This window comes from Nocardia sp. NPDC004278, from assembly GCF_053602975.1.
This window is the reverse complement of sequence record NZ_JBSGEQ010000049.1, coordinates 1-50,525: the sequence shown is the minus strand read 5'-3', so window position 1 is coordinate 50,525 and position 50,525 is coordinate 1. Positions and strand designations below refer to the sequence as shown.

The 50,525-nt window shown below is 64.5% G+C and carries 56 protein-coding genes; 44 read left to right on the top strand and 12 right to left on the bottom strand.

What is annotated here, in order from left to right; translation table 11 throughout:
• Positions 1-305 precede the first annotated feature (305 nt).
• Positions 306-650, bottom strand: coding sequence for a hypothetical protein (locus ACWEO2_RS40090; RefSeq protein WP_452410152.1), 345 nt, complete (start codon positions 648-650; stop codon positions 306-308).
• 637 nt (positions 651-1,287) lie between these two features.
• Between ACWEO2_RS40090 and ACWEO2_RS40085 the strand changes: the two genes are divergently transcribed.
• Positions 1,288-2,166 (top strand): hypothetical protein, encoded by an 879-nt coding sequence (locus tag ACWEO2_RS40085; protein WP_452410151.1) that lies wholly within the window; start codon positions 1,288-1,290, stop codon positions 2,164-2,166.
• Between the two features lie 19 nt (positions 2,167-2,185).
• On the opposite strand, the gene ACWEO2_RS40080 is transcribed toward ACWEO2_RS40085, so the two are convergent.
• Both ACWEO2_RS40080 and ACWEO2_RS40075 read right to left on the bottom strand, forming a co-directional pair.
• Positions 2,186-3,703 carry a hypothetical protein gene (locus tag ACWEO2_RS40080; protein WP_452410150.1) on the bottom strand — a complete coding sequence of 506 codons (1,518 nt, stop codon included), beginning with the start codon at positions 3,701-3,703 and terminating at the stop codon, positions 2,186-2,188.
• A gap of 1,124 nt (positions 3,704-4,827) precedes the next feature.
• A complete protein-coding gene (locus tag ACWEO2_RS40075) occupies positions 4,828-6,456 on the bottom strand; it encodes a hypothetical protein (RefSeq protein ID WP_452410149.1) in 1,629 nt (542 codons plus the stop codon).
• Between the two features lie 360 nt (positions 6,457-6,816).
• On the opposite strand from ACWEO2_RS40075, the gene ACWEO2_RS40070 reads away from it, so the two are divergent.
• Positions 6,817-8,145, top strand: a complete 1,329-nt coding sequence (locus ACWEO2_RS40070; protein ID WP_452410148.1) for a helix-turn-helix domain-containing protein — start codon at positions 6,817-6,819, stop codon at positions 8,143-8,145.
• Between the two features lie 3 nt (positions 8,146-8,148).
• Here ACWEO2_RS40070 and ACWEO2_RS40065 read toward each other — a convergent pair whose 3' ends face one another.
• On the bottom strand, positions 8,149-9,006 hold the full coding sequence (locus ACWEO2_RS40065; RefSeq protein WP_452410147.1) for a phosphotransferase enzyme family protein: 858 nt from the start codon (positions 9,004-9,006) through the stop codon (positions 8,149-8,151).
• Between the two features lie 475 nt (positions 9,007-9,481).
• Here ACWEO2_RS40065 and ACWEO2_RS40060 point away from each other — a divergent pair, with 475 nt between their 5' ends.
• The 8 genes from ACWEO2_RS40060 (at position 9,482) to ACWEO2_RS40025 (ending at position 15,773) form a co-directional block, all read left to right on the top strand.
• Positions 9,482-10,864: a PIN domain-containing protein gene (locus tag ACWEO2_RS40060; protein WP_452410146.1), complete on the top strand. Its 1,383-nt coding sequence runs from the start codon at positions 9,482-9,484 to the stop codon at positions 10,862-10,864.
• Between the two features lie 1,198 nt (positions 10,865-12,062).
• Complete coding sequence (locus tag ACWEO2_RS40055; RefSeq protein WP_452410145.1) at positions 12,063-12,209, top strand: hypothetical protein; 147 nt, start codon at positions 12,063-12,065, stop codon at positions 12,207-12,209.
• Between the two features lie 209 nt (positions 12,210-12,418).
• Complete coding sequence (locus tag ACWEO2_RS40050) at positions 12,419-13,126, top strand: nucleotide-binding protein (RefSeq protein WP_452410153.1); 708 nt, start codon at positions 12,419-12,421, stop codon at positions 13,124-13,126.
• Positions 13,126-13,989 carry a ParB/RepB/Spo0J family partition protein gene (locus ACWEO2_RS40045; protein WP_452410144.1) on the top strand — a complete coding sequence of 288 codons (864 nt, stop codon included), beginning with the start codon at positions 13,126-13,128 and terminating at the stop codon, positions 13,987-13,989. Before ACWEO2_RS40050 ends, ACWEO2_RS40045 begins: the two co-directional genes overlap by 1 nt.
• 111 nt (positions 13,990-14,100) lie before the next feature.
• Positions 14,101-14,424, top strand: a complete 324-nt coding sequence (locus ACWEO2_RS40040; protein WP_452410143.1) for a hypothetical protein — start codon at positions 14,101-14,103, stop codon at positions 14,422-14,424.
• Positions 14,425-14,441: 17 nt separating this feature from the next.
• Entirely contained in the window at positions 14,442-14,837 is a 396-nt protein-coding gene (locus tag ACWEO2_RS40035; RefSeq protein WP_452410142.1) for a hypothetical protein, read from the top strand.
• 163 nt (positions 14,838-15,000) lie between these two features.
• Complete coding sequence (locus ACWEO2_RS40030) at positions 15,001-15,396, top strand: hypothetical protein (protein ID WP_452410141.1); 396 nt, start codon at positions 15,001-15,003, stop codon at positions 15,394-15,396.
• Complete coding sequence (locus ACWEO2_RS40025; protein WP_452410140.1) at positions 15,396-15,773, top strand: hypothetical protein; 378 nt, start codon at positions 15,396-15,398, stop codon at positions 15,771-15,773. Before ACWEO2_RS40030 ends, ACWEO2_RS40025 begins: the two co-directional genes overlap by 1 nt.
• A 135-nt stretch (positions 15,774-15,908) precedes the next feature.
• On the opposite strand, the gene ACWEO2_RS40020 is transcribed toward ACWEO2_RS40025, so the two are convergent.
• Entirely contained in the window at positions 15,909-16,346 is a 438-nt protein-coding gene (locus ACWEO2_RS40020; RefSeq protein WP_452410139.1) for an NUDIX hydrolase, read from the bottom strand.
• Between the two features lie 109 nt (positions 16,347-16,455).
• Here ACWEO2_RS40020 and ACWEO2_RS40015 point away from each other — a divergent pair, with 109 nt between their 5' ends.
• The 28 genes from ACWEO2_RS40015 to ACWEO2_RS39880 all read left to right on the top strand — a co-directional run bounded on the left by ACWEO2_RS40015 (position 16,456) and on the right by ACWEO2_RS39880 (position 33,948).
• Complete coding sequence (locus ACWEO2_RS40015; RefSeq protein ID WP_452410138.1) at positions 16,456-17,241, top strand: GntR family transcriptional regulator; 786 nt, start codon at positions 16,456-16,458, stop codon at positions 17,239-17,241.
• 424 nt (positions 17,242-17,665) lie between these two features.
• Positions 17,666-18,139, top strand: a complete 474-nt coding sequence (locus ACWEO2_RS40010; RefSeq protein ID WP_452410137.1) for a hypothetical protein — start codon at positions 17,666-17,668, stop codon at positions 18,137-18,139.
• Positions 18,136-19,839: an FtsK/SpoIIIE domain-containing protein gene (locus tag ACWEO2_RS40005; protein WP_452410136.1), complete on the top strand. Its 1,704-nt coding sequence runs from the start codon at positions 18,136-18,138 to the stop codon at positions 19,837-19,839. The genes ACWEO2_RS40010 and ACWEO2_RS40005 overlap by 4 nt, the downstream gene beginning before the upstream one ends.
• Before the next feature lie 74 nt (positions 19,840-19,913).
• A complete protein-coding gene (locus ACWEO2_RS40000) occupies positions 19,914-20,327 on the top strand; it encodes a hypothetical protein (protein ID WP_452410135.1) in 414 nt (137 codons plus the stop codon).
• Positions 20,328-20,332: 5 nt separating this feature from the next.
• Positions 20,333-20,725, top strand: coding sequence for a hypothetical protein (locus ACWEO2_RS39995; protein ID WP_452410134.1), 393 nt, complete (start codon positions 20,333-20,335; stop codon positions 20,723-20,725).
• 67 nt (positions 20,726-20,792) lie between these two features.
• Positions 20,793-21,080, top strand: coding sequence for a hypothetical protein (locus tag ACWEO2_RS39990; protein WP_452410133.1), 288 nt, complete (start codon positions 20,793-20,795; stop codon positions 21,078-21,080).
• The gene (locus ACWEO2_RS39985) at positions 21,077-21,388 is read left to right on the top strand and encodes a hypothetical protein (protein ID WP_452410132.1); all 312 of its coding nucleotides are present in this window, start codon (positions 21,077-21,079) and stop codon (positions 21,386-21,388) included. The genes ACWEO2_RS39990 and ACWEO2_RS39985 overlap by 4 nt, the downstream gene beginning before the upstream one ends.
• Positions 21,388-21,870 (top strand): hypothetical protein, encoded by a 483-nt coding sequence (locus tag ACWEO2_RS39980; protein WP_452410131.1) that lies wholly within the window; start codon positions 21,388-21,390, stop codon positions 21,868-21,870. Before ACWEO2_RS39985 ends, ACWEO2_RS39980 begins: the two co-directional genes overlap by 1 nt.
• A complete protein-coding gene (locus tag ACWEO2_RS39975) occupies positions 21,867-22,100 on the top strand; it encodes a hypothetical protein (protein WP_452410130.1) in 234 nt (77 codons plus the stop codon). The genes ACWEO2_RS39980 and ACWEO2_RS39975 overlap by 4 nt, the downstream gene beginning before the upstream one ends.
• On the top strand, positions 22,097-22,663 hold the full coding sequence (locus tag ACWEO2_RS39970) for a hypothetical protein (protein WP_452410129.1): 567 nt from the start codon (positions 22,097-22,099) through the stop codon (positions 22,661-22,663). Before ACWEO2_RS39975 ends, ACWEO2_RS39970 begins: the two co-directional genes overlap by 4 nt.
• Positions 22,660-23,148: a hypothetical protein gene (locus ACWEO2_RS39965; RefSeq protein WP_452410128.1), complete on the top strand. Its 489-nt coding sequence runs from the start codon at positions 22,660-22,662 to the stop codon at positions 23,146-23,148. The genes ACWEO2_RS39970 and ACWEO2_RS39965 overlap by 4 nt, the downstream gene beginning before the upstream one ends.
• A gap of 49 nt (positions 23,149-23,197) precedes the next feature.
• Positions 23,198-23,419: a hypothetical protein gene (locus ACWEO2_RS39960; RefSeq protein ID WP_452410127.1), complete on the top strand. Its 222-nt coding sequence runs from the start codon at positions 23,198-23,200 to the stop codon at positions 23,417-23,419.
• Complete coding sequence (locus ACWEO2_RS39955) at positions 23,416-23,877, top strand: hypothetical protein (RefSeq protein WP_452410126.1); 462 nt, start codon at positions 23,416-23,418, stop codon at positions 23,875-23,877. Before ACWEO2_RS39960 ends, ACWEO2_RS39955 begins: the two co-directional genes overlap by 4 nt.
• Complete coding sequence (locus ACWEO2_RS39950) at positions 23,870-24,733, top strand: DUF6551 family protein (protein ID WP_452410125.1); 864 nt, start codon at positions 23,870-23,872, stop codon at positions 24,731-24,733. Before ACWEO2_RS39955 ends, ACWEO2_RS39950 begins: the two co-directional genes overlap by 8 nt.
• Positions 24,734-24,762: 29 nt before the next feature.
• Positions 24,763-25,110, top strand: a complete 348-nt coding sequence (locus ACWEO2_RS39945; RefSeq protein ID WP_452410124.1) for a hypothetical protein — start codon at positions 24,763-24,765, stop codon at positions 25,108-25,110.
• Positions 25,111-25,178: 68 nt separating this feature from the next.
• Positions 25,179-25,361 carry a hypothetical protein gene (locus ACWEO2_RS39940; RefSeq protein ID WP_452410123.1) on the top strand — a complete coding sequence of 61 codons (183 nt, stop codon included), beginning with the start codon at positions 25,179-25,181 and terminating at the stop codon, positions 25,359-25,361.
• Positions 25,358-25,684: a hypothetical protein gene (locus ACWEO2_RS39935; RefSeq protein ID WP_452410122.1), complete on the top strand. Its 327-nt coding sequence runs from the start codon at positions 25,358-25,360 to the stop codon at positions 25,682-25,684. Before ACWEO2_RS39940 ends, ACWEO2_RS39935 begins: the two co-directional genes overlap by 4 nt.
• The gene (locus ACWEO2_RS39930) at positions 25,681-25,890 is read left to right on the top strand and encodes a hypothetical protein (protein ID WP_452410121.1); all 210 of its coding nucleotides are present in this window, start codon (positions 25,681-25,683) and stop codon (positions 25,888-25,890) included. Before ACWEO2_RS39935 ends, ACWEO2_RS39930 begins: the two co-directional genes overlap by 4 nt.
• 163 nt (positions 25,891-26,053) lie before the next feature.
• Positions 26,054-26,371: a hypothetical protein gene (locus tag ACWEO2_RS39925; protein ID WP_452410120.1), complete on the top strand. Its 318-nt coding sequence runs from the start codon at positions 26,054-26,056 to the stop codon at positions 26,369-26,371.
• Positions 26,372-26,461: 90 nt separating this feature from the next.
• Positions 26,462-27,475 (top strand): hypothetical protein, encoded by a 1,014-nt coding sequence (locus tag ACWEO2_RS39920; RefSeq protein ID WP_452410119.1) that lies wholly within the window; start codon positions 26,462-26,464, stop codon positions 27,473-27,475.
• Entirely contained in the window at positions 27,475-27,828 is a 354-nt protein-coding gene (locus ACWEO2_RS39915) for a hypothetical protein (RefSeq protein ID WP_452410118.1), read from the top strand. Before ACWEO2_RS39920 ends, ACWEO2_RS39915 begins: the two co-directional genes overlap by 1 nt.
• A gap of 23 nt (positions 27,829-27,851) precedes the next feature.
• The gene (locus ACWEO2_RS39910; protein WP_452410117.1) at positions 27,852-28,595 is read left to right on the top strand and encodes an NUDIX domain-containing protein; all 744 of its coding nucleotides are present in this window, start codon (positions 27,852-27,854) and stop codon (positions 28,593-28,595) included.
• 250 nt (positions 28,596-28,845) lie between these two features.
• A complete protein-coding gene (locus tag ACWEO2_RS39905; RefSeq protein WP_452410116.1) occupies positions 28,846-30,333 on the top strand; it encodes a PIN-like domain-containing protein in 1,488 nt (495 codons plus the stop codon).
• Positions 30,334-30,692: 359 nt separating this feature from the next.
• Positions 30,693-31,040 (top strand): hypothetical protein, encoded by a 348-nt coding sequence (locus ACWEO2_RS39900; RefSeq protein WP_452410115.1) that lies wholly within the window; start codon positions 30,693-30,695, stop codon positions 31,038-31,040.
• Positions 31,041-31,097: 57 nt separating this feature from the next.
• Positions 31,098-31,751, top strand: a complete 654-nt coding sequence (locus ACWEO2_RS39895) for a hypothetical protein (protein ID WP_452410114.1) — start codon at positions 31,098-31,100, stop codon at positions 31,749-31,751.
• Positions 31,744-32,067 carry a hypothetical protein gene (locus ACWEO2_RS39890; RefSeq protein WP_452410113.1) on the top strand — a complete coding sequence of 108 codons (324 nt, stop codon included), beginning with the start codon at positions 31,744-31,746 and terminating at the stop codon, positions 32,065-32,067. The genes ACWEO2_RS39895 and ACWEO2_RS39890 overlap by 8 nt, the downstream gene beginning before the upstream one ends.
• Before the next feature lie 148 nt (positions 32,068-32,215).
• Positions 32,216-32,647, top strand: a complete 432-nt coding sequence (locus ACWEO2_RS39885; protein WP_452410112.1) for a hypothetical protein — start codon at positions 32,216-32,218, stop codon at positions 32,645-32,647.
• Between the two features lie 188 nt (positions 32,648-32,835).
• A complete protein-coding gene (locus ACWEO2_RS39880) occupies positions 32,836-33,948 on the top strand; it encodes a nuclease-related domain-containing protein (RefSeq protein WP_452410111.1) in 1,113 nt (370 codons plus the stop codon).
• Positions 33,949-34,057: 109 nt separating this feature from the next.
• On the opposite strand, the gene ACWEO2_RS39875 is transcribed toward ACWEO2_RS39880, so the two are convergent.
• Complete coding sequence (locus ACWEO2_RS39875) at positions 34,058-34,246, bottom strand: hypothetical protein (RefSeq protein WP_452410110.1); 189 nt, start codon at positions 34,244-34,246, stop codon at positions 34,058-34,060.
• 329 nt (positions 34,247-34,575) lie between these two features.
• Here ACWEO2_RS39875 and ACWEO2_RS39870 point away from each other — a divergent pair, with 329 nt between their 5' ends.
• The 5 genes from ACWEO2_RS39870 (at position 34,576) to ACWEO2_RS39850 (ending at position 41,646) form a co-directional block, all read left to right on the top strand.
• Positions 34,576-35,361 (top strand): hypothetical protein, encoded by a 786-nt coding sequence (locus ACWEO2_RS39870; RefSeq protein WP_452410109.1) that lies wholly within the window; start codon positions 34,576-34,578, stop codon positions 35,359-35,361.
• Between the two features lie 246 nt (positions 35,362-35,607).
• On the top strand, positions 35,608-36,216 hold the full coding sequence (locus ACWEO2_RS39865) for a transcriptional regulator (protein ID WP_452410108.1): 609 nt from the start codon (positions 35,608-35,610) through the stop codon (positions 36,214-36,216).
• 1,257 nt (positions 36,217-37,473) lie between these two features.
• Positions 37,474-39,075 (top strand): lipoyl domain-containing protein, encoded by a 1,602-nt coding sequence (locus ACWEO2_RS39860; protein WP_452410107.1) that lies wholly within the window; start codon positions 37,474-37,476, stop codon positions 39,073-39,075.
• Between the two features lie 1,046 nt (positions 39,076-40,121).
• Entirely contained in the window at positions 40,122-40,619 is a 498-nt protein-coding gene (locus tag ACWEO2_RS39855; RefSeq protein ID WP_452410106.1) for a hypothetical protein, read from the top strand.
• Positions 40,620-40,785: 166 nt separating this feature from the next.
• Entirely contained in the window at positions 40,786-41,646 is an 861-nt protein-coding gene (locus ACWEO2_RS39850; protein WP_452410105.1) for a hypothetical protein, read from the top strand.
• A 364-nt stretch (positions 41,647-42,010) separates the two neighbouring features.
• On the opposite strand, the gene ACWEO2_RS39845 is transcribed toward ACWEO2_RS39850, so the two are convergent.
• The 6 genes from ACWEO2_RS39845 to ACWEO2_RS39820 form a co-directional block, all read right to left on the bottom strand.
• Positions 42,011-42,181, bottom strand: a complete 171-nt coding sequence (locus ACWEO2_RS39845; RefSeq protein WP_452410104.1) for a hypothetical protein — start codon at positions 42,179-42,181, stop codon at positions 42,011-42,013.
• A 107-nt stretch (positions 42,182-42,288) separates the two neighbouring features.
• A complete protein-coding gene (locus tag ACWEO2_RS39840; RefSeq protein WP_452410103.1) occupies positions 42,289-43,734 on the bottom strand; it encodes a hypothetical protein in 1,446 nt (481 codons plus the stop codon).
• Entirely contained in the window at positions 43,640-46,990 is a 3,351-nt protein-coding gene (gene mobF, locus ACWEO2_RS39835) for a MobF family relaxase (RefSeq protein WP_452410102.1), read from the bottom strand. The genes ACWEO2_RS39840 and mobF overlap by 95 nt, the downstream gene beginning before the upstream one ends.
• 271 nt (positions 46,991-47,261) lie before the next feature.
• Complete coding sequence (locus ACWEO2_RS39830; protein WP_452410101.1) at positions 47,262-47,816, bottom strand: hypothetical protein; 555 nt, start codon at positions 47,814-47,816, stop codon at positions 47,262-47,264.
• Positions 47,817-48,270: 454 nt separating this feature from the next.
• Positions 48,271-49,071 carry a hypothetical protein gene (locus ACWEO2_RS39825; protein WP_452410100.1) on the bottom strand — a complete coding sequence of 267 codons (801 nt, stop codon included), beginning with the start codon at positions 49,069-49,071 and terminating at the stop codon, positions 48,271-48,273.
• Between the two features lie 15 nt (positions 49,072-49,086).
• Positions 49,087-50,118 carry a hypothetical protein gene (locus tag ACWEO2_RS39820; RefSeq protein WP_452410099.1) on the bottom strand — a complete coding sequence of 344 codons (1,032 nt, stop codon included), beginning with the start codon at positions 50,116-50,118 and terminating at the stop codon, positions 49,087-49,089.
• Between the two features lie 30 nt (positions 50,119-50,148).
• Here ACWEO2_RS39820 and ACWEO2_RS39815 point away from each other — a divergent pair.
• On the top strand, positions 50,149-50,525 hold a 377-nt coding region (locus ACWEO2_RS39815), incomplete at its 3' end, for a hypothetical protein (RefSeq protein ID WP_452410098.1).

Sequence of the window (50,525 nt, the reverse complement as noted above, 5' to 3'; positions counted from 1 at the left end):
ACCCGCGACCATGCCCCGTCTGCCCCGATCAGCAAGCTCGTAACCGCCTATACACCCACTTCAAGCATTCGGTCACCTATATCCTCAAGGGCTGTTAAAGTAAGTTTCTGAAACTTACTTTAATTCCTTCTTTCCTTCTTTCCATTATTTATTCCCATCATAACTTCCATTCCTTCCTTTTTTCTGATAGGATAGCGGGTCTCACCAGCAGCGTTGTCATCATTTATTCTCGGCATGGTTGCGGAGTGTAACGTAATCGGTCCCAGGTGGCAATCTTCCTTCCGTGCGCACCTAGGACCGGTCGTTTATTCCTCTCCGCTGTCGCCTTTGCGGCGGCCATCCAGCCTTTTCCGCGTCTCGACCACGTCTCGCAGGACCTCGAAGTACTCGTCGAAAAACCACCGGTAGTGTCCGATCAGCTTTTCGACGTCCTGATCAGGCAGGCCCTTCCGTTCGGCATGCTCTCGAATGAGGTTTTCGTCGCCCGCGCGGATGATCAGGAGTGCCGCGGCGTTCAATGCCACGGAGGTGTCGATCTTCCGAGATCCGACTGTCAATTTCCACTGCGCGATGGCCTGATCGAGCAAGACCAGGTCGTATCCGCGCAAGCGAGTCGTCACCGAGTGAATGCGATCCAGCTCGTTGCCCAATTTTCTGCTCCTTCGGTAGTTGCTATCTTCCATCATAATGAAAGATTCCCAAGATTTCTAGATTACTTCCTTCTTTTCTTCTTTGATTATTTCTCAACTTCCCGCGCTTTTGCACGCTCTCCGAACTGCTGCATTCCTGTGCTGCTGGCAGCCTGAACTGGCGTACTCCTGGCCCCCTTCAAGGCGTTTCGTTACACATCCACCACGGTGCCGAGAGGGCGGCATCCGGCCGGTTGGCCAGCAGCCAGCGGGACCCCTGCCCTGCGACAGTCGGAAACACGCCAGGCGCTGACCGATGAGTAGACCGCGCGGCCTACCCGGGTGGTGCCCTGATGTCGATGTTCACGAATTCGGATGTCACAGTCGATTCGGGGTGCCACGATTGAGGTGTCCGCGCTTGAGGCGCGCGCAATGGTTCCGGGCAGGTCGAAGGCCGAGTTGTGCAATCGCCAATCGCTTCGAAAAGACCCATCTCATGACGACGGGAAGCACCCAGAGTTCCCCGTTCCAGCTACCCCCGCCGACAGCCGCATCGGCTGTGGTTGACCGTTGGTGACACCGGAAACATCCCGTTCGATCTTTCAGAGGAGGTATCGAAATGACTTCGAGTGCTCCTACCGCTGGCCTGGCGCCACGCGTGGCTGAGATCAATATCCGTGAAGGCGTCACACCAGATCAGCGTCGAAACGTCGAGCAGTCGGTCGCAACAATGATCGAGCGATCATCCAGGGCCACGACCCGCGCCCGAGCGCGTGAGGCCGAGCGATCCGAACTACTGAAGGCCGTCGACTCGCCACTGGCCAAGCTCGCCGAGCAAGACCCCGACGCCATGAAAGCCATCGACGCCATTCGCACAAACTTCCGGCCGAGCGACGACGAGTCCGGACTTCGATCCAACGGCCGACGACAGCACCTTTCGGGTTCGATGACGCTCGACGTCCGCGAAGGACTCGAGATCCACGGAACCCCATATGACTTCGACTGGAAGTGGGTCGACACCGATGGTGGCAACTTTGTCCCCATGTCAGCGGACCGCGTTGCTGGCACGGCGAGGATCGCTGCCCAAGTCGAGGACGTCCAAGGCACATCGAGCTACGTCAACGCTCATGCAGGCGTTGGCATCATCCTGAGAACGGACCATGAGGTCGCGGCGCTCGGCCGTACTCTGCGAACGACTCACAACCAGTACTCCATTGGAGGCGGACCTTGGGGAGGACATGCCGTCACTGAGGGAGGAACCGAGCTCACAGTCTTGGAAAACGGCAAATTCGTCACCGCTGCCACCGACAAGCATTGGCATAAACGAGTCAGCAATTCAGAGGTGGACTCCTTCGACAACGGCGGTTTCGGGATCGGCGACCCGATCGAAGTCGTGTGGTCGATGCGACCTGGCAATGAGTACACGCTCAACGTTGGAGCTTGGGTCTATGCCGAATACAGCAACGGTCTGCTGGGCGATAGTTGGGCCCGTTCCATCATCGACGCAAAGTTCATCTTCCTGTCCCTCGTTCGCTAGATAGCAGGCAACCGCCAGGTCAGACCGACGATGACAGCATCGCTGTTGGACGACGTGCACGCGCATCGCCAGCCGCCGCGGTCAGCTCGTCGTCCAGGCCGCCGTCGGCAGGCGCGTGGTCCTGGTCCAGCGTGGCCGGATCCACGGTGCTCCAGCAGCTGTCGCACACCGGCGTCGGGATCAGCAGCTGCTCGCGCAGTACACCTGGAGCCTCGCAGCATGCCGTGCACAGCCCGTCCACCGCCTCCCCTGCCACGGCGCCTATCCGGTGGGTCACGACGGCGCGTTCGGTCGCCGTTTCGGGTGCTGGCTGGGCCGTGGAGCGCCGGACGTAGCGGGCAGAGGGCGCGGCTTCCCCGGAACCGGCCAGAGCGCTTTCAGGGGGCAGTTTCGCCGCCATCCGGTCGCCGTAGCAACCCACGCATTCGCCATCGGCGCGGTGGGGGCTGTGCGGGTGCTCCGCGCACCGGACCTCATGCTGGCGAATGCTTCGGTGGCCGGTCTTGGCCAGGAGCCGCTTGGACTTGGTCAGACGCGCCAGCAGTGAACGGAGGAACCCGATCGGGTTGCGAATATGGTTCGGCCAGGTCAGGCCCCGCTCGATGGTGAGCTCGGTCAGGCCGCGGGCGATGGCGCGGCCACCCACTTGCTCGGTGTCGATCCCGGCCTCGGCCAGGGCATCGCACACGGCGCCGATATGCCAGCTGCCGTACAGCCGGACGTATTGCCGTGAGCCCACATGCACCCACTGCCCGCTGTCCATGCCGTGCAGTTCGGCGACCAACTCGGCGGCCGTGAGCTGTCGATGCAACGGATGCGGATCTTCTCGGATCTTCCTGGGTTCTTTCGACGAATTTTCCCGCCCGCGCGCGCCTCGCGCGCGCTTTGGTGAGTTCTTTCCAACAGAAGATTCTTCAAGAACTGAAGTTCTTGAAGATAGGTGCCCGCTGACCGCATCGCCGCTGGTCGAGGGCGACATTGTTTCCGGCTTTATTTCGGCGGCCGCGGTGATGTGCGCGGCGCGGTTCATCCGGCCCAGGCTCGCCGACTTCCGGCGCGGCGTCAGCGGGGTCTGTGTGGCCGCTAACGGGCGCGGGACGGTCAGGTGCCACACGCTGGCCGCGTTGAGCTGGCGGCCGCCGTGATGGGCGTGTGCGGCTGCGATCTCGATCGTGGACAGCCGCCGGCCGGTCTTCATGTCCTTGGCGAGCCCGAGATCGCGCAGCACGTAGAGCACCTTGCGGATGGTCTTGTCCGAGTAGCTGGTTTGCTCGGCCATGGTCGCTTGCGCGGCGGTGATGCCGCGGCCGGTGTGCAGGTTGGCGAATGAGCCCACTACCGGCGCGCACTCCAGTACTGCTGTGACGCTGGTGTAGTGCTTGGCGACTGCTGCGCGGCCGACCTCGCTGTCGAGGGCCAGGGCTACACACGGCAGCCAGTCCCGCACGCTGACCGCCGGTACCAACGCGGAGGCGCCGTCCTCGAGCGGCAGTGACCACGACATGCCGATCTGGTTGCGGTTGAGCTCGGTGATCATCTCGGCGAACGCGTCGTCCGTGTCGGAATCACCACCCTTATACGGCCGATTGACCTGGGGGGACACCGATTTAGATGAAGTTGTGACCAGGTTATCTACCCGGCTAGCACACGGTGTGCAAGAGCGTGCTTTAACATGGGACCGGTTATCCAACGGGTTCCTTTCAGGGACACGACAAAGGCGCCGCTTCTCGGAGCGGTTTCTTTGGAAGGCAGCAGGTGAGCGGATCGTTTGGTCGCGAGGGGCTCAGCCTGCTGATGTGTGGTTGTTCAGTTAGTTAGGTGTTGGGCACCTAGGTGGTCCACCTCCTTCGGGCTTCCGGTTGCGGTTTCGGCGCGCGCCGGAGCCATGCGGCGGTTGCGGGACATCGATCATCACGGATCGACCGTCCCGCACGCCGGAGTCTCGAATCGACAGCGCGAGAACCCATTCTGGGCCTTTTTGGTCTTTGGCGGTCATGCCTTCACACTCTTGCCCAGCCACTCGGCGTGTCGCGAGATAGCAAGGGATAGCAAGGGTTAGCAACCGCGGCGGTGGTGATTGGGCGCGCGTGAATCGCTGCGCTGGCATCGTCGTCGTGTCGAGCACTCTGTCCCTTCCTGGGGAGTCAGAGCCGGGTGCGACACGCGGTCGTATGGCGGGTCCAGTCCACACATGTCGGTGTGGGGCTGTATCGTCATACACGCGAAGTCCCGCATTTGACTGTTCAGTCCTACGCGAGCCGACGCACCCAGCTTGGGTTTCACGCCCGTCCTCTCCCTCGTTTGGCCGCGAAGAGAGGACGGGCAATTTTTTTGTCTTGGGGTGGGGATCGTCCCGAGGGAGTCCTCCCAACCTCCAACCGTTCCACAACGTGGGCCGCTCGAGCCACTGCGACACGCACACATCCGTTGCGGAAGACCAGCAAATTCGTGGCCACCAATCACGCTTTGGCGGGTTTCGAGAGGCATTGCAGCAGAATGTTTTCCGGCCATGGCCACAGCATCGTCTCTCAACCCACGACCATTGAGCGTCATCCACACTGACGGTGTGGAATCGCCTTGACCGTCAGTTCCCATGGCGGACAACTAATCCGATCCCCGATCGGTGCGGATTTCGTCGGCCTTGTCGAGAATCCTTGGTTGTCATCGGTCGGTTCCCTGCTTCCTGAGCGCGACGACGGTGGCGCCCTGGTGGAGCTTGTCAGCGGTCTGGAGGATGCCGAGCACGCTGTCGCGATGGACGTTCACCGCCTTGGCGATCGCGGTGTAGGGGAGCTCAGATTCATGCGCGGCCAAGATCTTGATCACCAGCTCGCGTGGAGTGCGCATCCGTGGGCGGCGCCGCAAGACCTCATCCGCAATTTCGCCTAACCGCGTATGTGCGGGTTCGGTGGGCTGGGACTCAACCCGCATATCGCTGTGCGGTTCGACTGTGTGCTCCAGGTGCGGGTTGCGGTTCGTGTGGGGGAGGGCTGCGGTTACATCGGCCGCGTGTGCGGTTTCGGGGGCGACATGTGCGGGTTCGTCCGCTGAATCCGCACTACCCGCAACCGGAGTGTTTGCACTGGTCAGATCCTGTTCACGGGTTTCTGCGGTGAGGTCTTGGTCCTCAACCCGCGACTCGGAGTGGCGGGCCGCATGTGCGCCGCCATTCACCGCACGTGCGGATTCGGTGTCGATATGCGGGTTGTTGTCGGAGAACCGCATGTGCGCAGTTGCGGTACGAACCCCATCGTTTTCGCTCCGCGCTGGCGCATGTGCGGGTTCGAGTGCGGTTGCGGGTTGCGGGTTGCGGGTCGCGGTTCCAGTCGCGGATGTGCGGGTTGCGGTGTTCCCATGTGCGGTTCCCATGTGCGGTGTTGCGGGTTCGAGCACAGGGATGCCAGCATCGACACGCTCCGACTCGATGCGCGTTGCGGTGGTCGGTACGTCTGTCAGTCGGGCGAGTTCGGCCAGGCGCTCGGTGATGTCGGACTCGGCTTCGGTGATCGAGTTCGTCACGGCCTCGATCGCGCGGCTGTAGCGCTTGGACGCGGCGTCGTGGATGACGAGTGCGAAGCCGATCATCACTGGCGCGATCATGTGCACGGCGACGCCGTAGACGTTGCCGTCGCCGATGTAGGGGTAGGTGTTGAGACCGATCGTCACGAGCAGCAGCGCGACCTCGGCGGTGCGAACTTTCCACTCGTCGCGCTCGTCGGTGAGCCACTCGGCGGTGTCGCTCGCGCTGATCGCGATCGCGATCAGCATGCCGCTTATGAGTCCCTCAAGGCCGTAGGACAGCCACCACATGGGGTTGCCGATGCCGCCGGTGGGGGCGATGTTCTGCTGAACGGTGACCGCGGAAAAAACCATGGCGAACGCCATCAGCATTGTCAGCCCACGCAGCACCTTACTGCGGCGCCTATGCAGCCAGGCCAGGCGCGCGTGTGGGCTGTGCTGTCGACGCTGCTCGACGATGGCCTGGCGGGCGGTCACCAGGTCATCGGCCTCCTGGTCTGCGAGGCGGCCGGCAGTGTTCCGCATCCGCTCGGCGGCCGTGGCCGCCGTCTCGACGCGCGCGAGGTCTTCGCGCCGCTCGTAGTCGCGAATGCGTTCGGCCAGCTCACGATTCGCGGCCAGCTCCCGCTCCGACAACGCGTCCAGCAGTGCTGGATCGTGCTGGAAGGCCAACCGGCCGCGTGCGGTCTGCACGCGTTCGGACAGTTCGCCGGAGATCAGATCCTTATCGGCGATCGGCGGGGACTTGGGCTTGAGGCGGAGGTTCATCATCGGGCTGTCCTCTACAAGCGGCGAGTAGGAATAGACTGGCAGACTGTTGGACTGTTAGCAGTGTGCCATGTTGACAGCTTAACAGTTCGGACGGGCGGCTGACTCGGATCGAGCACTGAGAGTGTGTGCTGAGCGCAAATTTGTAAGCGTGCCCACGCCTCTGGGAAGCGCGCAGCACGCTTAGATGTGGTGCCGATCATGCTTCTCACCATCGCCGTGCGGACCGGCGTGTCGGGAGATAGCACGGGATAGCAACCGCCCGAACGCCATTGGTCACTGCAGGATTGGCCGCAGTTGCAGCGGTTGCGTGGGAAGACGAAATATTGTCGGAATCCAGTGCGCGCACATGCTGGGAGTGACATGCGAGGCGATGACATCCGGGCAGCCCGGAAGGCCCGGGGCTGGTCGATACCGCTACTCGTCGCTGCGTTGCATGAAGCCGCCGAGCGCGTGGGCATCCATCTGATGACCCCGAGAAGCCTTCAGGTCGCGGTTTCGCGGTGGGAGAACAACCACACCAAGCCGGATGAGATGCACTCCCGGCTCCTGGCCAAGGTGCTGCATCTCCCGTACGCCGGTGACCCGCTCAATGAGGGGCGCGAATATCCACGCGAGGCCGTGTCGGCTATCACCCTGCTCGACTCGTTGGCCGGAAGCGACGCCGACAACGATCCAGCCCTAGCCACTGCAGGTTTGATCACTAGCACGGGCGCGTCCAGGGTGGTGACAGGCTACTTGTTCGCGCAGTCTCCCGCGCTGGAGATCGTAGGTGGGGAAGTGCGTGGAGCTGTTGTGGCCGAACGCATCCGCGGCACGGCGGCATCGATGATGTCGATGGACTTCCAGAAAGGCGGAGGGCACGTCCGGCGGCAACTGCTGACGTTCTTCCGCGACCAGGTGGTGCCCCAACTGCACGCCGTGCACCCCGAAGCGGTGCGACGTGAAATCTTTTCCGCCGCCGCCGAAGTCGCTCAGCTGCTGGGCTGGAGCGCGTACGACGCGGGCCGTCACCCGGCCGCTGTCCGCTACTTCGTGCAGGGCCTGAAACTGGCCGAAGAAGCCGGTGACCACCTCATGGGCGCCCGGCTCCTGGCGAACCTGTCCCACCAGGCGAATTTCGTGGGCCAGTACGACGAAGCCGTGATGTACGCCCGGGCCGCGCAATCGGCCCTACGTGGCCGCGGCACACCATCGGTCGAAACCATGTGCGTGATGATGGAAGCCCGAGGCTTGTCCAGTCTCACCGACCAGAAAGGGGCGGCCGCGGCGATACATCGAGCTGATCAGCTCTTCGAGCGCCGCGGTGACGACGAACCGACCTGGATCAGCTACTACGACCCCGCCGAGCTCGCGGGAGACACCGCGCACTGCTTCCGCGACCTGCAGCTTGCGCCGCAAACCATGATGTTCATCGGCGAGGCCCTCACCGACGCCACACCGCCCCGGACCCGAGCATTCATCCAAGCCGTTGCGGGGGACGCAGCGCTGATCGCCGGCGACCTGGAGGAAGCGGGCGCACTTGCCGCGGCCGCCGTCATCAACGGCGACGGGCTGCGTTCAGCGCGCTACTTGGGTTATTTGAGCAACTTCTACAAGCGGCTTCCGCCAGGCGGCGCGCGTCATCCTGCGCTGTCGGAGTTCGTCGACCTCATGCACGTGCACTACCCGGCGATCGTGGCTGCTCGGTGACGTTCAGAACCCTTGCCACGGCTCGGTCAAAACACCCGTGCGGATGGTGCGGATCCGCTTCGCGTATTCCGCGCTGATGCTGGGGGAGTGGTCGACATTCTGTGCCAGCCAGGTGATCATCTTCAGCTGCATCACCGCCTGGAGCACGGGGAAGCCGCTCCAGGCGGCGATGTCGTAGCCATAAGCGTCGGCGAAGGCCGCGTAGTCACGCTCGGCGAGCATGCCCATACTCGTCTCGGCCGCCGTCTTGGCGAGATCCCACTCGGCGAACCCGTACGCGAACGCCTCCAGATCGATCAACACCGCCCGGTCCGGCTCGATCATGACGTTCTTCACGTGCGCGTCACCATGGATCGCCACCGCCGGCAACCGGAACTCCAGCCGCCCCAAATCCTGCTCGAGTTCGCGCACCCGATGCCGTAGGAAGTCCTTGTCCGAGTCAGGAATTGGGGCGGCATCCAACCGCGCCGGAACATGCCCGAACCCCTGCACCGCGGGCAGAGCAAGGTTTGTTGGCTGCTCGAGCTCGTGCAACTGCCGCAGCAAAGAACCCAGGACGCCGGCCTCGTCGATGTTGGCGGCTCGCCCAGAAATGAATCGCCAGAACGTGACCGGGTGTCCGTCCACCTGAATGGGCTGACGGTCACGAACGCCGTATATCTGGGCGGCTGGAAAACCCTGTGCCGCCAGCCAACCAGACACAGCGACCTCTTTCACGGCGTCATCCCAATGCCGCAAATCCCTGCCGATGCGCACCACCACCGGCGCCGACGACAGCCGGAACAGCATGTTCTCGCCGAGGCGTAGCAGCTCGGCGCCAGCGGGATCCAGGCCGACAGCGCGGCACGCCCGATCCAGCACAGCGTCGACCGTGTCAGGCAGGAAAACAGATGCCGATGAGCGAGCCACGTCGTCCAGGCTAGGGGGAAACCTGCCCGGTCGGTGCCTTAAGGCATTACCTGGTGGATCTTTACCGCGGTAAAGACGAGCCGGATCCAGGAGCACCAGGGGAGGGCTACACCAGCGGGGGAAGGCGCGGCCGCGGTTGTACTTCTGCTCGAATTCGGCGCATCCGACACCTGTCGGTGGACTCGAACCCCGAACCCGCTGATTAAGAGTCAGCTGCCCGCCGCTGGCATCCTGACTGCTGTTCGGAGCCTGTAGCCCTGGCCTGAATACGAGGTCGCCGTAGTGTCAGCCTCTGGCGCGCAACGGGATTGACCACAGCTCACGGCTGCCGTCGTCGGCTCGCGGCGAGACTTCTCCTCCCAAATTCGGCGGTTACTACCGGGACCCCCCTACCGAACTATGAACGGGCGCGACCGAGAATGGCATCGTGCCGATCATCATCGTCATCGATGCCAACATCCTGGTGTCCTCACCGCGTCTCCGGACCAGAGCTTGGCGCAACCTCATCGAACAGCGCTCGAACTGGGGCATCCGGTTCATCGTTCCCGAGGTAGCACTGATGGAAGCTGTCAAAAACGTCCGTGAGCTTTGGGAAGAAGAACTGCGGAAGGTGAAGAGGTTGAAGGTGGCCGAGTTCGGCCTGGACGTCGACAAACAGGCATGGATCGACACGATTCAAGCGAAAGTCGAGGACTACGAACAGGATCTCCGCGCCCTCCTCAACGAGATCGGCGCCGAGATCGTCGCGCCGCCCGCGGTCGATCACATGGACCTCGCCCGCAGGTCGGCCGCGGGTCGGGCGCCGTTCTCTGCCAAGGACAAGGACTGCTACCGCGACGCATTGATCTGGCACTCGGTACTGGAAACGGCACGACACAATCTGGACGACCAAGTCTGGTTCGTCAGCGACAACACCGACGACTTCGGTCCGGCCTCCAAGGACTGGAACGGCGAGGGGACCGGCGACAGAAAGGGCGGCCCGATCCTGTTCCACGACGACCTCACCGCAGACCTCATCAGCGCCAGCCTGCACGACCGGGTCCGCTACATCACGAACGTGCATAGCCTGGACCAGTTCCTCGCAGGCGAGTTCGCGCCCGTCAGCTCGGACGAGTTCCAGAACCTCATGGACGCTGCAACCCTCACCGCACGGTTCCAAGCTTCCGTAGTCGGCCAGCTGTTGCGACCACGCGATGCGGCGCTCAACCCAGACGCCGTTACCGCCATAGTCACCTTGGCCGACCCCGACAACGGTTTCTGGGAGTTCTTTAGCGCTGCCCAGCGGGGAAGCGATGGCTGGAGCGCCCGCTACACCGTCACAGCCATCGCCACCTACACCAGTAGCGACGATCTGGGGAAGCTGTCCATCGGGCACAAGAAGCTCATCTTCAGCGGCGACATCGCTGTCGCACCTGACAAATCCATAGCGGACTTTGTGATCGAGTCGGTGAACGCACTGCCAGACGATCCCAACCGTGCCCTGTGGCCCGACCCTGTCAGCGTGCGACAGATGACGCAGGAAGCCCTCGACTCCGCCGGAGGTGAAGAGTCGGTGCGGCAGGCCGCATCCGAGGTACTGCATGCGTCGGGCGCGTTCCGAGAGATCCAGAAGACCGCGACCGAAACGTTCCGTACGTCGGATGCAATGCGAGAGATCCAGAAAACTGCGGCCGAAACCTTCCGTACATCGGGTGCGTTCCAAGAAATCCAGAAAATCGCGAACGAAAGGCTACGAGCTACAGGAGGTGCGGAGAGCATCCGCGATATGGCCGATGAGGTTTGGCGACGGCAGCGCGATCTCGGTCTCTGAGCGCGCTGGACCGGCAGCGGTCTGTCTTCCAGTTCTCCCCGAGCGCGAGAAGTAGCATCTAACAACGGATTACATCAATCCGTTGATTTCCGCGCGGTTTCCGGGACCCCTGTCGCTGGAGCGAGAGTCATGAGACCACACGGTTCGCGGACCGTCGCCGGTACGCGCGTTGGCGGCAAGCGTTACTGCAGTAGCTCCGGGGCCGCCCGAGGTCTTCGAGTTCCGGGTTCGTCGGCGGCGGCAGCTCGCATGGGCATTCCGGGCAATTAGGCAGCCCGAGCGGTTCAGTCCATCCATGGTGATCACACCATGTGAGAGGTTCCTGCTCGGACTCGGCGGATGCCTGCAGGATTTGGACGAACTTCTTGAAGTCGTCGTCATCGTAGTCACCCCGGAAGGCGTAGCGGGATGGGTGGCGCAGTTTCGAAATGGTCTTCCCGAATCGGTTCCGGAGAGAATAGAGCGAGATCCCGTCCGTTATCGCTATGTAGCGCAACGATGTTCCGGAATAGACCCGCTTCAGCAGTGCAGAGTCGTCCGGGTTGAGGGATTCGATGGCCTCGGCGTACCGCTCGTAGTATCTCTGGGCTGCTACTCCGGCCAGAACATTGCGTTCTACCGGTGCCCGGTGGGCATAGTGTCGGCGGCTCATGCGGCTTCCTCACCGTGACTATCAGGTCCCTGCGCTGGCGGGGTGGTGTCTCCGTCGGCGGCGCCATCGTCTGGTTCGTTTCCGGACTTCGTGGGCCTGTGGAATCCGAAGGCGGCGGCGAATGCTTCGAAGATCCTAGGGATATCGTCGCGGTCGGCGCGGCACAGGGCAACGCCCGTCACGGCAGAGATCATGACGAGAAACATGAGGATCGGCCATATACCTGCGGCCGCGAACTCACGAATGACGGACAAGGGTGCCTCCAGGCATAAAAAAAGCCCTCGGCGGTCGCCGAGGGCTTGGGGGGGTCGGTAGGTGCTGGAAACGAAAAAACCCCAGCCGATGAATGGCTGAGGTTCCGAGGACGCAGCTGTCCCCTTCACCACTACGGTATCACGTCGATTCAACGGCGGTATGCCCCTGGGGGTCACCTTCTCCTGGCCTCGTAATGCCTGATCAGAGGATAATCCTTTGGGGCACACTTGAACTGCAGACTTTCGTAACGCTCACCGGTCAGCGGCAGTTCGTCGCACTTGCATCAGCCTCATGTGGGCCGGATCAGCGGCCCTCCTTGTCCAGAAGGATCCACGCGTTCGGCGTAATGAGTTGCGTGATGCCGCAAGCAAGCTCGGCACCGCCGCTGATATCAAACTGCACTACAAGGCACAGCTCCGTCAGCCGCGCCGACGCTGAACGACGACCTGAGCCGTCAACCACAAAGAAATCCAGTGTGGCTACGTCCGCTCATCTTTACCGCGGTAAAGATGAGCCGAATCCAGTGTCACAAGCCACCGTTCGGCGTGTCGTCCCTGCTTCTCCGTGCGCGTCGACGCTCGGACCCCGTATGCTGCGGCCAGTTCCGAAGTAGCCCGCGAGGGCGAAGCACACGGGAGATTTTTGAAATGGCATACGTGTATGTGCTGCTCAATCAGAAGGGCGGCGTCGGAAAGTCCACCCTCACAGTGAATCTGGCGGCGGTAACCGCGGATGTGATCAGCGACGCCAAGGACCCCGAGGCATCCTCAACCGTCGCGGCGGTGTCGATCGACAAGCAAGGTTCGGCGGTGTGGTGGGCCTCGCGGCTCGACAATCTGCCATTCCACATGGTCCAAGCCCACGACGACATCGAGGGCTTGCGCAAGCTGCGTGAACTCCCTGGCATCGATCACGTATTCGTCGACACGCCAGGCTGGCTGGATACCACCGACGACGACAGCAGCGGCGACCCGCTCGGCGAAGGCCCAGCTGCGGACGCCCTGCGGGCTGTGCTGGACGCCGCCGACCATGTGATCGTGCCGATCGAGCCGGAGCCGTTGTCGTTCGATCCCACCGCCCGCACCATTCAACGGATCGTCCAACCCCGCGGCCTGCGATACACGGTCGTACTCAACAACTGGGACCCGCGCGACGGCGAGGCCGACCGCGATCAGACCATCGAATTCATCCGCCGCAACGGCTGGAACCGAGCCAAAACCGTAGTCCGCCACTACAAACTGCACACCCGCGCATCCGCTGACGGTCGGCTCGTCACCGAGTATCCGCCCAACGGAACAGCTTTGAGGGCGCGTGAAGACTTTTTCAAGCTCGCTCTCGAATTGCGGGTGGCGTGATGGCACGCGGCACAACCCGAAACAGCCTCGCCGATCTGACCAACTCCATCGGCGAAAACTCACCCGTCGACGGCAAGGCAGTCGCCCCACGGTCCGCCGGATCGCCGACCACGGCGCCGCTGACCCAGCTGGTGGCCAACCCTCGCAATCCACGCCGCGATGTCGGCGACCTGTCCGACCTGGCGTCAATCAAAGACCGTCAACTCCAGTCAGCGCTCGTCGTTTCCCGTGCCGCGTACCTGAAGTTGTGGCCGGAGGACGAGGCCACGATCGATGATGCGCTGTGGGTGGTCATCAACGGATGCCGGCGCCTGGCGGCCGCACGCAAATACGGCCGAGACAAGCTCGACATCGTCGTCAAGAACGAAATCGCCAACGACCGGATCTCGCTTCTCACCGCCGCTATCGACGAGAACATCGGCCGCCGCGACTTCGACGTCATCGAGGAGGCCGAAGCCGTCGAGCGGCTCGTCGCCGAGTGCGGCCACGCCGGAGAGGCAGCCAAGCGACTCAACCGCACCGAAGGATGGGTGTCACAACGACGTGCACTGCTGAAACTCGCCCCTGAACTCCAAGAAGCGCTGCGCGGTGGTGAGCTCGCGGTCCGAGTCGCCCGCAGCCTTGCCCAAGTCCCTCGCGAGGAACAGGTCACTCGATGGCGTGCCGAACAAGAACGCGCCGAGAACAAAGAAGAGGCCGACCAGCCGAAGCCGACACCAAAGCTCCGGTCCGCCAGCGCACCACACATCACCAAGGCCCTTCGCCGGTTCGAGCCAGAACCGACAATCCTGGCCGAAGCACTACGCGACTACCTCGACCAAGGACAGCTCGCCCAACTCGTCGACGCGCTCCGCACCAGCTGAGTCAAACACCGTTGGTATTTGCTCAGGCAGGCGACAGGAGAAGTTCACGCCGTGCACCCTGATCGAGCTGATCAGGATTACTCGGCACGCCATACCCGATACAATTTCGGTATGGCGAAGAAGACGCGGAAAGTCACAGTCACCATCCCTGAGGACGTGGCCTCTACGTTGGAGCAGTGGCGCGAGGACGGGCGCATCAAGTCCGTCAGCGAGTACGTCACCGACCAACTGCAGGCCGGAATGGACCGCGCCGCCTCACTGCGCGCCGTCGAGACCGTCCACGGCGGCGCCAGCGGCCCGAAACGGCCCCCGCTGGAGTTCATCAACCGCGGCCGCGCGCTGCAAGGACTACCGCCGTTGACTGAAGACCAGGCCGACGCGATCAGCACCCAGGCCTGGGCTACCGCGCCCGAATCGCGGTCGGGCGCTGCGTGAACCGACCCGTTCCAGCGGTGTCCGGAATCGTGTTCGACACCGCCGCCGTACTCGGCTGGATCCACAACCACCCATACCCGCAAGGCATCTACTGGTCATTCGTCGAGCACGGCGGGACCGTCCTGGTGCCGGCCGCGGTGCTTGCCGCAGCCGAATCCACCGACCGCGACCGCGATGCCCTCGCCGTGCTGCTCGATGCCCCGCACACCATGATCTCGGTCTTAGACCGCGCCACGGCCGCCGACCTCGGCGCGCTGCTACGCCGCCGCGGCCACCAAGACAACGCGGACACCCTGATCAGCGCTGCCCACGCCGTCGCCGAGGCCACCACACGAGGCTGGTACATACTCACCGATCGCGCCGAACTGATGACCAGTCTGGACCCAGAGGTGCTGTTCGACAGCCTGCCGTGATCGATCCGGATGACGGCCGTTAGGGACCAAAGTCTCAGATCCATTGCAGTGGCAATGATTTCGCGCGCAAGCTGTCGGTAGTGTCGGGCAAGATCCCAGAATGGGATGGGGCTCAGGAATTCGTGGCTCGTCAGCGCCGAGAGGTGAAGCTGGGCAACGCCGATTGACGGCCATCCGCTACGGCCCAGCCGCCGCAGTGGTCATCGCCTGCGGTGTAGAAGCCGCCCTCGCCATCGGGCCGGCGGGCACCGCGCTGATGCATCTGCCCGCATTCATGGCGTGGTTGACCTGGTTTATCCCGCCGATGGTGTATCTCGCCGGGATAGCCCTCGTGTGGGAACGCCGGGCGCAACCACGGCTGTATCGCGCTGCCCGCCAAGGGCTTTTCGGCATGGGCGCTTGCATGGCCGTTGTGGCGTTCTGCACGTCGATCGAACGGTTTCCCAGCCTCTACCCGGCGGCGTTCGCGCGTGGCCTGGCAGCTGGCGCCGGCTTGGTCGTCCTCGCTGTGGTCTTCATACCTGGATCCCGTCGCGAGCACGCTTCTACTGTGGGCTGATGGCAACCGCAATCATCGAGATGGACGACGTTCTGTTCGCGCGGATACAGCAGGCAGCTGGGGAGAACTTCTCGGAATGGGTCTCCAAGGCGTGCCGGTCTCGGCTGCTGACCGACGCGGCCCGGGACGCGGCTGTCTGGGAGCGCGCACATCCCGCCGAGGCGGCCCGGGAGCGAGCCGAAGAAGCAGCCCGATCCCTGGAAACCGAAGCCGAACACGAGATCCAGTACCAGGCCGAGGAAGCGGCCCGCCGCGGCGGCGGCGACCAGGCCGAGCCGACCGCCGAGGAAATTGCCGAGGCCGAGCGGCGAGTACGCGTGCTCTTCGAGCGCGCCGACCGCCGACTTCGCGAGCAGGGAGGAGAAGGCGATCAATGAATTGGATCGTCCGAGTTACGGCCGTGGGCAAACCATCGCCGGGTACAACACGGGCTGAGCCCACACCAGACTCATCGGGAAACGTCCTGTCCGGGGCGACCGAGCCACCACTCACATCAGGAACTCCGGAAGCGCTCAGGTAGTAGACGAAAGGACGAGATTCACGCCATCGTGCGCGCGCAGTTGCACTGCCGGTTCGAAGGCATCGAGGACACGGATGGCGAACGCGGGGTCCATGACAGCGCGGGCCTCCTCCGCGGTCATCCAGCGAAGTTCGGCAGCTTCAGCGGTTGGGTGGGCTTGTCCGCGTAAAGCGGTGCAGCGGAAGACAAGAGCAACGATTCCGCGAGTGATGTTCTTGTAGACGCCGGTGAGTCGGTCGACCTGCACGGTCACGCCGGTCTCTTCGAAGACCTCGCGGCGAACGCCTTCCTCGAAGGACTCATCGAGTTCGAGGACCCCGCCGGGTGGCTCCCAATGACCGTTGTCCCGGCGCTGTATCACCAGGATCCGGTCGTGGTTGTCGATGACTATGCCGGCGACACTCACAGAGTGTTTCGGCGTGGCGGTCACTCGTTCTGCTCCCATCCGGCTTGCTGCGTCACGCTGAAGACGCAGGCTATTTCTAGCCTAGACTAGGTGGCCTAGACGTGTTGAGCAGCGGAAACCGGAAGGCAGTGCGATGTTGACCTTGAAAACGGTGGATCGATCGGATGATCGGCCACCGTTTCGTCAGATCGCGTCGATACTGCGGGATGCGATCCGATCGGGCGGAATAAACCCAGGGGACAGGCTGCCATCCGAAGCCGAACTGATGACGCACTTCGGTGTTGCTCGTATGACAGTCCGCCAGGCGGTGCAAGAGCTGCGGTCCGAGGGGCTTGTTCAGTCTGAGCATGGCCGTGGTGTGTTCGTGCGGCCACAAGCGCCCATTCGACGACTGGCGTCGGATCGATTCGCCCGGAAACATCGAGCTGGATCCGAGGGCAAGGCGGCGTTCACGGTCGAGGCGGAAAAGTCGGGGTTCGCCCCAGGTGTCGATCGGATTGTCGTTCGTCGTGAACAGGCGAATGATGTTGTGGCCGAACGGCTCCGACTGGGGCCGAAGCACGAGGTCGTGGTGCGCGAGAGGCGATATCTGGCGAACGGTCGACCGGTTGAGTTAGCGACCTCGTACATCCCGGCTGCGTTCGCCAGTGGGACCATGATCGAACAGGTCGATACCGGGCCCGGTGGAATCTATGCCCGGCTGGAGGAGGGCGGGCACGTCCTCTCACGGTTCATCGAAGAGGTGGGCGCCCGAATGCCGACTCCAGACGAACGGCGCGAGCTTGAGATCGGGACCAACGTTCCGGTAATTACGGTGGTTCGCACCGCATACGACGTGAACGATGTCGCCGTTGAAGTGTGCGACACGGTGAAAGTCTCCAGCGCCTACCTGCTGGAATACGAGTTCCCTGCCCGATAAGTGAGCCGCGTCGGTGGCCATCTGAACTAAGTCTAGGCCGATACTTACCTAGACGACTAGGTAAGTATCGGCCTAGACTGGCACTTGTCTAGAGGAGTTGGGCGCATTGCCCGCGCTCAAGTCGAACGTGAGTTTCGGCGGAAGGAAGACGCGATGGTCATCGCGATGAGCTGCTGCCAGAAGAACAAGCAGCACCGCAACTCTGCGTGGGGGCGGTCGAGTTTGCCAATGCCGAGCAACGGTTCGGTTGCCAACAGGGCGTTTGTGCTTGCTATGTCTTGCTATCTCCCGACACGCCGCGCGGCGGGACGACGGTGAAGCCATGACCGAAAGACGTTCTCCTGCATCGTCACAATCGCCGCACATCCGTAAGCCGACCCCGTTTGTCAACGCGTTCATGCTGATTGGCGTGCCAGGTGGGCTGGTGTTTCTGACCCACCCGTTGTGGCCGGCGGATCTGGCGTCCCGTGTCGGGGCTGTGGTGGTTCCGGTGCTGGTCGGGATGGCGTTCGTCGCGGCCGCGCTGCTGCTGGTTGCGGGGGCCATCGCCTTCGCTGTGGGGCGTGGAGCGCGGTGGCTGCGGTATCGGCTTCGGTGGGCCCGCGCGCTCGACGATGCCGGGCTGACCGTGGAGAAGAACCACCAGCTGCTGGTGCCGAAGCTGGCCTCGGTGACCTTGCGTCGCGCCGCCGATGTGGTGCGAGTCCGGATGCTGCCCGGCCAGGCCCCCACCGACTTCGCTGGACAGCTGCGTGGTTTGGCAGTGGCGTTCGGCGCGGCCACATGCAATTTGCGGCTGGTCGATCACCGACCCGCCCTGATCGAACTGGTATTCACCCGCACCGCGGCCGCCGACAACATGGCCACGGTCACGCCACTGTTTGGAGGTGCGGCGTGATCGAGCTCGGATTCGTCGCTTTTGTCTTGATCTTCGCTCTCAGTTTCCTGGTCATCGCCACAGCCGCGTTCGCGTTCGGCCCGGCCGGAGTCTTCGCGGTGATGGCCGCTGTTGGTTCGGTCGTCGTGCTGGTTGCGGCGTCGAAGGTGTCCAAGCGCACCCAGGCCGCGCGGGCCGCGGCCGCCAACCAAGCCGCATGGGACAACTGGCTCGACAGCTTCCCGCATTCGGTGCGGCATGTGGTGCGCAGGCTGACCGATCCGTGGTCGGCGGTCACGTTGTGGTCGGCGATCGGGATGGGTACCGAGCCGAACCCGACGCGTGGAGAGCCCGGATCCTGGCCGGTGCTGGAACCGTCGTATGGGTCCTACCCTCCGGATGAAGGCATCTGGCCGGTACCGGTCGGCGCCCGTGTCCGTTTGCGGATGCTGCCCGGCCACGCCCCCAAGCAGTACGCGGCGAAGCTCGAGGAGCTGACCGTCGCGCTGGATGTGGACGCAGTGCGCGTTGTGGAGCACAAGGGGCAGTTGATCTGCCTGGACGTGCGCACCCGCGACCCCCTCGAGAACGCGATCCCGGTGCCGGTCCCGGTGGAGCCGGTCGACCTGACCAAGCTGAATCCCGGTCTGCGTGATGACGGCGATTTCTGGCTGGTGCCGCTGCTGGAACGCAACTGGCTCGGCGTCGGCGTCCCTGGTGCCGGAAAGTCCGGATTCGTGCACAGCGCGTTGGTCGCGACCGCCCCGGCCGCCCGCGACGGCCTGGTCGTCAACATCATGCTGGACTTCAAGTTCGGCATCGAGGCAGCCAAGGCGAAGGGCTTGCTGCACTACGCCGCGACCAGCGAGAAAGCTGGCGCGAAAGTGCTGCGCTGGCTGCGCTACGAGGTGGTGGAGAAGCGCGGCCGCGACATGGAACGCCGCGGCGTCGACAAGCACACTCCCACCCCGGACGCGCCGATGTATCACCTGATCGTCGACGAGCTGGCCGAGCTGCTCGACAACCCCGAGACCCGCAAAGAGTTCCTGCGGCTGCTGATCTCGATCATGCGGCTCGGCCGCGCGATCGGCGTCTCGGTGTCGGCTTACACCCAGCTCGGCAACAAAGCGATCCTCGGCATGCTGCGGGACTTGTTCCAGATCCGCGTCGGCATGCGCATGGCATCGCCTGAGCAGGTGGTCATGACTTACGGCGACCATCACGCCATCGAGCGCGGCGCGGCGAACACCTCCATCCCTGACCGCGACAGCCAAGGCATGGCCTACGTCGTCGATGAGGGCAGCAGCCAGATCGTGCGGGTCCGCGCCTACTACGTCACCCCCGCGGATCTCGACCGGTTCGCGCGCATGTACCCGCCGTTCGACCACCGGATCGCCGAGCAGGTGGAGAACTACACCGGTGGCGCTGCCGCTGCCGAAGAGGACGGCATCGGCAGTGGCCGCGCGGCCGAGGTGCTGCCGATGACTACCCGCAAGCGCACCTCCCCAGCCCTCCCGGATGGCGATCTTCCCGCCTCGATCCTCGCCTTCCACGGTCCCTCCAACGGCAAGAACGCCGACAACGAGAGCGCTGAGGCGGCCGAGGACGGCATGAGCGAGGACGACGCCATCTCCAAGGCCTTCGCTGAGGCCGATGCGCTGTCCGACGCGATCGGTAACGAGCTCGACGTCGCCACTGCGGATGACGAGGACAGCGCCTAAATAACTTCTAGACTGCAAGACTGCTAACAGTCTAGAATTCTGTTTGTTCCGTTTCATCGAAAGGAATCACCCTGATGACCACCACCCTCAGCCCCGCCGAGATGCCGTTCACCGTGCTGATCGACGAAATCGGGTCCGCGATCGACGCGCTGGAGGCATCCTTGGACGCCTCCCCGAACGCCGACGCAATCGCTGCGCAGCTGCGTGAGGAGTTCGCGATTCTGTTGCCCCGCGGTCGGTGGTGGCGCAAGCTCTCGCTGCGCCTGGCCGAGCCCGAAGGCCGCGGCCCCAGCATCTTCCGTGACCGTCAGAGCGCGGAGAACGAGATGTTCGACGTGACCGCCATGGCCCGCGGTGTGTTCGGGGTCCGCCGCCGCGACTACCGGCTGCGGCTGATGGTGCGCAACGTGCGCATCAGCGACACCGGCACCACCACAAGCCCGTGGCGCCCGGCCAACGTGCTCGCCGACACCACTTCGGCCCGGTGATCACGATGACGCTGCTGCACCCGTTTCGAGGCACCACCGCCGACGACGAGATGGCTGCTCTGCGTACTCAGATCCGCCGCCGCGCCCGCCGCGTGCGCACCCGCCAGGACATGGTCGCCTTGGTCGACGACATGATCGACGCCCTCGGCGCAGTGCTCGTCGCGGACACACCGCCCGATGCCCTGCCCGCCACCGGCCCGATCCAGGGCCCGGAGGAGGTGGACTCGCGCTGGTCCTGCACCGATCCGGGGCCCCTCACCGCAGACGAAGCACGCGAAGTCCTCGACGAGCACTTCGACTGTGTGCCCGATCGGGCGCTCTGCCGCATCAAACACACCGCGCTGGAAGTGCTGACCGCCGCCGACGTCCGCACCCCAGACGGCTGCCGCGTCCCGTGAATGGCGAAGGGACCAGCCCGCTGATACCGGGCTGGTCCCTTCCACCTCAGATTACGGAAGGAATCCGATGCCAAACACCACCACCCGCACCGAAGCCGCGCTCGGCACCGAAATCGCGGCGGTGGCCCGCCGCGCCGCGGACATGCTCACCGGCCTGGAAGACCCCGAGTCGCTCTACCAGCTCGTCATTGACCTGGCCGACCACGCCGACCGCCTCGGGACGGCGCTGCTCGACTCCGGCGAGCACCCGCTCAACGCCGCCGCGCTGGTCGACAGCGTGCGGACCCAGACCCCGGAGAACCTGCACCACCTGCTCGGCGCTCCGATCCACCGGGACTGGGGTGATGACCTGTGAGCACCAAAGACGTCGAGGGCACGGTCTATCTGCTGCATTTCGAGCGCCCGTACCGTCACGCCCGCCACTACACCGGCTGGACCACCGATCTCGACGCCCGTCTCGCCGAGCACCGCGCCGGTCGCGGCGCGCGCCTGCTCGCCGTGATCGGCCAGGCCGGAATCGCCTGGACGCTGGCCCGCACCTGGGACGGGACCCGCCGCCGCGAACGCCAGCTCAAGATCACCGGCGGCGCGGCGCGGCGGTGCCCGCTGTGCGGGATCAGCCCGCGCGCCCGCTCCGCGGCAAAGGCGGGTGGGCAGCAGTGATGACCACCGCCTACACCCGCGCTGACCGCGCCACTCTCTCCGACGCGGCCGCCACCGACCTGGCCGCCTGGGCCAACCACCTCACCGAAGTCCTCGCCCAGGTCGGCAGCACACCGGCCACCGCGAATCTGGTGTGCAGTTCCGACACCGGTGACCGCCTCTACAGCTCGCTGACCGAGCTCGCCGACCTCGGCGGCTCGATCGACCTGGACCGTCTCCACGCCGCGCTGCCGGTCCTGCTGCGACCGCTCCTTGGCGCACCCGACGCCGGATTCCCCCGCCTGACCGACCTGATCGCGGCCGCGCTCGAGCTGATCGCCCGCGCGGAGGCCGCGCACGCCATCACCGTCACCATCACCGGCGCCGATCACGACCCGACCGCGCGCGCCATCGACTCCCACCTGCAGTTCTCGGGCAGCGTGCTGCGTCAAGCCCTCACGATGCTCGATCCGACTACCACCCCGTCCGGAGGTATCCGATGACCACCACCGTCGTTCCCGAGTGGCAGGAACGTCTGCGCGCGGACCTCGCCCGGGTCCAGGCGTTCGCGGCTCAGCTCACCGCGGCCGCCGCCACCGACGACCTGACCATCGAGCAGCTGCACGCCGCACAGGACCGCATGGATGTCATCCGCGCCGAATGGGAACACGCACCCTCGGCGGCGGCGCGGCACATGTGGGCACACCTCGAATCCGGTGGCGGTGCCCGATGAACATCGCCATCTTCGAATCCGACGAACCGGCAGACGCTGACACACGGCTGCAGGACCACATCGAGCCCCACGACGCCGAGCAGACCGCTCGCGAGTTGCCGGATATCGCGGCCGCCGATCTGGGGCAGCTGGGTTCCGCAGTGCTCACCATGCTTGGGCGCATCAGCCACCTCGGCCACGCCCTCGAAGCGGCCGAGCACGCGAAAACCATTCTCCAACAAGTGATTCTGTCGCTGGAAGGCATGGAGGACCAGGAGATCGACGACGACGGCGAAGGCCTGCGCCGGTTCCTGATGCAGGCCCGCGAGCAATTGCCGCCCGGGCTGCGCCCGCACCTGGATGTCGAGGCCGAGGACCTCGAACTCGGACCGCGCTGGCTTGCTGACGCATTCACCTCGGCGGCGGATCTGCTGGGCCTGGCCGAGTCCGTCGCCGGGATCCATTACCGCACCCACCACGACCCGCAGCGCGCCGCGCGAATCAGCGGCGCCCTGGCAGCCGCCCGCGTGGCCGTCACCACCGCGACCGACCTCAACACCGCCCCAACCGAGGAGGAGATGTGAAACGAAAGTTCAAGAGCACCACCGGGATCGACGTCGATGATCCCTGGCTGCTGAGCGCGACGGTGGCGACCCGCACCGGTGTGCTCGGTCGGCTGCGGCCACGCCCACGCACGGTCACCATCGCCGCGAACTGTCCTCGCTGCCTGCCTGTGGGTTCACCCCGAAGCACTCCACGGCTGTGGGGATGGGTCAACCCGTGCGGGCACCGCGACGACCCGGCCGCCGTCCTCATCGAGGCCGACGGACTGGCCCGGGCCCGCGAGATCGCGGCTATCCGGATATCGCTTCCGCCGAAGCCCGCGCTCAGGTCCAGGCCTCCAGCTCCCATCGATCCGCCCGGTTTCTGCTGCGGTGCGCCGATGGCGAAGATCCCCGGCCGCGACGCCGATATCGAGATCGGCATCGAGCACTTGGCCCACTGCCACGAATGCGGCCACTACGAGCCGTGGGAAGCCGACACCGATTCGGAACTCTCCGATGGCTAGCCGCCTGACCGGAACCGTATTCGATCGCCGCGAGAGGGAGGAAAACCCGATGACCAGCAACAACACTCACCCCGCGCACCAGCTGCTCATGGAGCCGGTGCCCGCATCGGCCGGCCGCGAGTTGTGTGTCGGATCGTGCTCATGCCAGCAGATGACCCCGACCCCGCCGTGGGAGGACGACGCCGTCCGCCAAGCCCACCAGCTGCACGTCGAACTGGTGCAGGTCACCGTCGACCAGCTGCACGCTAAGAACGGAGGCCAAGCCCGATGACCTGGCTGCGCAGCTTCCGCAAACGACGCTGGATCCGGCGCGAGGCCGATATCGCGCGCACCGAGCCCGACACCATGGCTCGGCACGCCCAGACCGAAGAGGTCGAGCCCGGATCACTGCAGACGGTAACCCTGCGCGACCGCATCGGCGGCCCATGGTGGGCGCTGGGTCTTTACGGGCCGGTGCTCACCGTCGACATCGGCACACACTGCCCGCGCTGCGGCGAACCCCGCGGACTCCCGCAATGGCGCGGCCGCGTGCAGACCTGGACCAACCCATGTGGGCATCTCGACCGGCCCGCCGCGCTGATCGACGAGGCATCCGAGCTGCTGCTCGGCGCCCGCGTCGACGCCCAGATCCAGCGAATCCACAACCGCAGCAACCTTATTGCCGCCCGATCCGCTGCGCAGACGCGCGCCGCTCGGGCAGCTCGAGCCAAGGGATACACCCATGCCTGACACCACCGCAGTTCTCGACCGCCAAGCCGCCGCTGTCGTCGTCGAGTTGCCTGCCGCCGATCGAGAAGACCGCACTGTCTATATCGCGGCCATCCCGATCACCGAGATGTTCGTCGACCACACCTATCAGCGCGACCTCGACGTGGCCCGAGCCAAACGTATGGCCAAGAGCTGGGATCCGCGTCTGGTCGGCGTCGTCGATGTAGCCGACCGCGGGCCCCACAACCCTGAAGGCCGCTATGCACTGATCAACGGACAGCACCGGTGGGCCGCGGCGGGCCTGCGCGACCCGTACCTGGTGCTGGTCGCCAACGTCCACACCGGTCTCTCGGTCACCCAAGAAGCGATCCTGTTTCACGAAATCGACTCCAAGACCAAGAATCTGAGCACTTGGGATCGGTGGCGCTCCCGCCGCGCTGCCGGGGAGATCGCGGTCCTGGATGTCGAGAGCACCGTCGCCGACGCCGGATTCGTGATCGCCATGGCCCCCAAGGACGGCAACATCCGCTGCGTTCACACCCTCGAGCGGGTGCACCGCCTGGGCGGTGTCCAGCTGCTCGCCGACACCTTGCAGATCATCGTCGACGTGTGGGGGCGGCGCCTGGAGTCCGTGGACGCCCCGATCGTGTTCGGGCTGGCACTGATCCTGCATACCTACGGCGCCAAGGTCGACCACAGCCGCCTCTACGACGTGCTCATCGAGATGGTGCCCCGCCAGGTCAAAGCCCGAGCCCAGGCACTGCGAGAAACCGAAAAGGGCGAGATCGGCACGCTCGCCGCGCGATACATGCTCACCACCTACAACAACTGCTTCAGCCCCAAACTCGACCGTTCCCACCTCGCCCGCAAGTCCTGACGCCCGCACCCGGAGAACGGGAGAACCTCATGTCGAACACCGTGAGCGATCAGGCCGTGAACCTCGAAATCGTGTCCCGCATGCCGTGGCTGCTGGCCGAAGAGGAATCGATCTGGTCCATCACCGGCAGCTACGGCGGTGACAACGGCGCATTCAAGGACTGCTTGGCCATGGTGCTGCCCTTCGGCACCACCGACGGACATCGGCTGTTCGTGCTGATCCACCCCAACCAGCACACCAACCCCACCTTCGCGTTCCGATTCATCACCCCGGACCGGATCTCCCGCGCCCGCCGCCTGGTGCTCGTCGACGCCGACGACCCGAAGACCGCCCACTTCGCCGACGAGCAGGACCTGGTCGACCGCGCCCACATATGACCCCACGGAAGAAAAGGAAGAAAAGGAGAAAAAATGCCGAACACCGAGGACCGAGGAAGGAGATGCTCATGAAGCGCGGAACCGACATCTTGTGCGCGAATCCGAACTGCCTGGCGCCGATGGATGAGGTCGACACCGACGCCGGCCCGCAGATGGTATGCGCCGACTGCGGTCGCCGTGAAAGCGCCGCCGACAGTGCCGTGATCTACCAGCTCGGCGATCTTCGTCGTCTGCGGCGGCGAGCATCATGACCACCGTCCTGGAACCACCCGCGATTGCGTCCGCCGCAACCGCGGAATTCATCGACGCCCTGGTCGCCGAACTCGCCGACCGTACCGCCGATGTCGCCGGTGCCGCACTGACCTTGATAGATATCGCCGAGAGCGGCCACCTGATCAGGTTGATATCCGCGGCCGATGCCTTGCGTTCGGAGTTGGGCATCCTGATCGGCTCACTCGGTCCGGCCGCCCGTGCCGGACTCACCGTCGACCCGGCCGCCGTCGCGCCCGCGCTGCAGGCACGGCTCACCACCACCATCTGGATCGCCGACCTGGATAGGACTCAGCTGCCATGACCAAGACCATCTATCCCACCTTCGAAGGACCGACCGGCGCACAGTACGGCGGACCAGCGCCACAGCCATTGGTCGCCACCGTGCGATTCGAATCCGCACCGTCGCACCGCCAGGGGATCTCCGCCACCACAACGGCGGCCGCTGTCGCTATCGGCATCGCAACCGGATTCGCGGCGGGATTCGTTCTCGGCTGGCAAGCGCTGTGACCAGCAATTTTTGGAATCAACACGTCAACAATCACGAAAGCTAGACTGTTAACAGTCTAGCCTGCTAGGCTGGTGAAATCACCACGAGGACGCAGCGGGAACCGAACATCTGATACATGCCCGGTTCCCGCTCCGACTCTCCAACGACGGAAGGGCACCCCCGATGCAGGACACCACCGCCGACCTCACCCCCGCCATCACCGAACGCGCCAACCAGCTCGTCGACGCCGTGCTCGCCCTGGCCCTCGGCAACACCCCCGGCCCGGCGATGTTCACCGCGATGCGCGACCACGCCGAGGACGCCACCACGGCCGCGCCCGCGCTGCACGAACTGCTCGAGATCCAGACCCAAGGTGGCCGCGGCGCACTCGAGGACGGCTACACCCCCGCCGATCCCGCCGCCGTCGCCCGCGCCCTGCGCACCCACATCCTGACCCGGATCGCCGAGAAGACCGGCCTCGCCCTCACCGCAGCGGCCTGAGGCACAACCTCCACGAACCCCGGTGTCGCCCGGCTGCACAAGTCGGGCGACACCGGACACCACTCGCTGCGCCGGAAAGGGCAAAACACGATGAGCGAGAACATTCCCATGTCGGACAACATCATTGCTGCCACGCTCGACGCGGTCGCTGACCTGGATCCGTGCCTGCTCGCCGACCCGCACACGCGGGTGCTGATCGAGTTGGGCGCACAGTTCATCACCGAGGTGACCGATCGCTACGGATCACCGGCCGCCCCGCGCTGGGCCTCGGGAACCGTCGAGTCCGACGTACTGATGTGCTACCACAACGGCGGCACGGACGGGCACACCAGCGCTGGCCCGCTCGGAGCCGGGGTGCCGCGCGGCGTTCTGCAACTCGCCCAGGCGGTCAACTCTGCGGCCGGACGGGAGGTGATCGGTCCGATGCTGCGTGCGGCCACGTTCACCGCGGCCTGCGCACACGATCACACCCAGCTGTGCGGGCGGTCCCTGCTGCCGGAGGGGCAAGGCCCCGACCGAGGCGACGAGCGGACCTCCGCCGAAACCGCCCGCACCCGCTGCCTGGACGCGGGAGTCCCGACCGATGTAGCGGACCTGGTCCACGCCGCGGTCATGGCGACAGCGTTCAATCCCGAAACCAAGGTCCAGAACGTGGGTTACGACGCGTACCCAGATCGAGTGGTGCTCGCTCAGGAGGTGACCGCCGCCGCCGATTTGCTCAGCCTGGCCAGCCGTCGCGGCCCGCTGTCCTCGCTGGAGATGGTGTGCGAGTCGCTGTGCCTGCATCAGCGTGGCCGCCTGGTCCAGCAGCAGCTGCCCGCCGCCACCACGATCAACAACCCGGCCTGGCTGCTGGACTGCATCGACGTCGACCCCGAGCTGCACGCCGCGTTCACCGACGCGGTGGTCGGACAGGCGAAGTTCTTCGCCGGCCACCGCTACAGCGATCGGGCTATCCGCCAGGCGTGTGGCGCCAGCGTCGACGACCTGTTCGACGGCCGGCAGGCCAACGCCGAGCTGCTGGAGATCTTCGTCGGCCTGCTCCATGACGGACACAGTCCCCGCGAGCTGTGGAACTGCGCTCGAGATATGGCCGGATACTGATGCGCGACAAGGAAGTTCGCCCCAGCGCCTTGCTGGAGGACATGATCCGCGCCCACCAGGAACATCCTCGGCGGGAGATGGTCTACCTGGACCGAGCTCCGGAACCCCCGCAGGTCGAACACATCGTGGATTACTGGGATTCGGTGATCGCGTGCCTGCTGCTGTGGGCGCCGCGACGGTTCCGGCGCGTCCCGCAAGCCCTGTGCGGTGAGCTGATGTGGGCAGATCCGAACTGGCCCGAACTCCCGCCGTACCCGCAAACGCCGTACTGCCCGGCCTGCCTGGAGGTCGACGGCCGCGACTCCGACACCATCGCCGCCACCGTCAAACGCATTCGCGGCTTCCGGATCTGACCGAACCGAAAGGAAAACACCTGATGACGACCGAAAACACCACCCCAGAGCAGGAACTCACGGCGGACAAGGCATTGCGGCAGGCGCTGGAATCGCTCACCACTGCCGCCCGGCTCGCGACCACCAGCAGCGGCGAACGCGCATCACGTGTGATGGGCGAGCAGTTCGACCGCGCATTCATGGCCGTAGAAACGCTGATCGAGTTGCGCGCCGGGGAACGCGCCCGCACCGCCGCTCGATTCGGAACCACCGGGCCGACGATCTCGGCTGTCCGCTTGGCCGCTGACGTGGTGGCGCTGGCTGAACACGACGGCGAATTGCACGTCCTTCTCATCGAGCGTGGGAAGCCGCCCTTCCAGGGGCGGTGGGCAATCCCCGGTGGGCACGTCGACCCCGGCGAAGATTTCGAGGACGCCGCCCGCCGGGAGCTGCGCGAGGAAACCGGTCTTCTCGCTGCTGTGCTCGAACAGGTAGGTGTTTACAGCGCACCCGGCCGCGACCCTCGGGGCCGGTACGTCAGCGCCGCCTATGTCGCCCTGCTCGATCACATGCCCACACCCACGGCTGGTGACGACGCGCGCGCGGCTCGCTGGCTCCCGGTGGCGCATATCCTCGGCCAGCCCGATCAGCTGGCGTTCGATCACGCGCAGATCCTCGCTGACGCCGTGGCACACGTCCGCCGACATGACACTCATACCGTGACCACGGTGGTCGGCGGCCGCGCCCACGTCCAAGAGGTCGTCGGGTTGCGCTTCGATATGGGCTGACTCACACCCGCCGCCCGTCTGGGGGTACTACGGCACAACGCGTCGATCTCCGTCATGACCTTGCGCGCCTGCGCGCAGATAACGGCCCATCTGCTCGAAATCGCAGGTGGGCTGTTGCCGTAAGTAGGGTCTACGCCGATTGTCCGCCGGGCCCGGTACGGAATGCCACGGTGCGGGGGCTGATGGGCCCGCACAGTGACACCCCGGGTTTAGGCAGGCTCGGCGACTCAGGCTCTTTAGGCTTGAGCAGGTGTCCGACACCTCTTCTGGCGCAGCGAAGCCCACGCGTCGACGTACCAAAAGCTCGAGCATGAAGACCATGTTTCCGGGCTACTTCCCTCCGAGCAGTGTTGCCTTGCGCCGATTCGTCGTAGACGGTCTTGTGGTACTCGATACGAACGCTCTATTGGATGTGTACCGATTCACCGACACGACCCGCGCGCAGTATCTGCAAGTACTGGGCCTCCTGGGGAATCGTCTGTGGATACCGCACCAGACAGGTCACGAGTTCTTCGAGCGCCGAACCACTGTCATCCGCCAGCGGCACGACGTCAGAGACAACCTGGAGCGCGACTTTGCCAATGTCCTTGACGTAGCAGTGGCTGCGATCGCCCAATTCGCTAGGCGCCGCGGTCTCGGGGATGAGTCTGTTCAGCCGATCGCCGAGCACCTAGCTGGCGCGTTGATAAAGGTTCTCGCTGAGCTGGACGAAACGGCTGATACCGGTGCCGTGATCGATCCTGACGCTCATCCCGATTCAGATCCGATCCTGCAGGAGGTGCTGCTGCTGCTGGAGGAGAAGATCGGTGATCCGTTCGAGGTGAGCATCTTGGCTGGCCTTCAGAGAATCGGCCAGCAGCGCCTCACTGCGAATATTCCGCCGGGCTACCGCGATTCCAGTAAGGGAGGCGATCGTTCGATCGGCGACTTCCTGGTGTGGGAGCAGACCATGCGTGAAGCAGAGAAGCGCAAGATGCCGGTCCTCATGATCACCAACGAGCAGAAGCCGGACTGGGTGCGCGAGGACGGTGTGCATATCGGCCCGCGGTCAGAACTGGTCAAAGAGATGCGGGATCGGGCGGATCAGGATTTCCACCTCGTCGACGCGCGAACCTTCCTGACCCTCGCGCAAGAGCACCTTGCTGCAGAAGTCAGCGAAGCTTCAGTCGACGAAGCTTCTCGGTTGGGCCGCATCTCCGAGCAGCCTGAACAGGTAAAGGACGCCGTCGTGGCAGCTCCGGCGGCGCGAGCATATGCGCGCGCCTTCTCTCCCGAGGTCACGGGCACGATCGACACTCGTTGGGTCGATGGGCTCTACTCCGATCAGGCCGCTGGAATCATGCAAGCAACCCAACAGATCTATGGGAATGCGCTCAAGGGCTGGAATCCCGCTGCCTCTCTTGACTCCGCGCTCAAGGACTTGAATCCGACCGCGCGCCTGGATGCCGCGCTCAAGGACTTCAATCCAACTGCGCGCCTGGATGCCGCACTCAAGAACTTGAATCCATTTGCTGGCCTTCGGGATTCCACGCTCAAGAACTTGAATCCCACATATCAGGCGGCCCTCGCCGCAGCGAACGCTCAAGATCGCCAAGGTGTGTCGAAGCACACCGCTGAGGAAAGTGACGCAGCCAAGGCGAAGGCTCCGAGTGCCAAGAAGTCCACGCCAGTAAAGAAGTCCACACGCGGCCAAAGCGCCAAGAAGACAGCGTCGGACTCGGATTCTCTTGACGAGTAGCGCCTGGCTGGATTCCGCCAGAGCAAACAGGCGCTCAAGTTCTCGCCCTTCGCTGACGGGCGGCGCGGATTTCTTGTCGGCGAGTAGGGCGTACGCCTGCCTTGTCTCAGTGCAGACGTGCCCAAGCGATCTGCGCACCATCTCGATCGACTGAGAGCAGACGATAAGACTCTGCGACGGTACCCGAGTCCCCCGGGCGCCGGAATGACAATTCAATCTCGCACCGGACTTGCGTTGGGCGGCAACGCCGTTCGCTGCCACAGCCGGGTGGACGGCCCGGAATAGGCTCTGACCTGCGGGTGGGTAGTCGACATCGACTCTGAAGCCGTGTCATTATATGCGAACATATGTTCGAATCTATGGAGTCACGAGCGGTCAGCGAGCGACCTGAGGGGTCGCCCGCAGAATCGCTTGCTGCCCTCCCCCGAGCCGCCCAGCTCGATGCCCTGCGTGCCCGGATGGCTGCTATTCCCGGGCATGTGGGTGCCGATACGCGACCACCGCCCGACCATGAGGTCGATCTGCTCGTCGCCGTCCCGGGCGACCTGGGCGAGCTTCTTCCCGGCGGCGGTCTGCCTCGCGGCAGCGTCGTGTCTTACGCCGGCGGTGGAAGCGTGATGCTCGCACTGCTGGCGGCCGCGACCGGTGTCGGCGTCTGGTCCGCGGTGCTCGGCGCGCGCCTCGAAGACCGCGCTGTCCGTTGCTAGACTGATGACAGTTTGACAGTCTATGCTGTCGATATGACTCGGCGACTAGTGGTAGGGATGCTGAAAGGCGGTGCGGCCAAGAGCACCACCGCTTGCCAGTTCGCTATCTGGCTGTCCCTGCTGGGCCTGGGGCCGGTTCTAGTGGCTGAGGCCGACACCGATCTGATGGCGCTGGAGTGGATCAACGCAGTCCGCGAAAAGCTTCTGGCACTTGGCAATGGGGATCGCCGGCACCGGATCGATGTGGTTGATATGACCCATGGGCTGGCCCGTCTGCCGGAGATGGAGCGCAACTATCGGTATTCCGTGGTGGATGTCGAGCCGAAGCGCGAGAAGCTGCTGCGGGAAGCGCTGTGGCGGCCGGAGCGAGGCGACAAGAACAGCAACCGGACGGATCTGATCATCCCGGTCAAGCCGTACCCCGCCGATATCCGCAAGCTGCCACAGACACTCGCCCTAGCCGCAGAGGTCGACAAGCACAACCCGGTGATTCCTCGCGTGCTGCTGGTGCAGGTGCGAGCGAGCGCGGGCCACGCCAAGGAAGTGCCCAAACAGCTCGCAGCGTCGGGCATCCCGACCTTCCGCACCATGATCATGTTGAAGGAGTCCATCGGCTACAGCTTCCGCACCACCTACGTCGATAAGTCGTACTCCGACGTGCTCGGCGAACTAGACATCGTTCCAACAGAAAAGGATTCGACCAATGGCTGAGCCGCGTGAGATCCGTGCAAGTGAAATCCAAGCGTCCGTAGCCTCGGCGTTGGCTGGCGGATCGCAACTCGCCCCTGCCCCCGCGTCTACGGACAAGGAGGAGTTGCTGACCTGGACGCTGAAGATGGACCCGCAGCAGGCGGCCGAGTGGGACAACCTGGTCGCCCGATTGGCGGGCGCCACCGGCAAACGCGTCGGCCGCTCCAAGGTGTCCATCAACCGCCGCCACATGGTGGAAGCCCTCGTCAAACTCGCCGAAGACGACGAAGACGTATGGGACAAACTCGTCGACGCGATCCGCCGAGGGAAGTCCTAACCCCGCACGAACCGAGAGAGGCCCGGAGCACAAGCTCCGGGCTTTTTCGTGCCTCCGATCTTTGCAGCCGCGCCAGATATAGACTGCTGGCAGTCTGCATTGCTAGACTGTCAGCAGTCGAATCGGACGATACTTCGGGAGAGAGATCATGTCCCAGCTCAGCACACTGAATCCGCCGACCCGCATCGCTCGCGCGCTGGCGCACCGAATCGGCAGCGCCGCCGAATTCCTGTTCCGCACACCAACATTGCTGTTCGCCCTCTTCGCCGCCGCGATCGCGCTGCAGGGCGCACTGCTGCTGACCGTCAACCGCGCCCCCGCCGAGACGATGATCCCCATGACCATCACCGCGCCCCGCGCCGACGGATGCGTGATGTTCTGCGTGGAAGCCGATCCCGCGCCCTCCGATCCCGCCGCAGCCGCGGATCCGGCCCGCACCACTGTCTTGACCTCGCACTCGAATTCGATGACGGCCGCGACCACATCGACATCGAGATGCTGGATGTTCTGCTCCGAACCGGCGCCCGCCCCAGCTGAAATCGGCAGCGGCTCCAGCCCCGCCTGGAGGCTGGACCTGTAGCGCATCGCATGCCCCGGGCCACCTATCGGCATCGGCCGAAAACGGCACCAGCCTCGAACGATGGGCCACCATGGATATGGATCCGATGAGAAGTGTTGTCGCGCAACAAGATCGATGCCGAAAGTTTGTCAGAGCCAGGCGCTATCGTGCCGAAACCGCCACATTCAGAACAAACCCGAAGGGGAGGGATGACCATGCTGGTCATCAACGGCGACCGCGAAATGCCGGGAACCGAGAAAAGAGTCGTCGGCTGGCTACAGTCCCACTCGGCCAACCCGGCGATCGCGATATCGGGCTGCTACATCCCCGACCGCCGCGGCCGCCGCAGCGAGGAAGCCGACCTCGTGGTCATCACCCCACAGACCTGCTTCGTCATCGAGGTCAAAGGCATCCTCAAGCGCGCCAGCGGCGTGCTGACCTGCCCAATCAACGCCCGCTGGCACCTCAGCGACGTCGACGGTGACCCGGTCCACGTGCGCGCCGGTGACAACAACCCCATGGACCAGGTGACCGGTCGCATGTACGACCTCAAGGCTCTCGCCGAACAGGCAGGCGGGCACGATCTGTTCGTCGCCGGACTGGTCCTGGTGATCCCGCAATATCGCACCACGGTGACCCTGAACAAGGGCCCGATGCCGGTCGGACGCGATGTCCTGCTGGGTGATCGGCCCAACGAGCTGCTGGCCCAGCTCTACCGCGCCGCCCGCCGAAGCGAAACCCCATGGACCGCGGATCTGGTGCTCAAGCTACTCGCCGCCTTGGACATTCGCGACGACGCAGTCTCCTACACCAAGCTGCTCGGCCTCGGCTTCCCGTCCGAGCACGCCCCGGCGGCGGGCCAGGAGCAAGCACCGGTTGCTGAAACATCATGGGACCCACCGCCACCCACCATCATGTCGCCGCCGGTGACCTACGCCGACGTCGACGCTGGCCGGACGGTCATCGAGAACCGGGACTTGGGACGCACGGACACCTACACCGCCGATGACTTGAACGACGACTACGCAGTGCCGTTCACGGCCTCGAATTCGAGTGGGAGCCGCGGCCGCCGAACGCCGGTGCGATCCGCCGTGTTGGCGGCCACCGTCTTCGCCGCGATCGGCTGCGGACTCTGGTACGTCACGGACAGCAGCAACTCCGATGCCAGCGATAACTCGCCCTCTCCGAGTTCGGTCACTGAGCAATCGCCAGCGCCCGAGCAAGCCCAAGCACCCGAATTGGCGCCGGTCACCGAAGCGGCACCACCTCCGGCCGCGCCGGCACCCGCCCATGGGGGCTTCCCGTTCCAACAGGGCTGCTGAGAAGTACGGCTTCGCTGACAGGCGAGCGTTTTCGCCTGCTGTCGTGAGCGGACCGCGGTAGCGCACAACATGTTCGCGTTGTGCGCCACCGCGCGGCCTGCCTATCTCGCTACCCGAGAAGCCACGGCAAAAGCCGCTGGGCAGCCTTGCTCGCGAGGTCACCGAAAGCGCGCCCGACGAAAGCTCCGGCGGCCGCGGAGAAGAAGGTCTTGACGGGGTTGCCCCGTCCGCCGCGATCCGGCATTGGGGCAACATTCTCGTTGCTCGGATTCGACTGCTGTTCAAAGTGGTTCGTCACGGCGCCGACGGTAAGTGGCTGGTTCTCCACCTCTACCGAGCTGGAATCGTGCGAGCCGACCCAGCCACGTTCCCCGGACTCCGCAGCCCCGAGAGTGGACGCGGAGTGGATAGCACGAACCTGCGCCGGTTCACTTTCAGCCCCCATTCCAGGGTTTTCCCAGATGGGGGGACCCGCTAAGGTCACTACTACCTCCAATAGTTCGTTGCAACCGGACATTGGTGTTCGCCCCCTTCCCGAGGACCAGTCGGGAAGGGGGCACCTTCATTTCGAGGCAAAATCATTCCAGCAGAGCCGACCGACACGGTGGATACACTTAGAATCTCGTTGTGTCGCAAGGGCTGGGTACGGTTCAACGCCGGTTACTGGTGGCGCTCTACTGCGCCGAGAATTTCAATGGTCGCTGGATGGAGATGGCCATACATCCAGATCTCGACACCGGCGACGATCTTGGGTCGTGGTTTGCCATTTCGCAGTTCCATCTGGTCGAAACCGACCATGCGAAGAGATTCGCATACGCGGCGAAGCGGACGACGGTTCCCCGTGACAGGGAGTTCAAACGGAGCCGACGAGTTCCGTACCGGCGAGCTCTGCGAACGCTGGAGCAGCGCGGCCTGGCCGAGGCCAGGCTCATATCCGTGGACTTGAATCTCCTGGGCCAGTGGGCCTATCGCTGGCATGGTCGGCCGCCGGCCACTCGCGAGGTATGGGTTGCCCGACTCACAGAGCAGGGCATGGCCTGGGTACGGAAGAACGCACCCGAGCAGGTGCAACCTCTGGGCGACAGGATGGTTCGCTCGGGCGATCGTTTCGACCCCGAGCATCGGTGGCAGCTCGAAGACTCTCGGCGGCGAGCACGCCGACACAGATCGACGACCATCACGACTTCTGAAAAGCCGACCACTGGTCGCGCGAAAGCCTTGAACAAGAACGAAGTTGTCGACCTCCTCCAACGCGAGGGAACCAGCGCCGAGCGGGTGCGGACAGTTCTCCGAGAGTGGCATCGCGAGGAACAGCGGCAGCACCGCCTCCAGTTCGGAGAACCTGGTCCATCGCTGGATGAGCACATCTTCGGAAGTGCCGAAGTCGACGACCTTCGTAGCCGCCTCAGCTAGCGAACGGGCGGGTGCTTGACACCTCGAACCGATCGTTGGCGCCCACTACTCGCTCGATGTAGCAATGAAATTCGATGTAGTACACCGAATTTGTGCACTATGGGAAGCGGGTGCGAGTACTGTAGCTCCTCGTTGATCGGCCATGTGAGTTCGGTCAGCTCGCCACGCGGAGCGATCTTCCGCTTGACCTGGAAAGGGATCGCGATGCGGCCCAACATCTTTCAAGTCCCCCCGGTCGGTAGCCCCATGGGTCAGTTGTCGCGGCCGAAGGCCGCCGACCTGCTGCAGATGAACCCACGGGGAATCGACTTGCTCCTCGACTCTGGGTATCTGCCCGACCTCGACATCGACCGGATTCTGCGCCTGGCCGCACGGTTCACCCTCGAATCCGATGGCGACCAGCCAGTCCTGCGGCAAGCGCTGATCTCACCCGCACTCGACGGCGATCCAAAAAGGAAGGTTATCGGCGAATCCGCCACGCTCAGCAACGAAGAGGTGGTCGAGTCCGACCGCATGTATTGGCGTTCGAACCCGGAGCTGATCGTCGCCGCGCAGTTCCTGCCGGTGACCCTGGCCGGATTCCCGGTCACGGTGCTAAAGGTTGCCGGCGTCGACGGCGACCCCCTGCGCGTGCCCAAGATCAACAAGTCCGGTGACCCGTACATCGAAATCCGACACGCCTACACCGCGAAGCTGGTCGGCCGGGTGCGTGAGCTCGGCGTGCCCGAGCTGGACTACATCGCGCCGGACCTGACCGTCGATGACCGCGAGGTGGTCAAGACGATCCTCGGCGGCCGGTCGACAGCACGATCCGGTGGCCCGATCGCCTACCTGCCGAAAACCGCTGCCGCATAACACAGCACGGAGGCCCCGACCCGCGAGTGTGTAGGTCGGGGCCGAACAGAGTTCACCGTAAGTCTGCTGAAGCGTTCCGGCACGGGGGATTTCATCGTGCTCGGTGGTGGCGGCGGGGCGTTCGGTGCGCGGTCGGCGTCGAGCGGGGTGGTCGGGTGCCACGCACTGCGTACTTGTAGGTCTGGCTCAGATTTATGTTGGCGCACAACGGGTTTGTGCAGTTTGTGAGGTGCTGGAGTCCAAATGGAGGGTGAGAGGGCCTGGAAACGATTCCAAATCGCTGGTCGGCGCGTTGGCCGTGGTCAGCGCGCCGATGTGCCTGTACGGAATTGCACCGATGTAGTTCTTGAGGCACTTGGGGTGGTGGTGTGCGGGAAAGAGGTGACAGACTGGTAACGGCCCCGGTGCAGCCCGGAGGTTCCACGTGCGGTAGCTGCCAGGTAGCTATATGGGGGTGCGGGAACTTTCAAACGGGTTGCATCGCTGAGGCTTTAGAGCTCAACAGGCGCGCATGCTCGCCCGGCCGGTACCACGCTGGTGGATCCGGACCGAGACCAACGTCGATCCGGATCGGCTGGGTGGGCAAGTGATTCCGCGACTCAAGGGCTCATGCGTGAAGCAGATGCGAAGGAGTTGACGGGTGGCCTGGCTTGTGTCGACTGCACCGAGGAGTGTGCAGCGTTCAGATGTGGAGCGTGGCGCATGGCTAGGTCGAGCGCTGCGCCGGTCTCGGGATGTCGATGACCCCTGCCGACCGCAGTGACCACCGCCGTCAGGGTGACCGAGTATGTCGGCACCGAACTGAATCTGGTTCTCGACCTCGAAAGCTCGTCCTACGAAGAGCTACGCGAGGAATTCCTGGCTATGACCGCCAGGGCGCAGCAGGATTCGGGGCTGACCAAGGCCAACATCGCCCGTCTCGGTGCCGGGGAATTCAGCAAATCGACGGTCTATCACTATGCCGGTGATCCGAAGAAGTACAAGGGCTTCCCCAAACCCAAACTGCTGACCAAATACCTGGAGATCTGCGGGTTCGCCCCGGAGCAGGTGGTGTTCGCGGTAGCCAGGTGCGAGTTGATCAGGATCTTGTATCCCGAAGGGAACAAGACCCCGTCCATGCCGGGCGTCCCCCGCATCGACCCACCGCCCGGGCCGGACACCGCGGCGCCCAGCAGCACCAACTCCCCGACCCCCACTGCACCGGTGCCGGCCGCGCACGGTGGGTGGTCGACGAAGATACAGGGCGCCCTGGCAGGGATGAAATCGCTGCTGAAAGGCGTGACCGCCTACAACCTGCACGGACTGGAAATTACGCCGGTCGCCCCCACATCGGCACCTGCTGTCTATGGGCCGCCCGCGCCCAACCCGCCGTGGCCGGGACGCCCCGCCGGGGTGCGGGTCGAATCGCCAGGGCAGATCGCGGCACGCGTGGTCGGCGAGATGTTCGCGACCAACGCGCACACGCTGGCCCGCTATGCCGGGCTGGATATGGTGCGTGAGGTATACCGGCGGGCGAGTGCGGGCATGTTGGAGTTGCCGGGCACCTATCGCGAGCTGACTCAAGTCACCATGCCAGTCGCATCTGGACTCCTGATGCCCGGGGACATCGTCGTGCTGGTGGGGCTCGCCGATGCTCCGACCCGCACGTTCGGCCTGTACCTCGGAGCTGGCGAGGTCGTATGGGTCGGGACCGGCGCCCAGGTGAATCGCAGGCCGCTGAGATACGAGACGGTATCGGCTGCTCGCAGACTGGTCTGGCCCGCGGAGCCGATCCCCGAGCGGCAGGCCGCGCCGCCTGCGGAGCCGCCGCCAGCGAAGTCGATCGCGGAGATGTACGAGCTCGAGATGCGCGAGCTGACCGAGAAGATCGAGGCCCTCTGCGTGGGTATCGAGCCAGGGCGAGTTGCCTTGGGAAAAATCGAGCTGTCGGGCTTCCCGTTTGAAGGAGGACAGGAGGCCTTCGTTCGTCGGGTATTCGAGATGACCGACTTGCCGCTGCCGGCCGATCTCTGCTTCGGCCTGCCCATGGACATGGTGCAGCTGGCTGACCTGCCGGTGCGCCCCGGCGACATTGTTCTCACCGAACACGGATACCTGGGCATTCTTGCCGAGAACAACCGTCTGATTCATCTGGGCAAGCGCGGCTGGCCGAGAGAGATCGGGCTCAGCGAAAGATTGTTCGTGGCGGCCTGGCGAGCCAGCCCCACGCGGCGAGGCTGGGCACTGGAGTCGGCGGTATTGCCGGTAGAGAAGAGCAGCGCAGGCAGGACCAAGCCGGTGGGCGGACAGCAACTGCGCCCTACCAGTCACCCACCGCTTGCCGCTGTCGTCGCGATGGTGTGCGAAACCGTGGAGGCGGTGGTCCGGCACGGAATGTGGGTGCCAGTAGACGCGCGTGCCTTCTACCAAGCAGCACAGGCCCGCGGTGTCGAGTTCGAGCCCAGGCAAAAAGCCTGGGTTCCGGTTCGTCATCCTGCCCGCGCCGCGCCCGCCGTCCGCGTCGACGAGCCGGCGGACGGGAATCTTCATCCGGCGCCGACCGTCACCAAGCATGTCGTGATGGCGCCGCCAGAGCTCGACGATCTGAATGTCGTGGGCTGTGTTTCGCATTGGTACAAGGCGATCGGCGCGGAGGTGAGCACCGGCGAGCCGTTGGTGCAGATCACCAATCCGCTGGTTGATCTCGAGCTCGAGGTGCGGTCTCCTTCGACCGGCACCTTGACCGAGATCGCCGTGTACTTGGACGACACAGTCGAAGCGGGGCAGCGGTTGGGCGTGGTGACTGAGAGGCCGCCGAGCGCGGCGAGACCGGCACGTCGGCCGACGGGCCCGAGTCTGTTCAGCTACAGGAAATTGTGATTGAAGCGGGTGTAGGAGAACGGATTGACAGATTCGGTGGTGTCCTCCGCAGCGTTCTTCCTGCGATGATTCAGCACTGCTGCTAGTAAGACCGGAGAAACTATTTCTGAAAGAATTCGTACTCTTCCCGGATTTCAATTCTCTGTAGCCATCAGGTTTTATTTGAATCTCTAAATCGGATATTTCTTGGTTTCTGTTGGTCCTTGGATTCGGGTTTCCAACTTTAGGTTTTCCAACTCTGGAAAGTTAACGCTTGGGGGTGGACCCGCCGCTTGCGGACGGGGGTCCACCGGTAAGCCCCGACTTCTCGTCACATTCCCTCTGTGTGAGCCCGGGGGGTGCGACGCCACGTAGTCCACGGCGTTAGCACGCGTGACAGTGAATCACGTCATCGACATCCGAACAACCCCGCCGCGCGTGTCATATCAGGGAAGTCAAGCGGGCCTGCGAACCGGAATTTTTTCCAAAAGCACAGGTAGAAGCCATCTTTGGAGCGTTGCCTGACGTCGTTTGGAAACCCTACTCAAGTTGTCCAGCTAACCGATCACCCCGATTTGGAAGGGTATTTGGAATCCAATTCCGGTGGTGAGCTTGCCTGGGATGTCCCGAGGAGAGCAGTGAACCTGGCCGTCGCGGTGACAGCGTGGGGGATCGACATATGGGTGAGCGATAGGGACTCAATGGGTGTGCGTGGGTGAGCGATAGGGACTCAATGGGTGTGCGTGGGTGAGCAGTAGGGACTCAATGGGGGAGCGTGGGTAGGCATGGGTGTGGTTGGGAAGGCTTGAGTCGAATATTGGGTCCGCCTTAGGCATGGACAATTCGGAGACTGTGTTTATGATCATTTCGTCTCTCCTCAGCCCGGAGGGAGATGGGAGCCCGTCGAGTTCTTGCGGATCGACGGGCTCACCTAAACCGTCGAGTCGAACCAAACACGCTTGACCGCGTGCGTCACATTCCCCCAATTAAATCGTGTGAGTCCGGATCCAGGGTGAGAGGTTCAGCGCGCCCGATTCGGACCTAGCCCTCAAGGACCGGAAAACTCCATGCTGAATCCCCACCTCAATCCTGTCGACCCCGCCGGGCAGCAGCCCCCAATGGTGCGAGTGGTCCAGGACCAGGTGAACATCGCGGTGGCCTCGACCGTGCGGATCTCGCAGAACCCGCCCACGACCACTCCATCCACGGAGTCGCGCTCGCTTGGCCAGAGCATCGGCGTGGCGGCCGAGCCAGGACCGCCGGTGACATCGCCGATTTCGCCTCTAGTGTCCGCGGCGGGACCGGCGCGGGGCGGCATAGATCATGCGGCGGCATGGCTGATGTTCGGGCTGACCGTGGCGTGCTTCGTCTTCCTGGCCTACCTGGTGACCATCGACAAGGCTGATCTGCAGGTCGGTATCCCCGCCACAATGGGGGTCGTCCTAACCCTCAACACGGCCGTGTTCGGCACTCGCACGGTGATGCACAAAACGCGCAAGGCGGCCGCGGTCGCTGGGCACGCCGTCGCCGACATGCTCGATCCGGTGACCGGGAGTGACCAGTGATCGACGCACCCGTTCGCCACAGCCTTGAGATCGTGATCATTCGGCCCGACAAGTGGCAGCGATGAGCGGCCGTAACGGCGGCGGCCGCCGCCAACGTGTCGCCGGCGGCCGTGATAGGCGCGCTGGCACGGTGCGCCCTGCAGGTGGCGGGGTGCGGCGAGGCCGGATGGCGAAGGAGGAATTCACGCAGGTGAGCAACAAGCTGTGCCGAGACGATCGGTTGAGCCATAACGCCAAAGGTGTGTGGATCGCGATCGCATCGAACGCCGACGGCTTCCCAGTCACCCTCGACAAGTTGGTCAAGGAGAGCGCCGATGGGCACCATGCGGTGCGGAGCGGGCTCGCCGAGCTTAGGAAGTACGGGTACGTCATCCGCGGCGAACGCGTGCGCAACGAACTTGGACACCTCGGCCCCTATGAGTACCTGATCACCGACCTACCTGACCCGCCGTTGTCGGTGGTCCCGGACGCCGAAAACGAGCCCGGCGCCCGCGTCGTTGCAAACCTGGGCTCGTCGACCGTCGCGGCGGAGATCCGCCGCCCGGCGACTGACTCCGGCGCGAGCATGGTGGTCGACTTGGTTAAGGCGAAGCCCTCGACAACGAAGGACAGCGACGACAACATCCATGCCGCCGCCCGCGCGGTTCTGGTGCACGCGTCGGTGCCCGACACTGAAGGTGCGCGCCTGCTCGGCAGGCTGCGCCTGCGCGCCCCCATCACATCGCAGGTGATTCGTCAGCACGCCGCAGAGGTCGACGAATTACTTCGCACCTGGCCAGCCGCCGCGCTGGCCAGGCATCTGGAGTACGAATGCGGTGGACCGGAGATCCGGAATCCGATCGGGCGGTTGATCTCCGCGATCAACGACACGCGGCCCCATCCCCTGGCGTCTACGGAAGGTCTGCGACCCGGCGGCTGCGACAAGTGCGATCACGGGATCGTCATCGACACGATCGACGACGGCTGTGGAGGTAAAGATATTGCGCGCCGGTGCCCGGCTTGTCGTCCGTCCCTCTCCACCGCATGATGTGCGCCGTTCCTGCGATCAGCGCTTCGACGGCCACGAGTTCGGTCAATGCCTGCCTGAGTGTGAAAACCGAACCTAGGCGCACTGCTGGTCCGCCCTACATCTGATTTACCTACGTTGGCTCCTGCTACGTCCGTCGACCCTGCATAGGGCAACCCGAGGACTTAGAAGAACAGGACTTAGAACATCAGACAGACAGATCGCGCGGAATCGCGCGATCTGTCTGTTTCACGGGGGCACCACAGGCTGACGTTGGTCCAGGTCGGCGACGAACCCGAGCCCGACCCTCACGAGCACCACCCGAATTTCTCCCTCATTTCTTTCCCGGAATCAGGTCGTTTCTTCCGGATGTGCGCACGGACGGCTATTCCGGATCGACCGCGACGAGCTCGGCGACGCGCACGCTGAACGGGTAGCGACCCGGTGAATCCGATTCGACCGACTCGACGATTGCGTGGTCGGCCTCCACCTCGAGTACCTGGAACACAGACACACCACCAGCTACGAGCAAGACGCGATCACCTACATTCACCACGCTGCGGAGACTATCCCGTGCAACCGACCGGTTTGTGCAGACTGCCCAGCAGAGCACACGATGAGCTATCGATTCTTGGCCTCGGCGGTGTCAACTCACCCGTCCTTCTACAAGCCCAGGTCATCCCCGCCGCCACACTCCGGACCGAGGTCCGGCAGCTGCATCTCCTGGAAGGTGTGCGGAGTCCAGGTCTGGGTTCGGGTCTTGCGGACCTGCGTGCCCGCGGCGGATATGGAGACCGCGGCTTCGTGCTCTGCTTGTTCATCAAGTTCGGTGCGGGCCCGATCCTCGAGGTCCCGCTCCGGATCGGTCAGGTCATCACGGCGCTGCTGTTCAGAGATAGCGGCATCGAGCAGCTCGGCGTTGTCGTCCAGGATCTTCGCCGAGCGGCGTCGGTCTTCGTCGGCCAGGCACTCAGTCTCGCGGTCATTGGCGAACTCGGTGTCGCGGCGTTGCGTGTCTTGAGCCTGAAGCAAAGTCGATGTCCACGCTGCTTTCGGCACGGTGACCGCCCGCTCGGCGTTCTTGAGGTCCCGCTTGGCGCCGACGAGGGCCTTCTCGGCCTCCTTGACATTGGCCTCCTGGGCAGCGATGCGACCGTTGATTTCGCCGCGGACGCGGGTCTGCCACCATTTCGTGGCCGCCAACTCACGCTGCGTCGCGGCCAGCTTGCGCTCCCGCCGGTGCAGATCCTGCTCAGCCTCGTCGACTTCATGCTCCGCACGGTGGACGGAGCTGATCGCGGCGGCCTGGTCATCGAGGTCACGATGGCGAGCTTGGACTTCGCCGACCGGGTCGTGATGCTCGGTGGAGACGGGGAGTTGGTCGGTCCAGATCATGTTGCGCAAGCTGGCGATATCGTCGGCGAGCTGGGCATCCGACATCCGCCGCAGCCCGTCGCGGCGCAGCTCATCCACGACGCGGGCGAACCGCTTGGCATCCTCGCCACGCTGTTCGTCCAGATCACGGGCCATTCGCCACCGCAGCGCGGCCGCCGGTTGCTCAGCTGGCAGCAGCATCGGCTCGACCGCGGCCCGCGCAGCCACCTCCACATCGAGGCCGGTCGCCGACACCCGAGACCACTCCGTCGCGAGTGTCGGCCAGAACGGATCATCGAGGATCCGAGGATCCAATGAGGTCGCCAGCGCAGACCAGCGGCGCACATCGACGGCCTGGTCGCCGAGCACGCGTGCGGCCCTCCGCTCCAGTTTGCGCTGCGTTCGGCGTTCGGCCGCACCGCGAGCATGAGGTCCGGTGCGGCGTCGGTCGATATCGGCGACCCCTTGGGCGGCCCGCCACACCGCGAGATCGCCGAGCAGTTCCGGGTCGGTGCCGATCAGCGGCCGCGCCCACATCGGCGCCGACGCGACCTTCCAGGCCCGTGCGGCCGCAGCGACCTCGGCGGCCAGCCCGCGCACTTGCTGTTCCCGTTCCCGCAGATGCTGCCCGAACTCGGGATCACCCCTCAGCACCGACGGGATGGCGGGCAGCCACGGCAGCGGCCCACGGATACGCGCATGATCGCCAGTCGGGCCGACGCGCCAGTCCAGCACCGCGGCACGGTCCCGGGCACTGTCGAGCTCGCCCCGGTTCACCGCGGCGGTGAGGATCGCGACCGGATCGCCACCCTGCACTGCCCGAAGCGAAAGGCGTTGCCGCAGTGTCGGGTAGGCCGGTTCGTCGGTCAGACCAGGCACCAGGCACCAGGCGCTCGGCGGCGCTGTCGATGTCGTCCAGCAGCTCCCCGGTGCGATATTCCGCGGCCGCGGCGATCGCATCGGCGTAGGCGGTGGCCGAGTGCCATAGTCGGGTGCGTGGATCGGCGGCCACGCGGTCGGCGCTGGTCGCTGAGACCTGCCCACCGTCGCGGCCCAGCACCGCGGTCAGCACATCGAGGTAGGTCGGCGGCATCTGCGCCTCGATCGTGAACGGCGCCGGCTCGGAATCGGCCAGCGCCGTGGCGACGTAGGCGTGGTTGGCGCTGCGCCCGCGAGTCAGCATGACGTACAACTGATTTCGGGTTTCCCGCCCGGTGAGCACACCGTGGCAGGTGTCGACGGTCAAACCCTGGCTGGTGTCGATCGTGGTCGCGTAGCCCAGTGCGGTGTGTTCGGCGACGTAGTCGGAGGGCAGCGTCACCAGTCGCCCGGATCCGTTGTGCGCGACAGTGATCCGCCCGTCCGGATATACCGTGCGGACCCGCCACCAATATCCGTTTCGCACATGATCGGTGTCGGATATCCGCAGCTGATAGTTATTTTTCCGAGTAGCGATCATGTCGCCGACGCTGGCGGCCAGGCCGTCCCCGAGCCGCACTTCCGCGCGGGTGCTTGCCTGCGGATCACCGGCCAGCCGGGCCGCCCGGGCACGGGCATTCAGCTGGGCCACCATCGCACGAGTGGGGGCGAGCAGGATCGAATCCAGGCCCGCGGCAGTGTCGGCCGCCCACCCCGCGAACGCCTGCTCAGCCACCGCGCCGATGGCACCGGTGTGGATACGGTCGTGATCGGCGTAGAACGCCAGCGCGGCCGGATCACCCTGCCGCACCGCCAAAGACGCGGCACGCTCACCAGGATCGGCGAACCGCATCACCTGCGACAACGTCAAGGATCCAGCCTCATAGGCGATATCGCGGACGACCCCACCAGCGGCCACCGCCGCGAGCTGCTGATCGTCGCCGATCAATCGAACACTCGCGCCGCGATCCAGCAGAAACCGCACGGCGGCATCCAGATTCGTCGTCGACGCCTTCGCCGCCTCGTCGATGATGACCAGCGTCCCCGCGTCGATATCACGCATCCACTCCGGAGCATCCGCTGCATCCAAAGTGCCGGCCTCCACGCGCGCCGCGACGTTGACCAGCATGTCGATCGTCCCGGCCCTGACCCCGGCTTCGCCCTCGAGCACCGCCGCCGCGGACGCGGTCGGTGCGAGCCCGATCACCGTGCCGCCCTCAGCGGACCAGGCCCGCACCAGCACCTGCATCGCCGTGGTTTTGCCCGTCCCGGCCGGAGCGATCCCCAGCTGCAACCGCATCCCCGACGTGGCGAACGCTTCTACCAGCGCCTGCTGTTCCGGATTCAGTTGGCGGCCACGGTTGTTGGCGGCGTCTTCGATGATGGCCACATCCACTGCGGCCGCCGATATGGTGCGTCCCCCATGCAGCAGACTCGCATCGATCAGCCGACGCTCGGCTTCGAGGACCTTCGGTGAGGTGAACGCCGCGGATCCGGCCACGACAAACTGACTGGTTCCGTCCCGACGTCTCAACGCGTCCGGCACCACGATGTTGTCGGGCACGCCGCGCGGGATCGATATCGGCGGCGACATCGCAGCCCGCACCACCTCCTTGCTGACCTGCCGCCACTGCTCGCGACCGATCTGGCCGCGGAGCTGGCGTTCAACCTCGATGCGCACATGGTGGATCCGCCAGGTGGCACGTTTCGCGGCCACCTTGTCGACCACCTGGCGCGCGGTCTCGGCGATCCAGGCGTCATCGACAACCTTCTCGCGCACCAGGATCCCGCGCCCCAGCACATCGGCGAGCATGGCTTCGACGGCCTGGTCGCCGCCGAGCAGCTGTACGGCCTCGGCCCACCAGACCTCACGCTGCTCGGCGTGCGAGCGCGGACGGTGCTTGGGTGCGCGGGTTTTGATCGTCGCTGTCTGCGCCAATTCCACCGCTTCGCCGGGCGTCGGTTCACGGCCATGCCATTTCTGGAAATCGTCGGTCAGCTCGGCCAACTTGGATTCGATCATCGCCGAGCGCTTCGACCACATCACATTCACTTCGGTGCGCATCCCGACGATTTCGCGGATGGGCTGCAGATCGGCGCCGCGGCCTGGCCGGGCGGCGAACTCGATGCCGAGCGCTTCGAGGTGATGTTCGAGGCGGGCGTCGTAGATTTCGGAGGCGGCCCCGCGCAGCTGGTGGATCAGCCGCCCATCCAATGCTCGCCACTTCCCATCGAGGGTCCGCACTTTGTTCGAGATGACCAGGTGGATGTGCAGATCAGGATCACCAGCACGGGAGTCGCGGTGCGTATAGGCGGCCGCGATCAGGCCCTCGGTGTCGACCTGGCGCACGCCGTTGGCGCCTAACCGGGTGTAGGTGTTCTCCTCGAGGAAGGCCAGCACATCGGCGACGGCGGCCTCGTTGGCGGCCTCGATCTTCTCAGCGATCTCGCGCGGCGCCAACGCCCACAACGCACTGACCGACTTGCACGGCGAGAACGTCAAGTCGTACGCACTCAACGCCGCTTTCGGCGGCTGCGAGTTCCGCGCCACCCACCACGTCAGCTCCCGATCCGACTTCGGCGGCCGACTGAATTCCTCCTCGAACATCCGCTTCGCCACCTCGGAGCGGATCCGCCGCCGCACCTCCTCCGGCACCGCCGCCCGCGGCCCGAAGCCATGCTCGATGTTCCACTCGGCGTAGGCCTTCGAGCGCTCCTGCATATAACTGCGTTCCGGCAGGCTGTACTGATAGAACGGCCGCCCCAACCGCACCGCGTGCGAAATCGCCTTCGGAGAGGCACCTTCGGCTCGCATGCGCACGGTGATCGACTCGGCGTCGGGATGCATGCCCTGGCCGTACAGCGCCGCCATCTGCGGCTCGAGCACTGGATCGCCTTCGCCGATGTCGGCGAACGCTACGAGCCCTGAACCGAGCCACCGGCCCGGCATTTCACCCTTCGCCAGGTAGTAGTCGTCCAGGCTGGCGCGGCCTCGATCATCGCCGTCGCACACAGCGATGCAGCGAGCGTAGTAGAGGTACCCATCGCCCGCCGACAGCTTGTGCAACGTCATCACAAACCCCACGGTACGCAGCAGGACATCGCTGCAGGCTCCAAGAATGCACAGTGTGTGTGGAATGGATTTGGTTGGTGGCGAATAGTTTTCGTGGGTGGTTACGACGGCGGCTGCTGCTGTCGTATTCGGGGATAGGTGGCAAGGTCAGGGATAGATGGCGAGTTGTGGTGAGAGATCGGGGTTCTGGAGCTCAGCCATGGGACATACCGCTCTGGTCTCGCCGCCCGTTCGGATGGACCCGGGCCAGACTTATGAATCTAAGGCTGACTCAGTGAAGCAGGGGATCCACCTGTACCAGCCGCTGTTCGGTCGGATTCCACCAGAACCGTGGCATCTCTTTAAGGATGGGCGGTAGGTTGCGGCCTGCTGGCTGGCCATGCGAAGTGCCAAATGGGAAGTGCTGACCGCAGTCCCAGTTCAGGTCGGCAACGATCAGGCCGATGAATCCTAGGTCTGTCAAGGAGATAGCGGGCGCCTGGCCGTCAGGCCTGTGCGCCTGAGGCACTCTCCACTCGCGCTCCTCCAGCCAGTCCGATCCTGGGTCAAGCCTTACCACCCATGACCGCAGCTTTGGATCCAGCTGCCTGAGGGCCTCGTACTCCGAAGGACGGGTGTACCACACTGGGCCGCCACCAGCGTCGTACACCTTCTGCCGTTGGAAGAGGAGCGCCCACGGTTCGTAGCCGCGATCGCGGATGAGAAAGTTCAGACCGTCGAGCTTCGTCTCAGTCAGACAGACTGCAGGATCTCCCTGGGAGTAGGTGACGAATGCGGAGATGCTTCCTTGCCACAGAATGGATTCCAAGCGTTGCACCGCGCTCATCGATTTGATGTGTTCCGGGACGGAGATGCCATAGGACGGCCTCGAGAAACAAAGTGCGTCAAGACAGGTGAGAGGTCGGGATGCTCGGGAGGCCGTAGAGCGCCAGTAGAAGCGGGTGTGGGTGAAACCGGTACAGCGGGTTGAGGTTCAGCGGAGGACGACACGGCGGTCACCTGTCAGCTCACGGCTAGGTCGGGAATCGAGAAGCATTTCTCGATCTTGCAGCGCGGCGAGTTGGGACAACAGTCCTTCACCCGATTCGCCCAGCGACGCCGCGACGGCAAAGTGAGCTTGCACCACCGCATCGTTCACCCCGCGATTGGTCACCAGCGATGGAGAAGTTCCAGCGCACGAAACTCAGCGCTCGCCCCAGAACGGACAGCGGCGACGGAAGAAGTGAAAGGTTAGAGCGAGGTTGGGGCTGCGATCCCCTGCAGTGCAAATGGTTCGTATGTCATTTCTTCGCGGCGGCGCGGTGCGCCCGCACCCGGCAGGCACCCGAACACGTCTTGCGCGGACGGCCGGTGCCAGGCTGAGTAATTGGCTTATGGCACACCGTGCACCGGGTGGTGTCACGCAGCACTGACGGCCGCTCCTGAGCGGCGGTTGGGCGGAGCAACGAAACGTTCTTTGCGGGGCTGGGGTGGGTGGCGGGTTGTAACGAAACTCGCTGGGCGCGAGGTGAAGCTGCGGGCACGGCCGCCTTGGCTGGTTTCGAGGCGCTGGAAGGCTCATGCAGCGAACGGTGCGCCGCTGCGCACCCTGACGCCTTGCCCACGCTCTGCGGCGCGGCCATGGGGGCACTAGGACGAATTTCCGGCGCGGCATCGAGGTCTTCCAGCTCGATGGTGATGCGAGGATTGACGCGGTCGATCACGATGCGCTGGCGGGTTTCCAGAACGTGAGCGGCGTCGTCGTCGGGCAGCACGCCCGCCTCGGTCAGGGCATCGAGCGCGGCCTTGAGGAACGGGCCCAGGCTGTCGCTGTCACGGCGGCGCGCATCTGGAGCATGCCAGCACACCGTGACCCGGGTCCGGTTGAGCCGCAAACGTTTCGGGAGCTGGCTGCGGGCTTGCCAGCCGACCATGGAGGCAACCTCAGCCTTGGCCTTGCGAACCGTCGACCAGTGCGCACGGCGCTGGCCGTTGGAGGTCAGCGGTGGGCGGCGCAGCGGTAGCTCGATCGTATAAACAGCAGCCTGACAGCCTGGACTGTCGGACTGCTGTGCTTCTGGATTGTCGAGCGGTCTTCCCATGACGCGGTCTCCCCGCTAGACGTTGCGACGCGCAGGCGATGCGCCTTGGTCGCCGGGGTATGGAGCAGCGTCCTCGACCTGCGGGCGGCCGGTGATGGCGTAGGCCTCCTTCACCAGTTTCTGGTAGTACTCGTGCAGCTGCTTGATCTCGTCGCGGTGCTCGGCCTCACGCTTATCGCGATGCTTGGCATCCGAGCGGCGCTCTTGGCGCTCGGTGTCGAGCTGCCCGGAGAGCTGACCCACCTGCTTGCGCAGCCCCTCGGCCTCCCCCTCGGCACGCACCTGCGCCGCGGTGGCGGCATTGATCTTCGACTCGGCTTGCTTCTTCACTTCGGCGATCCGCTCGTCGGCGGAATCCTGAGTGGCCTTGATCGCGGTGAGGGCATTCTCCTCGGCGGTAAGGGCCAACTGGCGAGCTTCCTCTGCGGCCTGCTGAGCGGCATCACGCTCGGCTTCGGCCGTCTCCACGTCCGCCCGTGCCTGGGCGCGGGCGGCATCACGCTCGGCTTCGGCCGCAGCCACAGCCTTTGCTGCTTCGGCACGGGCGTCGTCGCGCTCCACCGCCATCTTCCGCCGCTCCTCGGCGTGCTTCTTGGCGCGCTCTTCAGCGGCGTTGAGCTTCCCAACGGCATCGGCGATCGCCTCATCGGCGCTGTCTACGGCCTGGATGACTTCGCGCTCGGCTGCTCCGGCTGCTCCGGCTGCTTCGATGACGGCGCGGGCCTCGGGTGCAATGGACTCGACGGCCTGTGTGGCCTGGACGATCTGCTGCGCGGCCTGAGCGAACTGCGCGACCAGCGCCTCGAACCGGCCGACTGCCTCGGTGACTGGGTGATCCGACTCGCCAGGCTCAGACTCCTGAACTTCTGTGCTGCCAGCAGCCTGAGAGGCTGGAATTGTAGCGAAACCCGTCGATCCGGCCGAGGTAGCGGCAGGAGGAGTGGATACCACCGGGGCGGCGGGAACGGAATGTAACGAAACCCCTCCTTGGGAGGAGGAGGAGGAAGAAACGGTATGAATAGCAGGGGAGGCATTGAATCCGTGCACTTCACGGGCCTTTGCGGCATTTTTTCCGTTATGCTCGACAGGGCGGCCATCGACTCCCACAACCACCTCATCGCAGTACTTCGGGAGACGGCCTTGCAGACTCCGAACGTAGACGGGGCGGCCGCACAAATGCCCCTCGTCATCCATCACGAACTCGCAGGTTCCAGCCTGTTCGCCAATCGCAAGGCGCCTCTTCTTGCCATATTTGGTATCCACGTCGACCATCCTCGGTTCGGTCATCCGGCCGCGCCTGCCTTCCTGTTTCGTTTCTCGTCTGGTACCCTCTCATCCTACAGGAAAAATACCCGGCAGGTCAAGAAGAAAGGAAAGAAAATGGGAAAGAAAAGAAAGAAAGTAAGTAAAGAACAAACTGTTTGTTCTTTACTTACTTTCTTTCTTTTCTTTCC

What these genes read in the sequence shown, in the direction of transcription:
- ACWEO2_RS40080 (WP_452410150.1), bottom strand. Translation starts at nt 3,703, where the DNA reads ATGATCACCGAGCTCAACCGCAACCAGATCGGCATGTCGTGGTCACTG.
- ACWEO2_RS40075 (WP_452410149.1), bottom strand. Translation starts at nt 6,456, where the DNA reads ATGATGAACCTCCGCCTCAAGCCCAAGTCCCCGCCGATCGCCGATAAG.
- ACWEO2_RS40070 (WP_452410148.1), top strand. Translation starts at nt 6,817, where the DNA reads ATGCGAGGCGATGACATCCGGGCAGCCCGGAAGGCCCGGGGCTGGTCG.
- ACWEO2_RS40055 (WP_452410145.1), top strand. Translation starts at nt 12,063, where the DNA reads ATGTGGGCCGGATCAGCGGCCCTCCTTGTCCAGAAGGATCCACGCGTT.
- ACWEO2_RS40050 (WP_452410153.1), top strand. Translation starts at nt 12,419, where the DNA reads ATGGCATACGTGTATGTGCTGCTCAATCAGAAGGGCGGCGTCGGAAAG.
- ACWEO2_RS40045 (WP_452410144.1), top strand. Translation starts at nt 13,126, where the DNA reads ATGGCACGCGGCACAACCCGAAACAGCCTCGCCGATCTGACCAACTCC.
- ACWEO2_RS40040 (WP_452410143.1), top strand. Translation starts at nt 14,101, where the DNA reads ATGGCGAAGAAGACGCGGAAAGTCACAGTCACCATCCCTGAGGACGTG.
- ACWEO2_RS40025 (WP_452410140.1), top strand. Translation starts at nt 15,396, where the DNA reads ATGGCAACCGCAATCATCGAGATGGACGACGTTCTGTTCGCGCGGATA.
- ACWEO2_RS40015 (WP_452410138.1), top strand. Translation starts at nt 16,456, where the DNA reads ATGTTGACCTTGAAAACGGTGGATCGATCGGATGATCGGCCACCGTTT.
- ACWEO2_RS40000 (WP_452410135.1), top strand. Translation starts at nt 19,914, where the DNA reads ATGACCACCACCCTCAGCCCCGCCGAGATGCCGTTCACCGTGCTGATC.
- ACWEO2_RS39995 (WP_452410134.1), top strand. Translation starts at nt 20,333, where the DNA reads ATGACGCTGCTGCACCCGTTTCGAGGCACCACCGCCGACGACGAGATG.
- ACWEO2_RS39990 (WP_452410133.1), top strand. Translation starts at nt 20,793, where the DNA reads ATGCCAAACACCACCACCCGCACCGAAGCCGCGCTCGGCACCGAAATC.
- ACWEO2_RS39980 (WP_452410131.1), top strand. Translation starts at nt 21,388, where the DNA reads ATGACCACCGCCTACACCCGCGCTGACCGCGCCACTCTCTCCGACGCG.
- ACWEO2_RS39975 (WP_452410130.1), top strand. Translation starts at nt 21,867, where the DNA reads ATGACCACCACCGTCGTTCCCGAGTGGCAGGAACGTCTGCGCGCGGAC.
- ACWEO2_RS39970 (WP_452410129.1), top strand. Translation starts at nt 22,097, where the DNA reads ATGAACATCGCCATCTTCGAATCCGACGAACCGGCAGACGCTGACACA.
- ACWEO2_RS39960 (WP_452410127.1), top strand. Translation starts at nt 23,198, where the DNA reads ATGACCAGCAACAACACTCACCCCGCGCACCAGCTGCTCATGGAGCCG.
- ACWEO2_RS39955 (WP_452410126.1), top strand. Translation starts at nt 23,416, where the DNA reads ATGACCTGGCTGCGCAGCTTCCGCAAACGACGCTGGATCCGGCGCGAG.
- ACWEO2_RS39950 (WP_452410125.1), top strand. Translation starts at nt 23,870, where the DNA reads ATGCCTGACACCACCGCAGTTCTCGACCGCCAAGCCGCCGCTGTCGTC.
- ACWEO2_RS39945 (WP_452410124.1), top strand. Translation starts at nt 24,763, where the DNA reads ATGTCGAACACCGTGAGCGATCAGGCCGTGAACCTCGAAATCGTGTCC.
- ACWEO2_RS39940 (WP_452410123.1), top strand. Translation starts at nt 25,179, where the DNA reads ATGAAGCGCGGAACCGACATCTTGTGCGCGAATCCGAACTGCCTGGCG.
- ACWEO2_RS39935 (WP_452410122.1), top strand. Translation starts at nt 25,358, where the DNA reads ATGACCACCGTCCTGGAACCACCCGCGATTGCGTCCGCCGCAACCGCG.
- ACWEO2_RS39930 (WP_452410121.1), top strand. Translation starts at nt 25,681, where the DNA reads ATGACCAAGACCATCTATCCCACCTTCGAAGGACCGACCGGCGCACAG.
- ACWEO2_RS39925 (WP_452410120.1), top strand. Translation starts at nt 26,054, where the DNA reads ATGCAGGACACCACCGCCGACCTCACCCCCGCCATCACCGAACGCGCC.
- ACWEO2_RS39920 (WP_452410119.1), top strand. Translation starts at nt 26,462, where the DNA reads ATGAGCGAGAACATTCCCATGTCGGACAACATCATTGCTGCCACGCTC.
- ACWEO2_RS39915 (WP_452410118.1), top strand. Translation starts at nt 27,475, where the DNA reads ATGCGCGACAAGGAAGTTCGCCCCAGCGCCTTGCTGGAGGACATGATC.
- ACWEO2_RS39910 (WP_452410117.1), top strand. Translation starts at nt 27,852, where the DNA reads ATGACGACCGAAAACACCACCCCAGAGCAGGAACTCACGGCGGACAAG.
- ACWEO2_RS39900 (WP_452410115.1), top strand. Translation starts at nt 30,693, where the DNA reads ATGGAGTCACGAGCGGTCAGCGAGCGACCTGAGGGGTCGCCCGCAGAA.
- ACWEO2_RS39895 (WP_452410114.1), top strand. Translation starts at nt 31,098, where the DNA reads ATGCTGAAAGGCGGTGCGGCCAAGAGCACCACCGCTTGCCAGTTCGCT.
- ACWEO2_RS39890 (WP_452410113.1), top strand. Translation starts at nt 31,744, where the DNA reads ATGGCTGAGCCGCGTGAGATCCGTGCAAGTGAAATCCAAGCGTCCGTA.
- ACWEO2_RS39885 (WP_452410112.1), top strand. Translation starts at nt 32,216, where the DNA reads ATGTCCCAGCTCAGCACACTGAATCCGCCGACCCGCATCGCTCGCGCG.
- ACWEO2_RS39880 (WP_452410111.1), top strand. Translation starts at nt 32,836, where the DNA reads ATGACCATGCTGGTCATCAACGGCGACCGCGAAATGCCGGGAACCGAG.
- ACWEO2_RS39865 (WP_452410108.1), top strand. Translation starts at nt 35,608, where the DNA reads ATGGGTCAGTTGTCGCGGCCGAAGGCCGCCGACCTGCTGCAGATGAAC.
- ACWEO2_RS39860 (WP_452410107.1), top strand. Translation starts at nt 37,474, where the DNA reads ATGAAATCGCTGCTGAAAGGCGTGACCGCCTACAACCTGCACGGACTG.
- ACWEO2_RS39855 (WP_452410106.1), top strand. Translation starts at nt 40,122, where the DNA reads ATGCTGAATCCCCACCTCAATCCTGTCGACCCCGCCGGGCAGCAGCCC.
- ACWEO2_RS39850 (WP_452410105.1), top strand. Translation starts at nt 40,786, where the DNA reads ATGGCGAAGGAGGAATTCACGCAGGTGAGCAACAAGCTGTGCCGAGAC.
- mobF (WP_452410102.1), bottom strand. Translation starts at nt 46,990, where the DNA reads ATGACGTTGCACAAGCTGTCGGCGGGCGATGGGTACCTCTACTACGCT.
- ACWEO2_RS39830 (WP_452410101.1), bottom strand. Translation starts at nt 47,816, where the DNA reads ATGAGCGCGGTGCAACGCTTGGAATCCATTCTGTGGCAAGGAAGCATC.
- ACWEO2_RS39825 (WP_452410100.1), bottom strand. Translation starts at nt 49,071, where the DNA reads ATGGGAAGACCGCTCGACAATCCAGAAGCACAGCAGTCCGACAGTCCA.